At 51.5% G+C, this 56,009-nt stretch carries 61 protein-coding genes, 2 tRNA genes, 1 other RNA gene and 1 other annotated feature (1 of these 65 running past the window's edge); of the genes, 49 read left to right on the forward strand and 15 right to left on the reverse strand.

The genetic code is table 11. From position 1 onward, the window contains the following. Positions 1-222: 222 nt before the first annotated feature. On the reverse strand, positions 223-1,254 hold the full coding sequence (locus AC3WQH_RS10480; protein ID WP_026556985.1) for a YaaC family protein: 1,032 nt from the start codon (positions 1,252-1,254) through the stop codon (positions 223-225). Positions 1,255-1,422: 168 nt separating this feature from the next. Here AC3WQH_RS10480 and guaB point away from each other — a divergent pair, with 168 nt between their 5' ends. After that, positions 1,423-2,883 (forward strand): IMP dehydrogenase, encoded by a 1,461-nt coding sequence (gene guaB, locus AC3WQH_RS10485; protein ID WP_025844403.1) that lies wholly within the window; start codon positions 1,423-1,425, stop codon positions 2,881-2,883. A 99-nt stretch (positions 2,884-2,982) separates the two neighbouring features. Here the strand turns inward: guaB and AC3WQH_RS10490 are convergent, their stop codons facing one another. Then, a complete protein-coding gene (locus AC3WQH_RS10490) occupies positions 2,983-3,435 on the reverse strand; it encodes a hypothetical protein (RefSeq protein WP_025844405.1) in 453 nt (150 codons plus the stop codon). 204 nt (positions 3,436-3,639) lie between these two features. On the opposite strand from AC3WQH_RS10490, the gene AC3WQH_RS10495 reads away from it, so the two are divergent. The 13 genes from AC3WQH_RS10495 (at position 3,640) to AC3WQH_RS10555 (ending at position 18,280) form a co-directional block, all read left to right on the forward strand. Beyond that, positions 3,640-4,947 (forward strand): D-alanyl-D-alanine carboxypeptidase family protein, encoded by a 1,308-nt coding sequence (locus tag AC3WQH_RS10495; protein ID WP_025844407.1) that lies wholly within the window; start codon positions 3,640-3,642, stop codon positions 4,945-4,947. A 109-nt stretch (positions 4,948-5,056) separates the two neighbouring features. Next, positions 5,057-5,941: a pyridoxal 5'-phosphate synthase lyase subunit PdxS gene (gene pdxS / locus AC3WQH_RS10500; RefSeq protein ID WP_005833554.1), complete on the forward strand. Its 885-nt coding sequence runs from the start codon at positions 5,057-5,059 to the stop codon at positions 5,939-5,941. A 10-nt stretch (positions 5,942-5,951) separates the two neighbouring features. Beyond that, the gene (gene pdxT, locus AC3WQH_RS10505) at positions 5,952-6,527 is read left to right on the forward strand and encodes a pyridoxal 5'-phosphate synthase glutaminase subunit PdxT (protein ID WP_005833556.1); all 576 of its coding nucleotides are present in this window, start codon (positions 5,952-5,954) and stop codon (positions 6,525-6,527) included. A 136-nt stretch (positions 6,528-6,663) separates the two neighbouring features. Next, positions 6,664-6,885: a binding site (T-box leader), on the forward strand. A 52-nt stretch (positions 6,886-6,937) separates the two neighbouring features. After that, on the forward strand, positions 6,938-8,218 hold the full coding sequence (serS, locus tag AC3WQH_RS10510) for a serine--tRNA ligase (RefSeq protein ID WP_005833557.1): 1,281 nt from the start codon (positions 6,938-6,940) through the stop codon (positions 8,216-8,218). A 485-nt stretch (positions 8,219-8,703) separates the two neighbouring features. Continuing rightward, on the forward strand, positions 8,704-10,311 hold the full coding sequence (gene aceB, locus AC3WQH_RS10515) for a malate synthase A (RefSeq protein ID WP_025848861.1): 1,608 nt from the start codon (positions 8,704-8,706) through the stop codon (positions 10,309-10,311). A 36-nt stretch (positions 10,312-10,347) separates the two neighbouring features. Further along, positions 10,348-11,637: an isocitrate lyase gene (gene aceA / locus AC3WQH_RS10520; protein WP_005833559.1), complete on the forward strand. Its 1,290-nt coding sequence runs from the start codon at positions 10,348-10,350 to the stop codon at positions 11,635-11,637. A 260-nt stretch (positions 11,638-11,897) separates the two neighbouring features. Then, positions 11,898-12,995, forward strand: a complete 1,098-nt coding sequence (locus AC3WQH_RS10525) for an ABC transporter substrate-binding protein (protein ID WP_197187207.1) — start codon at positions 11,898-11,900, stop codon at positions 12,993-12,995. Continuing rightward, positions 12,985-13,818, forward strand: a complete 834-nt coding sequence (locus AC3WQH_RS10530; protein WP_238501190.1) for an alkaline phosphatase family protein — start codon at positions 12,985-12,987, stop codon at positions 13,816-13,818. The genes AC3WQH_RS10525 and AC3WQH_RS10530 overlap by 11 nt, the downstream gene beginning before the upstream one ends. 36 nt (positions 13,819-13,854) lie before the next feature. Then, positions 13,855-14,700 carry an ABC transporter permease gene (locus AC3WQH_RS10535; RefSeq protein WP_290426267.1) on the forward strand — a complete coding sequence of 282 codons (846 nt, stop codon included), beginning with the start codon at positions 13,855-13,857 and terminating at the stop codon, positions 14,698-14,700. Next, positions 14,697-15,485 carry an ABC transporter permease gene (locus AC3WQH_RS10540; RefSeq protein ID WP_122952836.1) on the forward strand — a complete coding sequence of 263 codons (789 nt, stop codon included), beginning with the start codon at positions 14,697-14,699 and terminating at the stop codon, positions 15,483-15,485. Before AC3WQH_RS10535 ends, AC3WQH_RS10540 begins: the two co-directional genes overlap by 4 nt. Further along, a complete protein-coding gene (locus AC3WQH_RS10545) occupies positions 15,485-16,504 on the forward strand; it encodes an ABC transporter ATP-binding protein (protein WP_007776224.1) in 1,020 nt (339 codons plus the stop codon). The genes AC3WQH_RS10540 and AC3WQH_RS10545 overlap by 1 nt, the downstream gene beginning before the upstream one ends. Next, on the forward strand, positions 16,488-17,288 hold the full coding sequence (locus AC3WQH_RS10550) for a DeoR/GlpR family DNA-binding transcription regulator (RefSeq protein WP_005833566.1): 801 nt from the start codon (positions 16,488-16,490) through the stop codon (positions 17,286-17,288). The genes AC3WQH_RS10545 and AC3WQH_RS10550 overlap by 17 nt, the downstream gene beginning before the upstream one ends. Beyond that, the gene (locus AC3WQH_RS10555; RefSeq protein WP_221843466.1) at positions 17,282-18,280 is read left to right on the forward strand and encodes a histidinol phosphate phosphatase domain-containing protein; all 999 of its coding nucleotides are present in this window, start codon (positions 17,282-17,284) and stop codon (positions 18,278-18,280) included. The genes AC3WQH_RS10550 and AC3WQH_RS10555 overlap by 7 nt, the downstream gene beginning before the upstream one ends. On the opposite strand, the gene AC3WQH_RS10560 is transcribed toward AC3WQH_RS10555, so the two are convergent. Further along, the gene (locus AC3WQH_RS10560; RefSeq protein ID WP_129552159.1) at positions 18,261-18,707 is read right to left on the reverse strand and encodes a hypothetical protein; all 447 of its coding nucleotides are present in this window, start codon (positions 18,705-18,707) and stop codon (positions 18,261-18,263) included. The genes AC3WQH_RS10555 and AC3WQH_RS10560 overlap by 20 nt on opposite strands. 11 nt (positions 18,708-18,718) lie before the next feature. Here AC3WQH_RS10560 and AC3WQH_RS10565 point away from each other — a divergent pair. The 6 genes from AC3WQH_RS10565 to AC3WQH_RS10590 all read left to right on the forward strand — a co-directional run bounded on the left by AC3WQH_RS10565 (position 18,719) and on the right by AC3WQH_RS10590 (position 23,993). Beyond that, a tRNA-Arg gene (locus tag AC3WQH_RS10565) sits at positions 18,719-18,795 on the forward strand. A 628-nt stretch (positions 18,796-19,423) separates the two neighbouring features. Then, positions 19,424-20,047 (forward strand): hypothetical protein, encoded by a 624-nt coding sequence (locus tag AC3WQH_RS10570; protein WP_429787995.1) that lies wholly within the window; start codon positions 19,424-19,426, stop codon positions 20,045-20,047. A 596-nt stretch (positions 20,048-20,643) separates the two neighbouring features. Next, the gene (locus AC3WQH_RS10575) at positions 20,644-21,177 is read left to right on the forward strand and encodes a hypothetical protein (protein ID WP_005830599.1); all 534 of its coding nucleotides are present in this window, start codon (positions 20,644-20,646) and stop codon (positions 21,175-21,177) included. 267 nt (positions 21,178-21,444) lie between these two features. Then, the gene (locus tag AC3WQH_RS10580) at positions 21,445-22,473 is read left to right on the forward strand and encodes a transposase (RefSeq protein ID WP_429788173.1); all 1,029 of its coding nucleotides are present in this window, start codon (positions 21,445-21,447) and stop codon (positions 22,471-22,473) included. A 31-nt stretch (positions 22,474-22,504) separates the two neighbouring features. Continuing rightward, the gene (locus AC3WQH_RS10585; RefSeq protein WP_429788175.1) at positions 22,505-23,038 is read left to right on the forward strand and encodes an IS66 family transposase; all 534 of its coding nucleotides are present in this window, start codon (positions 22,505-22,507) and stop codon (positions 23,036-23,038) included. A gap of 295 nt (positions 23,039-23,333) precedes the next feature. Continuing rightward, a complete protein-coding gene (locus tag AC3WQH_RS10590; RefSeq protein ID WP_492332028.1) occupies positions 23,334-23,993 on the forward strand; it encodes a hypothetical protein in 660 nt (219 codons plus the stop codon). Between the two features lie 106 nt (positions 23,994-24,099). Here AC3WQH_RS10590 and AC3WQH_RS10595 read toward each other — a convergent pair whose 3' ends face one another. Continuing rightward, a complete protein-coding gene (locus tag AC3WQH_RS10595; protein WP_025848840.1) occupies positions 24,100-24,510 on the reverse strand; it encodes a DoxX family protein in 411 nt (136 codons plus the stop codon). Positions 24,511-24,710: 200 nt separating this feature from the next. On the opposite strand from AC3WQH_RS10595, the gene AC3WQH_RS10600 reads away from it, so the two are divergent. Next, positions 24,711-25,061 carry a winged helix-turn-helix transcriptional regulator gene (locus AC3WQH_RS10600; protein WP_005830589.1) on the forward strand — a complete coding sequence of 117 codons (351 nt, stop codon included), beginning with the start codon at positions 24,711-24,713 and terminating at the stop codon, positions 25,059-25,061. 176 nt (positions 25,062-25,237) lie between these two features. Here AC3WQH_RS10600 and AC3WQH_RS10605 read toward each other — a convergent pair whose 3' ends face one another. Continuing rightward, positions 25,238-25,600, reverse strand: coding sequence for a helix-turn-helix domain-containing protein (locus AC3WQH_RS10605; RefSeq protein WP_005830587.1), 363 nt, complete (start codon positions 25,598-25,600; stop codon positions 25,238-25,240). 167 nt (positions 25,601-25,767) lie between these two features. On the opposite strand from AC3WQH_RS10605, the gene AC3WQH_RS10610 reads away from it, so the two are divergent. After that, the gene (locus AC3WQH_RS10610) at positions 25,768-25,986 is read left to right on the forward strand and encodes a helix-turn-helix domain-containing protein (protein ID WP_005830585.1); all 219 of its coding nucleotides are present in this window, start codon (positions 25,768-25,770) and stop codon (positions 25,984-25,986) included. A gap of 25 nt (positions 25,987-26,011) precedes the next feature. Continuing rightward, positions 26,012-26,221 (forward strand): hypothetical protein, encoded by a 210-nt coding sequence (locus AC3WQH_RS10615; RefSeq protein WP_237716569.1) that lies wholly within the window; start codon positions 26,012-26,014, stop codon positions 26,219-26,221. A gap of 141 nt (positions 26,222-26,362) precedes the next feature. Here the strand turns inward: AC3WQH_RS10615 and nagE are convergent, their stop codons facing one another. From nagE to AC3WQH_RS10645, 6 genes are all read right to left on the reverse strand, one after another. Next, entirely contained in the window at positions 26,363-27,802 is a 1,440-nt protein-coding gene (gene nagE, locus AC3WQH_RS10620) for an N-acetylglucosamine-specific PTS transporter subunit IIBC (RefSeq protein WP_005830580.1), read from the reverse strand. A 153-nt stretch (positions 27,803-27,955) separates the two neighbouring features. Next, positions 27,956-29,674, reverse strand: coding sequence for a phosphoenolpyruvate--protein phosphotransferase (gene ptsP / locus AC3WQH_RS10625; protein WP_327953715.1), 1,719 nt, complete (start codon positions 29,672-29,674; stop codon positions 27,956-27,958). Positions 29,675-29,698: 24 nt separating this feature from the next. Further along, on the reverse strand, positions 29,699-29,965 hold the full coding sequence (locus AC3WQH_RS10630; protein WP_005830576.1) for an HPr family phosphocarrier protein: 267 nt from the start codon (positions 29,963-29,965) through the stop codon (positions 29,699-29,701). A 28-nt stretch (positions 29,966-29,993) separates the two neighbouring features. Beyond that, positions 29,994-30,491 carry a PTS sugar transporter subunit IIA gene (locus AC3WQH_RS10635; protein WP_122952831.1) on the reverse strand — a complete coding sequence of 166 codons (498 nt, stop codon included), beginning with the start codon at positions 30,489-30,491 and terminating at the stop codon, positions 29,994-29,996. A gap of 147 nt (positions 30,492-30,638) precedes the next feature. Then, positions 30,639-31,499 carry a glucose PTS transporter transcription antiterminator GlcT gene (glcT, locus tag AC3WQH_RS10640; RefSeq protein WP_005830572.1) on the reverse strand — a complete coding sequence of 287 codons (861 nt, stop codon included), beginning with the start codon at positions 31,497-31,499 and terminating at the stop codon, positions 30,639-30,641. Positions 31,500-31,840: 341 nt separating this feature from the next. Further along, positions 31,841-32,338, reverse strand: coding sequence for a ribonuclease H-like YkuK family protein (locus AC3WQH_RS10645; protein ID WP_005830569.1), 498 nt, complete (start codon positions 32,336-32,338; stop codon positions 31,841-31,843). Between the two features lie 303 nt (positions 32,339-32,641). Here AC3WQH_RS10645 and tadA point away from each other — a divergent pair, with 303 nt between their 5' ends. Beyond that, positions 32,642-33,121, forward strand: a complete 480-nt coding sequence (tadA, locus tag AC3WQH_RS10650; RefSeq protein ID WP_005830567.1) for a tRNA adenosine(34) deaminase TadA — start codon at positions 32,642-32,644, stop codon at positions 33,119-33,121. Positions 33,122-33,184: 63 nt separating this feature from the next. Here tadA and AC3WQH_RS10655 read toward each other — a convergent pair whose 3' ends face one another. After that, a complete protein-coding gene (locus AC3WQH_RS10655; protein ID WP_005830564.1) occupies positions 33,185-33,904 on the reverse strand; it encodes a pseudouridine synthase in 720 nt (239 codons plus the stop codon). A gap of 160 nt (positions 33,905-34,064) precedes the next feature. Here AC3WQH_RS10655 and AC3WQH_RS10660 point away from each other — a divergent pair. From AC3WQH_RS10660 to AC3WQH_RS10705, 10 genes are all read left to right on the forward strand, one after another. After that, positions 34,065-34,153 (forward strand) — tRNA-Ser (locus AC3WQH_RS10660). Then, complete coding sequence (locus tag AC3WQH_RS10665; protein ID WP_005830562.1) at positions 34,125-34,532, forward strand: hypothetical protein; 408 nt, start codon at positions 34,125-34,127, stop codon at positions 34,530-34,532. Before AC3WQH_RS10660 ends, AC3WQH_RS10665 begins: the two co-directional genes overlap by 29 nt. Positions 34,533-35,200: 668 nt before the next feature. Next, positions 35,201-35,788: a sulfurtransferase TusA family protein gene (locus AC3WQH_RS10670; RefSeq protein WP_005830558.1), complete on the forward strand. Its 588-nt coding sequence runs from the start codon at positions 35,201-35,203 to the stop codon at positions 35,786-35,788. A 13-nt stretch (positions 35,789-35,801) separates the two neighbouring features. Then, positions 35,802-36,962, forward strand: a complete 1,161-nt coding sequence (locus AC3WQH_RS10675) for an MBL fold metallo-hydrolase (RefSeq protein ID WP_492332029.1) — start codon at positions 35,802-35,804, stop codon at positions 36,960-36,962. Positions 36,963-36,976: 14 nt separating this feature from the next. Next, the gene (locus AC3WQH_RS10680; protein ID WP_005830554.1) at positions 36,977-37,201 is read left to right on the forward strand and encodes a sulfurtransferase TusA family protein; all 225 of its coding nucleotides are present in this window, start codon (positions 36,977-36,979) and stop codon (positions 37,199-37,201) included. Between the two features lie 324 nt (positions 37,202-37,525). Beyond that, positions 37,526-38,314, forward strand: a complete 789-nt coding sequence (locus AC3WQH_RS10685) for a sulfite exporter TauE/SafE family protein (protein ID WP_005830550.1) — start codon at positions 37,526-37,528, stop codon at positions 38,312-38,314. Between the two features lie 88 nt (positions 38,315-38,402). Beyond that, positions 38,403-38,894, forward strand: a complete 492-nt coding sequence (locus AC3WQH_RS10690) for a DsrE/DsrF/DrsH-like family protein (protein ID WP_005830548.1) — start codon at positions 38,403-38,405, stop codon at positions 38,892-38,894. A 110-nt stretch (positions 38,895-39,004) separates the two neighbouring features. Next, positions 39,005-39,271: a metal-sensitive transcriptional regulator gene (locus AC3WQH_RS10695; protein WP_005830547.1), complete on the forward strand. Its 267-nt coding sequence runs from the start codon at positions 39,005-39,007 to the stop codon at positions 39,269-39,271. A gap of 21 nt (positions 39,272-39,292) precedes the next feature. Continuing rightward, positions 39,293-39,682: a rhodanese-like domain-containing protein gene (locus AC3WQH_RS10700; RefSeq protein WP_005830545.1), complete on the forward strand. Its 390-nt coding sequence runs from the start codon at positions 39,293-39,295 to the stop codon at positions 39,680-39,682. A gap of 285 nt (positions 39,683-39,967) precedes the next feature. Beyond that, entirely contained in the window at positions 39,968-40,603 is a 636-nt protein-coding gene (locus AC3WQH_RS10705; protein ID WP_005830543.1) for an NAD(P)-dependent oxidoreductase, read from the forward strand. Between the two features lie 83 nt (positions 40,604-40,686). Here the strand turns inward: AC3WQH_RS10705 and AC3WQH_RS10710 are convergent, their stop codons facing one another. Continuing rightward, positions 40,687-40,995, reverse strand: coding sequence for a DUF4870 domain-containing protein (locus tag AC3WQH_RS10710; protein WP_005830541.1), 309 nt, complete (start codon positions 40,993-40,995; stop codon positions 40,687-40,689). A gap of 239 nt (positions 40,996-41,234) precedes the next feature. On the opposite strand from AC3WQH_RS10710, the gene AC3WQH_RS10715 reads away from it, so the two are divergent. Then, positions 41,235-41,822, forward strand: a complete 588-nt coding sequence (locus tag AC3WQH_RS10715; protein ID WP_026556974.1) for a class I SAM-dependent methyltransferase — start codon at positions 41,235-41,237, stop codon at positions 41,820-41,822. Between the two features lie 22 nt (positions 41,823-41,844). Beyond that, entirely contained in the window at positions 41,845-42,501 is a 657-nt protein-coding gene (locus AC3WQH_RS10720; protein ID WP_238501184.1) for a DedA family protein, read from the forward strand. Positions 42,502-42,552: 51 nt separating this feature from the next. Here AC3WQH_RS10720 and AC3WQH_RS10725 read toward each other — a convergent pair whose 3' ends face one another. Continuing rightward, a complete protein-coding gene (locus AC3WQH_RS10725; protein WP_025848822.1) occupies positions 42,553-43,449 on the reverse strand; it encodes an EamA family transporter in 897 nt (298 codons plus the stop codon). A gap of 222 nt (positions 43,450-43,671) precedes the next feature. On the opposite strand from AC3WQH_RS10725, the gene AC3WQH_RS10730 reads away from it, so the two are divergent. The 10 genes from AC3WQH_RS10730 (at position 43,672) to AC3WQH_RS10775 (ending at position 52,364) form a co-directional block, all read left to right on the forward strand. Further along, on the forward strand, positions 43,672-45,444 hold the full coding sequence (locus AC3WQH_RS10730) for an HD domain-containing phosphohydrolase (RefSeq protein ID WP_025848821.1): 1,773 nt from the start codon (positions 43,672-43,674) through the stop codon (positions 45,442-45,444). A gap of 55 nt (positions 45,445-45,499) precedes the next feature. Then, an RNA gene (gene ffs / locus AC3WQH_RS10735) (signal recognition particle sRNA large type) lies at positions 45,500-45,764 on the forward strand. A gap of 230 nt (positions 45,765-45,994) precedes the next feature. Continuing rightward, positions 45,995-47,425: a PAS domain-containing sensor histidine kinase gene (locus AC3WQH_RS10740; RefSeq protein WP_122952828.1), complete on the forward strand. Its 1,431-nt coding sequence runs from the start codon at positions 45,995-45,997 to the stop codon at positions 47,423-47,425. A 129-nt stretch (positions 47,426-47,554) separates the two neighbouring features. Beyond that, positions 47,555-49,264, forward strand: coding sequence for a DNA polymerase III subunit gamma/tau (gene dnaX / locus AC3WQH_RS10745; RefSeq protein ID WP_007776318.1), 1,710 nt, complete (start codon positions 47,555-47,557; stop codon positions 49,262-49,264). A 48-nt stretch (positions 49,265-49,312) separates the two neighbouring features. Next, on the forward strand, positions 49,313-49,624 hold the full coding sequence (locus AC3WQH_RS10750; protein ID WP_005830527.1) for a YbaB/EbfC family nucleoid-associated protein: 312 nt from the start codon (positions 49,313-49,315) through the stop codon (positions 49,622-49,624). Positions 49,625-49,652: 28 nt separating this feature from the next. Continuing rightward, entirely contained in the window at positions 49,653-50,249 is a 597-nt protein-coding gene (recR, locus tag AC3WQH_RS10755; RefSeq protein ID WP_005830525.1) for a recombination mediator RecR, read from the forward strand. 64 nt (positions 50,250-50,313) lie between these two features. Then, positions 50,314-50,802 (forward strand): SRPBCC family protein, encoded by a 489-nt coding sequence (locus AC3WQH_RS10760; RefSeq protein ID WP_003843412.1) that lies wholly within the window; start codon positions 50,314-50,316, stop codon positions 50,800-50,802. Positions 50,803-50,861: 59 nt separating this feature from the next. Next, positions 50,862-51,836: a CPBP family intramembrane glutamic endopeptidase gene (locus AC3WQH_RS10765; protein ID WP_005830521.1), complete on the forward strand. Its 975-nt coding sequence runs from the start codon at positions 50,862-50,864 to the stop codon at positions 51,834-51,836. A 15-nt stretch (positions 51,837-51,851) separates the two neighbouring features. After that, the gene (locus AC3WQH_RS10770; RefSeq protein WP_005830519.1) at positions 51,852-52,082 is read left to right on the forward strand and encodes a DUF2508 family protein; all 231 of its coding nucleotides are present in this window, start codon (positions 51,852-51,854) and stop codon (positions 52,080-52,082) included. A 12-nt stretch (positions 52,083-52,094) separates the two neighbouring features. Continuing rightward, entirely contained in the window at positions 52,095-52,364 is a 270-nt protein-coding gene (locus tag AC3WQH_RS10775) for a pro-sigmaK processing inhibitor BofA family protein (RefSeq protein ID WP_005830517.1), read from the forward strand. A gap of 6 nt (positions 52,365-52,370) precedes the next feature. Here the strand turns inward: AC3WQH_RS10775 and AC3WQH_RS10780 are convergent, their stop codons facing one another. After that, positions 52,371-52,901, reverse strand: a complete 531-nt coding sequence (locus AC3WQH_RS10780; RefSeq protein WP_005830515.1) for a hypothetical protein — start codon at positions 52,899-52,901, stop codon at positions 52,371-52,373. A gap of 394 nt (positions 52,902-53,295) precedes the next feature. Here AC3WQH_RS10780 and AC3WQH_RS10785 point away from each other — a divergent pair, with 394 nt between their 5' ends. The 3 genes from AC3WQH_RS10785 to AC3WQH_RS10795 form a co-directional block, all read left to right on the forward strand. Continuing rightward, the gene (locus AC3WQH_RS10785; protein ID WP_007776340.1) at positions 53,296-54,312 is read left to right on the forward strand and encodes a Rossmann-fold NAD(P)-binding domain-containing protein; all 1,017 of its coding nucleotides are present in this window, start codon (positions 53,296-53,298) and stop codon (positions 54,310-54,312) included. Between the two features lie 59 nt (positions 54,313-54,371). Then, on the forward strand, positions 54,372-54,554 hold the full coding sequence (locus AC3WQH_RS10790) for a sigma factor G inhibitor Gin (protein ID WP_005830511.1): 183 nt from the start codon (positions 54,372-54,374) through the stop codon (positions 54,552-54,554). A gap of 131 nt (positions 54,555-54,685) precedes the next feature. Continuing rightward, positions 54,686-56,009 carry the 5' portion of an aminotransferase class I/II-fold pyridoxal phosphate-dependent enzyme gene (locus tag AC3WQH_RS10795; RefSeq protein WP_492332030.1) on the forward strand. It continues 149 nt past the right edge of the window, so the window shows 1,324 of its 1,473 coding nt (coding positions 1-1,324); the start codon lies at positions 54,686-54,688; its stop codon lies off the right edge, out of view.

Genomic DNA, 56,009 nt, shown 5'->3' on the forward strand with positions numbered 1-56,009 from the left:
GGTTGATAGGTTCGGTGTGGAAGCGCGGCAACGCGTGGAGCTGACGAATACTAATCGGTCGAGGACTTATCCACACATTTCTTAGCAAACATGCGTATTCAGTTTTGAAGGAATAAGAAGAAAAGCTGTATTCCCGATTACTTTTGCGAGTAATGGAGAATGCAGCTTTTTTTGTGTACCTTGGAACACAAGGACGTACCCACAAGGAAAATCGAACACAGCTTAGCCGTCACAAAAGGGAAGGCCATGCGGGAGCGAAGAGTTTTTTTGCTGGATCTGTCTCATAATAACAGTGGGATAGCTAGACATATGGTGCTCCAAAAAAAGCTCCACAAGATAGCGTTCAGCAAGGCCGTGGGATAAGACCAGCTCTCCCCACCACTCTGTTTCATATCTGCAAAGCATGCTCAGCAAATACAGCAGCAAGAAGTGGCTTGCCCACTCGGGAAGAGGAAGCGAATCCGACGAGCCGTTCCAAAAGAAAAGCCGGTGCTCTTGCCAGCGAAATAAAGGGTGTTGATCTAGTGCGGACAGAGCAGTTTCAGGAAGAAGTATTCGCTTTGCATTCCCTTCTCGCCAGCTTAATTGTAAACGCGAGCTATCTGGCGCGACCCTGTTGATGTATTGAACGAAGGTTTCCGCTGAGTATGCCAACGGCCCGTCCATTTTTTCCGGAAAAGCAATCTCGGCCCACGATTGGGTGTCAGAGGAAGCTTGATCGGCTGTATGAGTTTTGCTCCAGTGTACTTGCAGCCAATGCTGCGGCTTTTCGGACAGAGCGGCGTAGACATCGCTGATTGCCGGTATGGAAGCAAACAAATCGTGCATCGAATAGCGATCCTGCATAGGGGAAAGATGAAAAAGCTGGGCCAATAGAGCAAAAAAGCCTTCTTTTTGCGGCCGGACCTCATCCTCTAGCAGCAAGTAGGTGTTTCGCTTCAGCTTCCGCGTGGTGACCCCGTGCTGGAGCACCCGGCTGTTTTGCGGATAGGACGGATCGCGCGTAAGAAGCATTCCCTTCAGCAGATGGGAGCATCCATAGAAGAGCAGCAACGGCTGGATCGACAAGTCCGCAGTAGCTGCTGTCGTATAAAACTGCCTCGCTTGCTTCCATAAAAAAAGAAAACGGGAACTTTGCTGAAAAGCCAGGCGCTCAGCATGCTCCAAGCCCATGCTGTCGTAGCAGGACGTCAAATATTTACGGGCAGTAGGCTCCGTCTCGAAAAAACGGAACATTTTCCAGGCAGAATTCATCGTAACCACCTTTCAATAACTTTCGTGATCTGGTTGCTTTTGCTAGTAATTTTTTTGATTTATCTGTCTAATAAACTCCATAACCGAACATTTCACTCATTCCTTGACAGTAAATTATGCCGTTTGTTAAACTGTCTTAAAAATATTTGCCGAGAGGGGCTTTCTACCGTGCGGGAAGATAAATTTGTCAAAGAAGGGCTAACATTTGATGACGTGCTGCTCATTCCAGCAAAATCAGAAGTTTTGCCAAGGGATGTGGACGTTCGCGTAAAACTGAGCGAGACTGTCCGCCTGAATATCCCTCTGATTAGTGCCGGAATGGACACGGTAACGGAATCAGCCATGGCGATTGCTATGGCCCGTCAAGGTGGGATTGGTATCATCCACAAAAACATGACGATCGAGCAGCAGGCGAGTGAAGTAGACCGCGTGAAGCGCTCGGAAAGTGGCGTCATTACCAACCCGTTTTCTTTGACCCAGGATCACACCGTGGCAGAAGCGGATGCGCTGATGGGCAAATACCGCATTTCCGGCGTGCCGATTGTCGATGAAGAAAAGCATCTCATTGGGATTTTGACCAACCGCGACTTGCGTTTTGTGCATGACTACTCGACACCGATCAAGGAAGTCATGACAAAAGACAATCTGGTTACAGCATCAGTAGGAACAACACTCCAGCAAGCCGAAGCGATCCTCCAAAAGCATAAAATCGAAAAGCTGCCGCTGGTCGATGAAAATAACATTTTGCGTGGACTCATTACTATTAAAGACATTGAAAAGGCGATCCAATACCCGCAAGCAGCCAAGGACCCGCAAGGACGCTTGCTGTGTGGTGCGGCAGTAGGTGTTTCCGCAGATACGTTTGAACGTGCAGCAGCGCTCGTACATGCAGGTGTGGATGTACTTGTCATCGACACAGCGCATGGACATTCCAAAGGCGTCATCGATACCGTAAAAGCGATTCGCAAAGAATATCCAAACCTGACCATCGTGGCAGGAAACGTTGCGACTGGACAAGCTACCCGTGACTTGATCGAAGCAGGGGCATCCGTTGTCAAAGTCGGGATTGGTCCTGGCTCCATTTGCACGACCCGCGTCGTAGCCGGTATTGGTGTTCCGCAAATCACTGCCATTTACGATTGCGCGCAAGTAGCTCGCGAGTACAATATTCCAATTATTGCCGACGGCGGCATTAAATACTCCGGCGATTTGCCAAAAGCAATCGGGGCAGGCGCTTCGGCGATTATGATCGGCAGCCTGTTTGCCGGAACAGAGGAAAGCCCGGGCGAGTTCGAGATTTTCCAAGGCCGCCGCTTCAAGGTGTACCGCGGAATGGGCTCGATTGGCGCGATGAAAGCGGGCAGCAAGGACCGTTATTTCCAGGAGAACGAGCAAAAGCTTGTTCCAGAAGGAATCGAGGGCCGAGTTCCTTACAAGGGGCCATTGGCAGACGTGACCTACCAGTTGATTGGCGGGCTGCGCGCAGGTATGGGCTACTGCGGAGCGAAAACGATTGAAGACTTGATTCAAAACTCGCAGTTTATCCGTATCACAGGTGCGGGCTTGCGCGAAAGCCATCCGCACGACGTGCAAATTACGAAGGAATCGCCAAACTACTCGATTTCATAGGTTAAAAGGAACTACCCCCCTTTCTGGAGAGAAAGGGGGGTTTAGTTTAAAAGGCAGCTAGTGGCAAGCAAAATTCATACAAGCCACGGTGAACGTACACTATCTTCTATAAACAGCAATTTCACCCTCGGAGGAAATATTTCCTATTATTTTCAGGCGATAGTTTCCTGGATCCACGGAAACCGGGTCTGTATAATCAGTGTTACCTTTTGGAGCAGCTAATTTGCCTAATTTAATTGTTTTTTCTACTTTGCCATTTTCGCTTAATTTTTCGATGTAAACCGTTATGTCACAATTACTTTTTGAAGCAGATAATCCAGCGTTAGCTTTTCCAAAGAGATGGAAGGTGTCGCGACCAATATATGTGCCTCCCTGTGTTACACTAAAAGCTCTCCAGTCAAGCTCAATGCTCATCGTACCAATGTCCTTTTTAATTTGTTGTTCCACAAGGGAAGCGTTATCACTTTTTTCAACTGTTGCATGAGCAGAGACTGGATTGATAACAGCCAAACCAAGAACGAGTGAAGCAAAACTAAATAGCACTTTCTTCATGAGATAAGCCTCCTTGATTCATTCAATATATTACCAATTTTACCATAAAATATTTGAGTTTCAATTATATATTATATATCCAATCAATTACCTATTAATGAGCCTATTTGGACTTCAATGCGATCGTAATGGTATGTTAAACTTACACTTGGTGCGCAATTACCTTATGAACTAATGACAGAAACTGGAGAGTGAGAAGAAACTATGAAGCGAACTACTTGGAAAAAACGACTGACAGGTTTTATCCTTTCTGTCGCAATGTTTGCAACCGGAATGGGAGGAGCAGCGACGAAGGTGGAAGCAGCACCTGCAACTGATCTACAACTGGCAGCCAAATCTGCCATTCTGTTAGAGGCATCGACAGGAAAAATACTATACAGCATGAATCCAGATGCCCCTCTGCCTCCTGCTAGCATGAGCAAGATGATGGCAGAATACCTTGTACTAGAAGCGGTTAAGGAGAAAAAAATCAGTTGGGATGAGAAGGTACCTGTTAGTGAATATGCCTTCTATGTGGCAAGAATCTCGGATACCTCTGGAGTGTACCTGAATCTAGGGGAGTCCTTCACGGTTAGGGAGCTGTACAATGCCATGGCTGTCGTTTCTGCCAACGACGCAACTGTACTGCTTGCTGAAAAGATAGCGGGCAATGAAGCGAATTTCGTGCAGATGATGAACAAAAAAGCTGCCGAGTTTGGTATGAAAAACACCTCTTTCGTCACATCCAGTGGCTTGCCAGCGAATGAACTGGGGCCGTACTCCATCAAGACCGATCAAGTGGAAAATCTAATGTCCGCTCGTGATTCGGCCATCCTCGCCAGAAACCTGATTCGTGATTTCCCGGAAGCGTTGGAAGTATCGAAGATCCCGCGTTTTACCTTCCGTCCCGGTTCTAAAAATGAATTGAAAATGGCGAACAACAACTGGATGTTGCCTGACCTCCCCAATTACTATCCGGGTGTAGACGGATTAAAAACAGGTTATACACAAGCAGCAGGTAATTGCTTTACTGGTACTGCAGTTCGTGATAACATGCGCTTGATTTCTGTTGTAATGGGAACAGACAGCAAAACAAAACGCTTCGTGGAAACAAAAAAGCTTTATGATTATGGATTCAGCAATTTCAAATTAACGAAGCAATTGGACAAAAATGTTTCTGTAAAAGGTTTTGAAACTGCACCTGTAACGAACGGAGTAGAACTCAACGTACCCGCAGTAACTGCCACCGAAGTAAACATGCTGACCAAAATCGGAGCAGAGACAAAATTCACGCCAACCGTTACGTATCAAGAGCTGACCGCACCAATCAAGCAAGGCCAGGTGGTCGGTAAGCTCGTACTGAAAGAAGAAGGAGCGAAAGACGCCGACTACCTGCAGCCGGAAGACGCGGCAAAAGCAGGCGCAGATATAGTAGCCAGCCAGGAAGTCGAAGAGGCGAGCTGGATTCGTTTGTTCTTCCGCAGCATCATTCAATTTTTCAGCAATTTGTTCAGTAGCGGAACAGGAAATTAAATAATGGTTGTTTTCCCCCTCATCTATCGTTTACAATGACGATAACAAGGAACCATAACAGAGCATAACAGTTACGGTTCTGACTTCATGATGTAGGGGGAATTTTCACATGGTACAAGTAGGAACGTCCCGCGTAAAAAAAGGTATGGCTGAGATGCAAAAAGGCGGCGTCATCATGGACGTCGTAAACGCTGAGCAGGCAAAAATTGCTGAAGCTGCCGGTGCCGTAGCTGTCATGGCATTGGAACGCGTACCTTCTGACATTCGTGCAGCCGGTGGAGTAGCTCGTATGGCTGATCTCAGCATTGTGGAGGAAGTACTGAACGCTGTTTCGATCCCTGTTATGGCAAAAGCTCGTATCGGACACTTTGTCGAAGCGCGCGTACTGGAATCGATGGGTGTCGACTATCTGGACGAGAGCGAAGTTTTGACCCCGGCAGATGATTTGTACCACATCAATAAAAAAGAATTTACCGTGCCGTTCGTATGTGGCGCGCGTGATCTGGGCGAAGCTCTTCGCCGTATCGGTGAAGGGGCGTCCATGATTCGTACCAAAGGCGAGCCAGGAACCGGAAACATCGTAGAAGCCGTTCGCCACATGCGCACGATGATGGCTCAAATCCGCAAAGTGCAAGCGATGTCTTACGATGAGCTGATGGCAGAAGCGAAAAATCTGGGTGCCCCATACGAGCTGCTGGAACAAGTACACAAAACCGGCAAGCTGCCTGTAGTGAACTTCGCGGCTGGTGGCGTAGCGACTCCGGCAGACGCGGCGCTGATGATGCAGCTCGGTTCTGACGGCGTGTTTGTCGGCTCGGGGATTTTCAAATCGGAAAACCCGGAGAAATTCGCCCGCGCGATCGTTGAAGCGACTACGCACTACACAGACTACGAACTGATCGCTCGCGTATCCAAAGGTCTGGGAAGCGCCATGACGGGAATCGAGATTTCCAAAATTCGCGAAGCAGACCGCATGCAAGAGCGCGGCTGGTAAGGTGAGCAGAATGAAAATCGGTGTACTCGCTTTGCAAGGGGCTGTAGCAGAACACTTGCGCATGCTGGAAGAAGCAGGGGCGACAGCCGTTCCCGTAAAAAAGGTGGAAGAACTGGACGAGCTGGACGGATTGGTTCTCCCAGGCGGAGAAAGCACGACGATCAGCAAGCTGATGCACAAGTACGGATTCATGGAGGCGCTCCAAGAGTTCGGAAAAGCAGGAAAGCCGATCTTCGGCACTTGCGCAGGCGCGATTCTTTTGGCCAAACAGATCGAGGGGCAAGATGATTGCCATCTCGGGCTGATGGCTATCAAGGTGGAGCGCAACGCGTTTGGCCGCCAAAAGGAGAGCTTCGAGGTGACAATGCCTGTGGCTGGTGTGGGTGCAGATTACCCGGCAGTGTTCATCCGGGCGCCATATATTATGGAAGTCGGAGAAAACGCAGAAGTGCTGGCCAAGTACGAAGAAAAGATCGTGGTAGCACGAGAAGGCCACTATCTGGCGGCCGCCTTTCACCCGGAATTGACGGAAGATGCAAGACTGCACAAATACTTCCTCGACATGGTGAAAGAATACAGAAGCTAATAAAAGCCAAGCTTGCATGAAAAGATCGGCATTGACAAAATGCCGGTCTTTTCTTTTTGGTACAAGATGATGGCGGAGCGCCCTTTACATACGTATAGAACCTGTAGTACAGTTAACAATAGAAGTATGTATGAATGAGAATGCGATGATGAGAACAAGTACTTCACATCAACCTGGTGTAGAGAGTCGGTGGTAGGTGCGAACCGATCCGGTATGTGAGGGAATCCATCTCGGAGTGGCAAAGGAATGAACTTTGCCCGGAACCGTCCCGTTATGACGGATGGAGTGGATAGATGCGCCAGGGTTGGGCATGTATCAACGAGGGTGGCAACGCGGGTACACAACACTCGTCCCTTATTAGGGGACGGGTGTTTTTTGCATTTTTATTATGGATTCGGAGGGATTCGAACATGTTGGACGTAAAAGTACTGCGGCAAGATTTGGAGGAAGTAAAACGCCGTTTGGCGCATCGCAATGAAGATATTTCCGCTCTGGATCAATTTGCAGAGGTCGATGAAAAACGCCGCCAAGTGATTCAGGAAGCAGAGGCGCTGAAAAATAAACGGAATACCGTGTCTGAGCAAGTAGCAGTCATGAAGCGGAACAAAGAGAATGCCGACCACCTGATCGCGGAAATGAAAGAAGTAAACGAACGCATCAAGAAGCTGGACGAAGAGCTGCGCAAGCTGGATGAGCAGTTGGAATTCATTTTGCTGAGCTTGCCAAACCTGCCGCACGAAAGCACGCCGATTGGGACTTCTGAAGACGACAACGTGGTGGCATGGACGTGGGGCGAGCCGCGCAGCTTTGGCTTCGAGACCAAACCGCATTGGGAGCTGGCCAGCCAGGCAGGGATTCTCGATTTTGAGACGGCTGCAAAAGTAACCGGAAGCCGCTTTGTCTTTTACAAAGGACTGGGAGCTCGCCTGGAGCGCGCATTGATGAACTTCATGATGGACCTGCATGCCACTGAGCACGGATACGAGGAAGTCATCCCGCCATACATCGTAAACCGCGCAAGCATGACCGGAACCGGACAGTTGCCGAAGTTTGAGGAAGATGCTTTCAAGCTGGAGGGACCAGACTACTTCCTGATTCCTACCGCAGAGGTGCCTGTCACCAACATGCACCGGGATGAAATTATGGATGGAGCAGATTTGCCGCGATACTATGCTGCTTTCAGCGCTTGTTTCCGTTCGGAAGCGGGATCGGCTGGTCGCGATACACGCGGGCTGATTCGCCAGCACCAATTCAACAAAGTGGAGCTGGTGAAATTCGTCAAACCGGAAGATTCGTATGATGAGCTGGATAAGCTGGTGAAAAACGCAGAGAAGGTACTGCAACTGCTTGGACTTCCGTACCGTGTCATGAGCATGTGCACGGGCGACCTCGGATTTACGGCAGCGAAGAAATTCGATCTGGAGGTATGGATTCCAAGCTCGAATACGTACCGCGAAATCTCGTCTTGCTCGAACTTCGAAGACTTCCAGGCTCGCCGCGCCAATATTCGTTTCCGCCGCGACACCAAATCGAAGCCGGAATTCGTGCATACACTGAACGGCTCGGGCCTCGCCATCGGCCGTACAGTAGCGGCGATTTTGGAAAACTACCAGGAAGCGGACGGAAGCATCACCATTCCGGAAGTGCTGCGTCCGTACATGGGCGGAGTAGCAAAAATCGAGCCGAAATAAGCGGGGGGAAGAACCCCATAAATAAGCACAGCAGCCTTTGATCTTTGTTTGGATCAGAGGCTGCTTTCTTTTTGGGCGGCGAAAAGGCGAGAGAGCAGGGGGAAAAGGCAGCTTGGAAAATGTGTTCTAATACAGTTATAATTTTTAGAAAATTGTGTTGCATTGTACTAATCTCTGTTATATAATAAAAACAAATCAAAAGAATATTGTTTTAATACAGATATGGAGGGAATGGGAAATGGACTGCTATCGGTGTGAAGGAAACGGCGAACAGAATTGCCCACGATGCGGAGGCGTTGGTCATGATGACAACGGAGCGGCTTGCCATCATTGCTTGGGGGACGGACATGTGAGCTGCAGTCATTGCAGTGGCAGCGGATATCAGGATTAAGCCATTTTTTTTGAACCTTCTGTACTATAATAATTCGGAAAAATTCGATCTGTACCATAATAATTCAGATGTTATCAAGGGAAGGTGAACAGGTTTGACTACGATTCCAACCAATCCATATCCGCTGGAAATTCAGATTACCGGCGAGATGCGCTCCGGCTTCGAGGATATTCTCACACCGGAAGCGATCCAGTTCGTCATCAAGCTGGAGCAAAAATTCGGCGACAGAAGGCAGCAATTGCTTGCCGCTCGCGAGGAACGCCAATTGAAAATAGATGCGGGGCAACTGCCTGACTTTTTGCCGGAAACAGCCGAGATTCGCAACGGAGATTGGACGGTAGCTCCGCTTCCGCATGATCTGCTGGATCGCCGAGTGGAGATTACCGGGCCGTCCGGCGACCGCAAAATGGTTATCAACGCACTCAATTCGGGCGCACGTCTCTTCATGGCAGACTTTGAGGACGCAAACTCGCCTACTTGGGAAAATACGATTCAAGGCCAGATCAACATGAAGGACGCTGTCCGCCGCAACATCTCATACACCAGCCCGGAAGGAAAGCAATACACCCTCAATGAGAAGACAGCGGTATTGATCGTACGGCCGCGTGGCTGGCACCTCGACGAAAAACACATCCTTCTCGATCAAAAGCCGATTTCCGGCAGCCTGCTCGACTTTGGCCTCTACTTTTACCACAACGTCGATGCCTTGATCGCGAACAAGACAGCCCCGTACTTCTACTTGCCGAAGCTGGAAAGCCACCTGGAAGCGCGCCTCTGGAACGATGTATTTGTGTTCGCTCAGGAGGAGCTGAATATTCCGCGCGGGACGATTCGGGCGACGGTTCTGATCGAAACGATTCTCGCTGCCTTTGAGATGGATGAGATTTTGTATGAGCTGCGGGAGCATAGTGCAGGCCTGAATTGCGGGCGTTGGGATTACATTTTCAGCTACATTAAAAAGCTGCGGAATCAGCCGGATGTCATCACCCCTGACCGGGCGCAAGTGACGATGACGGTTCCGTTTATGAGGGCCTACACCACTTTGGCGGTGAAAACGTGCCACAAACGCCAGGCTCCTTGCATCGGCGGGATGGCGGCCCAGATTCCGGTGAAAAACGACCCGGTCAAAAATGAAGAAGCGCTCGCCAAAGTACGCGCTGACAAGGAGCGGGAAGCTTACGACGGGCACGACGGCACGTGGGTAGCCCATCCCGCACTGGTGCCTGTGGCGATGGAAGTTTTCAACCGTTTGATGAGAGAGCCGAACCAAATCTGGTATAAACGCGAGGATGTGCAGGTGTCGGCAAGCGACCTGCTGGCTGTACCAGAGGGCGTCATCACAGAAGAAGGCGTGCGCACCAACATCAGCGTAGGCTTGCAGTACATCGAAGCGTGGCTGCGCGGGTATGGCGCAGTGCCGATCCACAATCTGATGGAGGATGCGGCGACCGCGGAAATTTCCCGGGCTCAGGTGTGGCACTGGATTCGCCATCGACAAGGTGTGCTCCAGGATGGCCGAAAGATCACCGAGGGTCTGGTCAAGCAATGGCTGAGCGAGGAATTGCAGGCATTGAAACAAGCGATTGGCCAGGAACGTTATGAAAACAGCAAATTTCAGGTTGCCGGCGAGCTGTTCCTGAGGCTGGTGACAGAGGACGACTTCGAGGATTTTCTGACTGTACCGGGCTATCGCTATCTTTAATAACAATCATAAAAAAACGAGTGGGGGAAAAAGAAAATGAGCAAACAAACAAAGCAGGAAGCGATTCAACAGATTGAACAAAGCTGGCAAACCGAGCGTTTCCAGGGAATTACCCGGACGTATTCGGCTGAGGACGTTTACCGTCTGCGCGGGTCTGTGCAAATCGAGCATACGTTGGCTCGGTTGGGTGCGGAGCGACTGTGGAACCTGCTGCATACCGAGCATCACATCAAAGCGTTGGGGGCTTTGACCGGGAATCAGGCCATCCAGCAAGTAAAAGCGGGACTGAAGGCGATTTACTTGAGCGGCTGGCAAGTGGCGGCAGACGCGAACCTCTCCGGTCAAATGTATCCCGATCAAAGCCTCTACCCGGCAAACAGCGTTCCTCATGTCGTAAAAAGAATCAACCAGGCTCTGCAGCGTGCAGACCAGATCGACCAATCCGAAGGCGGTACAGATACGTACTGGTTTGCTCCGATTGTCGCTGACGCGGAAGCGGGCTTCGGCGGGCCACTGAACGTGTTTGAGCTGATGAAAAGCATGATCGAAGCGGGAGCTGCCGGCGTGCATTTTGAAGACCAGCTCGCTTCCGAGAAAAAATGCGGCCACATGGGCGGGAAAGTGCTGATCCCGACGCAGGCTGCTGTCCGCAACCTGATTTCCGCTCGCTTGGCTGCTGACGTCATGGGCGTTCCGACCATCATCGTAGCGCGTACAGACGCAAACGGCGCTTTCCTGATTACGAGCGACGTCGATCCGCAAGACCAGCCGTTCCTCACCGGCGAGCGCACTCCAGAAGGCTTTTTCCGCCTCCGCGGGGGGCTGGACGCGGCGATTGCCCGCGGACTCGCTTACGCTCCGTATGCAGACCTGATCTGGTGCGAAACTTCCGAGCCAAACCTGGAGGAAGCACGCCGCTTTGCAGAAGCGATCCATGCCCAATATCCAGGCAAGCTGCTGGCCTACAACTGCTCCCCGTCCTTCAACTGGAAGAAAAAGCTCGACGAGGAATCGATCGCTCGCTTCCAGGAGGAGCTGGGAGAGATGGGCTACAAGTTCCAGTTCGTAACGCTCGCAGGCTTCCACGCCCTGAACTACGGCATGTTCGAGCTGGCGCGCGGCTACCGCGATCGCGGAATGGCTGCTTACTCCGAATTGCAGCAGGCTGAATTTGCAAGCGAGGTTCACGGCTATACCGCGACTCGCCATCAGCGTGAAGTTGGCACTGGCTATTTCGATGAAGTAGCGCAAGTGATCGCTGGCGGAACTTCTTCGACCACAGCTTTGACCGGGTCGACAGAAGAAGAGCAGTTCGCTCACAACTAAACAGAAGAAGCACGATAAACGGACTAGGGGCGCGACTACCCCTAGTTCTTCTTCGTTTTTCAACAAGAGTGAAAACGATCATCGCTTTTTTCCGGACGCGACGCGGTTCTCTGGCAGCAGAGGGCCGCTTTTCTTTTTTCACAGAGTCTTAATCGCTTCTTTACAACCCATTTATATCAGTTTCATTTTGGTTGTTTACGATGATAGACGAAAAAACAAAACGATCAAACACAAATAAAAACGAAAAGGAGCCTTAAAAGATGAGAGGGAACCAGTTGGGCTGGAAACGAACCGTTGCTGTCGTAACATCCGTTTTACTGCTTGCCGGATGTGCCACCGAGACGAAATCAGACGCTACTCTGGATACGTCGCAATTGACCCTGGAGCAAATCGTGGAAAAAGCGAAGCAGGAGGGCGAAGTCAACTCTGTAGGGATGCCGGACACGTGGGCAAACTGGGGAGAGACATGGGGCAATCTTCAGAAGGAATACGGCTTGAAGCATACGGACACCGACATGTCGAGCGCAGAGGAATTGGCCAAGTTTGAAGCAGAAAAAGAAGACGCCACAGCAGATATCGGCGACGTGGGCATCGCATTTGGACCGTTAGCCAAACAAAAAGGGCTGACGCTGCCTTACAAAACCTCCTACTGGAACGACATTCCCGACTGGGCAAAGGACGATGAAGGGCACTGGGTGCTCGGCTATACTGGAACGCTCGCTTTTCTCACCGACAAGACCAAAGTGCAAAATCCTCCCAAGTCGTGGGCTGATCTGAAAAGCGGAAGCTACAAGATCGCGATTGGCGACGTCATGAAAGCGAATCAGGCGCAGTTTGCCGTTCTGGCCGCCGCTTATGCCCACGGGGGAGACGAGAAAAATATTCAGCCCGGCGTTGACTTTTTTGCTGACCTGGCGAAAAACAAGCGACTCAGCACGAGCGACCCGAGCCTTGCCAATCTGGAAAAGGGCGAAATCGAAGTCGCCATCGTGTGGGACTTCAACGCGCTCGGCTACCGTGACAAAATCGACAAAAACCGCTTTGACGTCATCATCCCGGAAGAAGCATCGGTCAGCAGCGGGTACGCTACGCTTATCAACAAGTACGCCAAGCATCCGCACGCCGCGATGCTGGCACGTGAATACATCCTCTCCGATGCCGGACAGTCCAATCTGGCTCGCGGCTATGCCAGACCCATTCGCGCGAATGCCAAGCTTGACGAGTCTGCCAAGGCCAAGCTGCTCCCGGAAGAAATGTACAAAAATGCGCGTCCGGTTGGCAATTTGAATGCATGGGAAGAGACAGCGAAAAAATTGCCGCAGCTATGGCAAGAGCAGGTGTTGATCCATGTCCGCTAACAAGCTCGCCATGATTGTGCTCGACGGATTGAGATTCGACACGGCTGTCTCGCACATGGGGTACATGCATCATCTGGTCGAGTACGGCTTCGCTGCCCGCTTCCAGGTTCGCTCGGAATTGCCCAGTCTCTCCCGGCCTTTGTACGAGGTTCTTTTGACGGGAACCCCTGCGTGGAAAAACGGGATTTCCAGCAATCAGGCGGTGCGGCTTTCGCATCAGGAGAGTCTGTTCCACCTGACGCGCAAAAACGGGATGTCCAACGCTGCTGCCGCTTATTGCTGGGTGAGCGAGCTGTACAACAAGGCTCCGTTCAGCCCGTTTCACGACCGCATCCAGTTGAACACGGACAAGCCGATACAACACGGGATGTTTTACTGGGAAGATCACTATCCGGATACTCACCTGTTTGCCGACGCCAACTTTTTGTTGCATGGATTCAATCCGGATTTTCTTTACGTCCACTCCATGAACATTGACGATGACGGCCACAAGCATACGGCTGATTCCGCGCGCTATCGCAACCGCGTTCTGGCGGCAGATTCGATCCTGGCAAACGTGCTTCCCGCGTGGATCGACGCGGGCTATCAAATAATCGTAACAGCCGATCACGGAATGACAGCGGACGGAAATCACGGCGGTACGTCTAGCGCTGACCGGGACGTTCCCCTGTTTGTCATCAGCAACCGGGTATCTCCGGGGATACGCGAGGTGGCGATCCCGCAATTGCAGGTGGCTCCGCTTGCCTGCCAACTGCTCGGCATCTCCCCCTCGGAAGCGATGCAGCCATTGACGGTATCCGGGCAGAGCAAGACGTCTCCCTGAGGGGGCGTCTTTTCCGCTCAGAAAGGAGCTTTTGCGATGAAACGATTTGTCAGCATGCTTTTGGTCACGACGATTCCGTTTTTTGCGATAATCGCGCTGTTTCTGCTCGCCCCGTTGTTTTCCATGATCGGTGGGAGCTTTCAGGCCGAAGGGGACGGCGGTTTTACATTCAGTCACTATCGCGAGATTTTTGCCAATCCGTACTACTTGCAGGCGTTTGAAAACAGCGTGCTCATCTCGCTCTTGTCTTCGCTCATCGGAATCGTCGCTGCTGTTTTCGCTACCTATGCGATTACCCGCTTCCCGCAGTCTCTGCAACAGCGAGTGCTCGTCATTACGAACCTGACCTCCAATTTTGCAGGTATCCCGCTCGCTTTTGCCTTCATTGTCCTGTTGGGCAACAGTGGCCTGTTTGTTTTGCTCGCGAAGCAACTGGGGATTGATTTCGGACAATCGTTTACGCTTTATTCGTGGAGCGGGTTGACGCTTGTTTATATTTACTTTCAACTGCCTTTGGCAGTGATGCTGCTGTATCCTCTGTACCACGCCATTCAGAAGCAGTGGATGGAAGCGGCCGAGCTGCTTGGGGCAAGCCCCTGGAATTTTTGGCTGCGGATCGGTTTCCCGGTACTGCTGCCAGGCATCGTCGGCACATTCAGCATTTTGTTTGCCAACGCGATGGGGGCCTATGCTTCGGCTTACGCGCTCACCGGGAGCAACTACAATCTCGTGCCGATTCGGATTGGCGCGCTCGTCTCCGGCGACATTTTTGCCAGACCCGAGCTTGGTAGCGCGCTTGCTGTCCTGCTCGGCCTGACGCTTGCCGCAGCCCTGCTCGTGAACGAGTGGCTGACGCGGAAGATACGGAGGGATTTGTCTTGAAGCGGATTGGTTTGCCGTCCTTGTCGTTTGCGTTGGTCATGCTGTATTTGTTTTTGCCTGTAGCGGCTACCGTGCTGTATTCGCTGGCAACCGAGTGGAACAGCACGGTTTTGCCGGAAGGGCTTACGGGAAAATGGTTCGCGGAGCTGTATGGCGACCCGCGGTTTTTGCAGGCATTCGGACGCTCCTTTTTGCTTAGCTCCCTGACGACTGTCGCTGCCGTCGTCATTATCGTTCCGGCTGTTTTTTCAATCGTCGTCTACGCTCCCCGGCTGGAGAGGCTCGTTCAGCTTTTTGTCATGCTCACCTACGCCGTTCCGGGTGTCATTATGGCGGTCGGCCTGATTCGCACTTATTCAGGCAGCGGGATTCCGATGATTTTCATCACGGCCGGAGCGTATCTGGTCGGTCTGCTGCCGTATCTGTATCAAGGAACGCGGAACAGCCTGCTTGCTCTGCAAGCCCGTTCGTTGATGGAGGCGGCCGAGCTGCTGGGCGCGAGCCGCTGGCAGGCGTTCGTGCGGATTATCGTTCCGAATATCATGTCCGGGATTCTCGTGTCTGCGCTCTTGTCGTTCTCTATTTTGTTCGGGGAATTTGTCCTGATTAACATTTTGGTGGGCGGCAGATTCGAAACCTTGCAGTTGTATTTGTACGCCAAGCTATCGACAAGCGGGCATATCGCCAGCGCGATTACCGTCACTTATTTTGCCCTGATGGCTGTCATCACCGGGCTGATTGTAAAATTCACGCGCCGAAGTTTCGCACGCAAGGAGGTTTCTTGATGAGTTACGTCCAAATCGAACATCTGTCCAAAACCTTTCACGGCCAAAACGTGCTGAAGCAGCTCGAGCTTGCCATTGAAAAAGGCGAGCTGGTTACCTTGCTTGGCCCCAGCGGGTGCGGCAAAAGTACGTTGCTCCGCATCCTCAGCGGTCTGACTGCCCCTGATACGGGCACGATCTACATTGACGGCAAAGACGTGACAGACGTGTCGCCCAAAAACAGGGAGATCGGCATGGTGTTCCAATCGTATGCGCTTTTTCCCAATCTGACGGTCAGTCAAAACATTGCCTTTGGCCTGGAAATGAACAAAATCCCGAAGGCGGACATTCGGCAGCGCGTGCAGGAAATGATCGAACTGGTGGGGCTTACGGGAAAAGAGCAAAACTATCCGCGTGAATTGTCTGGCGGTCAGCAGCAGCGCGTGGCACTCGCCCGTTCTCTGGTCACGCGGCCCAAGGTGCTTCTGCTGGACGAGCCGCTCAGTGCGCTGGATGCGCAGATTCGCAAAAATTTGCAAAAGCAACTGCGCACGATTCAACGCGAGCTGAACATGACGACGGTGCTGGTGACGCACGATCAGGAAGAGGCCATGGCTGTCAGTGACCGCATCTACATCATGAATGGCGGACGAATCGTTCAGCACGGCAGTCCGCATGAGATATACACCCAGCCACGCTCGGAATTTGTCGCCCGTTTTATCGGGAATTACAACGTACTGACCGCCGAGCAGTTGAACCGAATCGCGCCTGATCTGGCCGCTCCGGCAGCCGAACGCTTCGCCATCCGTCCGGAGACGTTTCGCGAACAGCGGATGGCTGCGGAGGACATCCGCTTGACCGGAAATATTGCCCATGTAACCATGCTCGGCAACGTTACCCGTTACGAGCTGAACATTGGCGAAGTTCCCGTGCTGGTGGACTCCCTGCACCTGTCCTATGAGCCGGAGCAGGCAGGCGCAACCAAAACATTGTACTTATGTCCCAAGGATGTGATTCCGCTTTATGACACTATTGCCTGAAGAACGACAGCAAGTGATTTTGGACGAACTGAACCGCCACGGTAAAATTCAGGTGATGAATCTGGCCAAAAGCCTGGCAGTGACGCCGGAGACCATCCGACGCGATCTGGACCAACTGGAACAGCAGCGCATGCTAAAGCGAGTGTACGGAGGAGCCATCCCTTATCATTTGGCGAATCGGGAGCCGCACTTTGAAAAGAAACAGGCGATTCAACAGGCGGCGAAAACGAAAATCGGGCAAATCGCGGCTGAGCTTTTATCTGACGGAGACACGATCGCGCTCGACGTCGGGACGACGACACTGGAGCTGGCGCGTGCGATCAAGGGTCTAAACCAGTTGACGATTGTCACCAATTCGCTGCCTGCCGCTTCTTTGTTAAACGAGCTGTTGGAAGCGAACCAATTCAACGGGCAGGTAATTATGCTGGGCGGCCTGACCCATCCCGCGCAACAATCCGTCGCCGGGGCGTTTACGTGCGAGCTGCTCTCGCGCTTTCATTTTGACAAAGCGTTTATTTCCTGCGGAGGAATGACGGCTGACGGCTTTACCGACTACGACATGGAAGAAACGTTGTGCTCGACCATGATGGTGCAACGCGCCGAGCAAGTCTACGTATTGGGGGACGCCTCCAAGATCGGCCAAACGCAATTTTTCCGCATTTGCGGCTGGGCGGATGTCAGCGCGGTCGTCTGTGACCAGCCGATGCCGGATGAATGGCTCTCGTCGGGCATGCAAACCACATGGATAAGCGAACATCCGCGAAGGAGAGACTTCCCATGCTGATCGACTACCATCTTCATCTGGAAGAAGGGCCTTATTCGTTGCGTTGGCTCGAGCGTACCAATGCGGCTCTCGACTACTTTTACCCGTTGACTGAACCTCGACATACCCGCGCCTGGCTGCAGGACAGTCTGGCGCGATTAAATAACCGTTTGTCTCTGGGCGCATACGATCCGTCCTGGCTCGATCTGTATTTGCGGGAGGCGCTGCACAAAGGCTTGAAGGAAGTGGGGATTGTCGATCATTTATACCGCTTTCGCGAAGCCCGTCCGTACTTTGAGCAGTTTATGGAGCTTGGCGACACTGATTTGGGCCGTTTGCAGCGCACCTGGCTCAATCAAGTGTGTACCGAGAGCCTCGGCGACTTTTGCGCCGCCATCGAGGCAGCAAAGCCGCGCTGGGCGGCAAGCGGCGTGGAGCTGCGGCTGGGGATCGAAGCGGATTACTTCGTCGGCGGGGAAGCGGAATTGCAGTGCTTGCTGACAGGCGCTTCGTGGGATTATGTAATCGGCTCTGTCCATTTTTTGCACGGATGGGGCTTCGACAATCCCGAGACGCGCCATCTGTTTGAGCAGCATGACCTGAAGCAGCTATACGCGGACTTTTTCCACACGGTCGAATGCATGGTCAAAAGCGGGCTGTTCGACTTTGTCGCCCATCTGGACAATCTGAAAGTGTTCTCCTATCGCCCTGCGGAGTCGGAGCTTGTTTCGTATTACTACAGAATCGCCGCCGCTTTGAAAGAAACGGATACGGCGACCGAGATCAACGCGGGGCTGTATTACCGCTATCCCGTACAGGAGATGTGCCCCAGCCCGGCTTTTCTGGACGTTCTCGTGGCCCATGGCGTTCCGCTGACGCTCTCGTCGGATGCGCATTTTCCCGACGATATCGGGAGGTATGTGGCGGCGAATTTGGAGACGATTCGTGCGCTTGGGGTGGCGGAGGTTGCTACTTTTTCTGGTCGTCAACGGGTTATGAAGGCGATTCGGTAGAGCCGGTTAGCCGGTTGTAGGTGCTGGGTGGAGCGGGGGCCTGGCTGTTGCTGTGATTGTTTGGCCAGATTGGATTGGCGGTTTGTGTGGGCTGGATAGGGGAAGTAGTTTGATTTGGGCAGGTGTATTTTTTGATGCCAAAAGCCTTGGGATTCGGGGATTCCAAGGTTTTTGGCGTTGGCGGTGATTTCGCTTTTGGAACCTTCCCGTGATCTGGCGCCCAACCAAGTACAATTGCTATGCGCATGGCGATAAATCGTAACCGGGAAGGTGTTGGTAGCGCCTTGATGTTTTTGGTTGTGGTGGCGTGTGGTGTAATCGTGTTGCAGTAGGCTGCGAAGATGGCCGCTGGATTTGCCAAAAAGTAGTCGGGTGCATATAATAAGAAGGTGGGTGAAGCGTCAGCCGAATGCTTTTGCCACGCCACTAACGATATATGTCCCCGTAGCTCAGCAGGATAGAGCAACGGTTTCCTAAACTGTAGGTCGGAGGTTCGAATCCTCTCGGGGACGCCATACATGAAAAAGCCTTGAGCTATCAAGGCTTTTTCTATTTTTATGGGGCGATTGAAAATCAGCAGTTTATGTTTTGAAATGAGGTTTACTGTGGTTTCAATCGGCATGAAACTGTTGGTGTAATTGTCCAACGAGGTGTCGAATTTATCATTTGGAGGAGAAATGATGATTAGAGTAGTTACCTGTACGGGGATTTGAAAACGATAATATTGTTCCGTCAATGCTAAGTCTAGAGGATCGTATAGTTTTTCTGGTGCGCAAAAACATTGGACATGAAGAAATGTACTTCGATAAGCTTGTGAAATACAATGTACTTTCAAATGAGTTTGACGAGTGGTTTTTTACGAAGCCAGTTGGTGTTGCAAGTAATCATTAGTGGAACTCATTTTATGTACTATGCCTCAACAGAATGGGACCATAATGATGTATGCATAGTGATATTAATAAAGTGATATTAATAATTTGTGAATAACATTTAGAAAAATCAATTTTCTGCAAGTATAGTCGTTTATCCAACACTAACGAGATTTTATATAAGTTTATTATTATATAATTTTATTGCTTCACAAAATACAATATGTTATATTTTGCCTTGTAAAAAATTACATTTTTAGAAGGGTTGTACAAAATGAAAAAATTCCTTTCTGCATTCCTTGCTTTTTCTATGCTTGCGCTTGCTGTCACACCAGTTTCAGCAAGCAAAAGTCAAACAGCAATAACAAGCGAAACACAAGTTCAGGCCGAAGCGTACAAGGGTGTCAAGCACTTGAACGAAGAGTCCGACGAGTCTTTAATTAAGTTGAACGAAAGAACAGAAGATATTGGCGTAAATCAATCTGAAAGTAAAAACGAACTAAGAAGAGGAGGAGTCATAAGCACAGTTGCTAGGATTATCCTGTATTCAAAACGTATAAAATTCATATTAAAAAATGGAGATGAACTTTTCTTTGACCAAGAAGATCCAGATAAAGCGGGTGAGGCTCTAAAAGAGTACTATCTGGACAATGGCACTTTTGATAGAGGAGACATTCGTGATCGAGGAGAAGGATTACCAAAATCTTCGGCTATCATTAGGTTTTATGATTTACCGAATAGATCAGAACAAGTGTACTTAGCCTATGGGGACGTAACTATGGGAATGCTGCACATTGTTACGAGACACTTCCCAGAGTACTGGTCGACATTTAGTACATATCAAAAGGCAAAAAATTCATTTTTTAATCCGGGTTGTGAACGCTCACCAAAATGTTGACCACTTTGCTCATCATAAAGTTACCCACCTGACAGTTTGAGCACACGTCATCATTTTCACACCTAATTGCAAATGTTTTTACTGAGCCAAGGATCGTCAAGGGCTTGCGTAGCAAGGGGTTTACCCTTTATCCTTGACGATCCTTGGTGCAGGAAATAAAATGCTACTTTGTGTGAAAAAAAGCATCGTAGGTGGTCAACTCGAAGATGAGCGTTTGCTCCAAAAATGGTCAACTTTTTGATTAGCATTCACACCGGGTACTGAATTCTCTTACGTTGAAGATGTTATTGAAAGCGTGATTGATTATTCGTTTAACGGGAAGGAAATGGCGAAAAACATCAATAACAAAAAAGTAATCCCATATGATGGATATCATAAAGGCAAGGTATACAGAGTCATCATGTCAGGTGAGCGTGTGGTTTCTGTATTCCCTATTAGTTATAATCAAGCGGAATAGATAACAAATCCCAACGAAAAGAAAGCCTTTATCTAGAATGGATAAGGCTTCTTTCTCACATTTCACGAAAAATATCGCGAAAATACCGTACTATAGTGTGGAATATAACGAAAAATAAGATAAGGGAGTTCCTATGAATATGATTGATATGAAGCTATACATTACTCTCCCCTCAGATAACATCGATTTTCGCTGTATCGAAAAAGTTCTTATCCCTATTCAAAACAAAACTGAAATTCAGAGAGCTATTGATCCAAGCGATAGCAATTTTATGGAAGCACTGGTGATTACGAGTCAGGGTAAACAAGTATCTGATTTCCGGTTTTGCGAAGCCAGGCTGCTCACGCAACTGATTGCATTGGTTGAGGATTACTACCTAAGTGCTGAAAAAGCAATTAGCGATAACGTTTACGGGTTAAGTGTAATCACAATTGGTTTGAGGAAAACAGGTGAAAATAAGCTGTTGTTGACAGCAACAAGAGACGGAAACAGGATTGTACAGGTTGAACTACCAGAGAAAGAATTGATAGATAATCTGTTTTCACTAGCTAAGGAATATTTCTCCTATCTTATTGAATATGGGATTTCTACGTCATTTCATGCAAAAGAACTATCCATTGTTTGCGAGTATGAAACCAGGTACAAGGATATTTACAGAAAAAGTCTTGATTAAGATTAACCCGAGTGATTTCAAGGAAGGAATCACTCGGGAGTCAAAAGTAGTCTCGTCTGCTTGACTGACATTTATATACAGATCATCTAGAATTCTAAATGCTAATGGACGAAAATACCTTTGTGGATCACTCCGTTTTTTAGCCAATTGAAAACAAAGTAACGTTCAGAAAAATCGTTTTTTTTTCTACGACAGACCAATTAACTAACAAGGATTTCCAATGCCTCTGTCGAAGTAGTAAATAGCTATTTTGATGGAGGTTTTCATATGCCCTTGCCCAAAAATCGTGTCATTCCTGAAAGGAAGATTTATTTTCGTCCGGAAATTCAGAATTGCCCTCATTGCGGTACGAAGCTTAAACGGCATCATACTGCATGGAAAAAGAATATCATTACGCTCTCCGGCGTTATCCAAGCTTGGAGCATGGCTTATGCTTGCAGAAATTCGGATTGCCTGCACCCCAAGACCTACTATAAATCTGCGGAAGCGGAACTTCTCAGCATGAAACATACTTCCTACGGTTTTGATGTGCTGGCGCTCGTCGGACAGCTTCGGTTTCAGCAACACATGACCATCGGCGAAATTACGAAAGAGTTGAATCAACGAGGGGTAGCCACGTCAGAACGCAATTCCCAAAGACTGTACGAACGTTATCTAACCTTGCTCCGCGCAAGCGTTACGGATCACATAAAACAAGCATTAAAGCAAGTGGTTACGGACCATGGCGGCATCATGATTTCCATGGATGGAGTGCAACCCGAGAAAGGAAATGAGACGCTCTACGTCATACGAGAAATTTTCAGCGGTACCATTCTGTCTGCCCAAAATCTCAAGAGTAGTTCCGCCGCAGAACTGAAAAAGCTCATCCTTCCCGTTATCGAGTTGGGCTTTCCCATCATTGGGATCGTTACGGACGGCCAGCAATCCATTCGACTGGCCATGGAATCGCTGTTGCCGGACGTACCGTACCAATACTGTCAGTACCATTACCTAAAGGATATTGCCAAGCCTGTTGTCGATTTAGACCGCAAACTCAAGACAGGGATTAAGAAAAGCCTTCGCGGGATACGCGAAATAGAGAGGAAAATCGGGAGCGACACATCTGCCGACGCTGAGGTCGCTAAGGAATACGTAGCGGCCATTCGTTCCGTGCTTCTCGAAGATGGCAATCCACCGCTTGATCTGCCGGGCATACGGGTTTATGAAAATGCAAAAGCCATTCAGGCTTCCCTCGAGCGATGCCTGGATAAAAAAGGGGCCCTCCCTACTCCGAAACTTAATCGGAATTTTCGGTAAATTACACGACTTCGAGGAGCAGTATGCTGCGGTGAAACGATGGGCGTTCCCGATTCATCGCGTTGCCGAAATCTTGAATCCAGACGTAGACAAGCGCAGTGAGACGGTTCAATTTCATATGCAACAACTGTTGAATTGGGTTGAGCAGACATACACCAGCGAAGAAGACAAACCAATGGTAGCGAATCTAACGAGCTACACGCGAGGGTTCTGGAAGGGCTTGTTTACCTGTTATGACCACTTGCATGTCCCCCGAACGAACAATGACCATGAGCGCTTCTTTCGTCAAACGAAAACCCGGCATCGACGGACGACCGGGTTACGAAGTTGGAACGAATATATTCTACGAAGCGGCGAGATGGTCGTGTTTGTCGATGATGCACTCCGTCAGAGTGATGTCTTGAGCAGACTTCAAGCTGTCGACTACCTTGCCTATCGCGATGAATGTTTTCGCTGGTCTTCTCGGTTGAGTGAAGCGACGAAACGCAGACGCTTCAGAACTAACCCTGAACTATACCTACAAAGGATAGAAGAAACTTATTGTATGTTAATTGGTCAGCCGTAGTTTTTTTTTGGAAACAAAACATCATCAAACAACGTACTAACATTAGTGAAAATCATCCCGCCCTCTTGAATCATATCCTTCATCGAGCGAATTGCGATTGTTATTGTCGATGAGCAATGTTTGCTTCTTCCTTTTCGCTCTCCAATCGACTAAGCTCCCAATCAGCAAAAGACCCACGCAAATGATTGTGACCAGTAACCAGACAGGCATAGCTAGCACCTCCGTTCTTATTAGTTCGACTCTAAAAATGTAAAAATGTTGCAGCGATGAAAAGATAAAGCAGGAGGCATGACCCATGAGACGATTAGTATGTATGGCAATGGCCGTAATGACAGCGAGCATACTTGCAATCGGCTGTTCCCCCGAGGCGAGTGTTCCCGTGCCCCCGGAGGCCAAACCGACAGACGGGCAGCAGCCAAAACCAGAGTCCCCTGTCCAAAACGAGAACAACGGAGCGGGGCAAAACGAAGCGAACAACGAGAAGCCATTGCCAGCAGAGCAGCCGGGTTTAACAGCGCAACTGATTTTAGACGACAACTTTTTAAAGCTGCTCGCAAATAACGAAATCAACGGCTTCGATATTGCGATCGGAATGAAAAAGGAAGAAGTCGTCAAGCGGTACTGCGCGGTGGTCAAGAAAGACTTCTTGGATGGCGGGCAGTATGCTGTCCTGGAAAAACTGGACGATGGCATCGTCTTTTTTGACGGGGCGGATCGCGTATATGCGATTGACTTGGAGGGCAGTCGCTTGGGGACGGCCACACTGGAAACGATTCAGCAGGGATGGGGTACGCCTGTAGATGAAGGCGAAAGCATGGTAGACGGGGAGTATCTGCTTCTGTATGAAGCGGGGGACAACTCGGTGTTTATCAGTGCGGAAAACAAGAACTCGCCGCCAGAAAAGATCAGGATCATCAACAAAAAAATGCTGGATGAGTTCCCGCAAAAATTTTAATGGCTCCCCGGTTCCGGCCCATTGTGAAAAAGCCAGTGGAGAAGGCAGACACACCGCCTTTTGCTCACTGGCTTTTTTGCGTGGGATCAAGAGGCTACGCTACACCTTACTCAACCGATCTTTTTCCAAACAAAATTTGATCGAGTCCAAACTTGGAGCTGCCGCTAATGCTGAGCGCGAGCAGGATGGCGAACAGCGCAAGCTCCAGCTCATAGCCAGCGCCGCTTTCTCCACCCATGAAGCCGGCTGCCAGCTTTGCTTTGGCAACGGCACCAATCATGACGACAGCCAGCGCGGCGGAAAAGACGCGAGTGCCAAGTCCGGCGATCAGGGCGATCCCGCCGACAACCTCCAGGAAAGCAACCAGATAGGCGATAAATGCAGGCAATCCCAGCGTGCCAAAGAATCCGGCCACGTTTTCGAGTCCCATCTGAAATTTGGCGACGCCGTGGATGGCAAACGTAAGGCCAACGACGATGCGCAAAACAAGAGCGCTCCATTCAAAACGATTTTCCATGTATGATTACCTCCGAATCAGTTTATATCAGTAACATAGTTACTTTTCGTTAGTAAGTATATATTAATTATTGTATATGTCAATACGTTATGGAAAATTTACAAACGCTGGAAAGTGCGAATTATTAGGCACAAAGTAATCATTCATTTTGATGGATTGAAGAAAGAGCGGTATACTGAAAGGAGAATGAGGTGATACGAATGAAACAGTCTTCCCTCTGTCCGAAGTTTGAAAAAGGCATGCAACTGCTGGGAAAACGATGGACAGGGTTAATCTTGTACCAGTTGCTTTCTGGACCACAGCGTTTCTGTGCGTTGGAAGGGGCCCTGCCGGTAAGCGGAAGGCTACTTTCTGAACGGCTGAAAGACCTCGAAAAAGAAGGGCTTGTGCATCGGCAAGTGTTTACAGACTCGGCGCCTGTACGGGTAGAATATTCTTTGACAGAGATGGGGAAGGCTCTGGAGCCAGTAATCAAGGGGATCGAATCATGGGCCCAGAGCTGGATTGAGCTGGACCAGACGACAGCGCAGAGTAAAGCAGAACATACATGAAAAAAAGGCTTCGCCGGGCTGTTGACGGAGCCTGTGTTGTACGTATTTCATTCCACGCAAAAACCCCTGTGGCCCAGGGGTTTTCTAATGCCTATACCATTTGAACGCGATGACGAAGCGCTTCAGCGTCCGTTTGCCCCTCCACGATCAGGTTGGAGAGAGGTTTTCACGGTTCTCTAGTTGTCTTCTTGCGACCCGTTCTGTCTCGATTTCCATTTTACAAATTCGATATGCCGCTTGATTTCGGTAAGTTCCTCTTCCGTTAACCCGTCTATGTCCAAGAAGGGAATAGGTGTTTCCCGCACAGATGCTTGCCGCCAAAATGGCGTGGGGTTATCTGTTCTTCCATGAAGGTAATCGGTCGATACGTCAAACAGGTCGGCGACTTTGGAGATCAACTGGGAATCTACGCCTTTCTTTTCGCCCGATTCAATTCGCGACAAAACTGTGTTGTGAATGCCAAGCTTTTCAGCTAATTGGATTTGTGACCACTGCTTTTGCTCGCGCAGCCATTTTATCCTTTGACCGACTATGGACATCGTGAAACCACCTTTTTCGTTTTGGCAATATCATTCTAACAATTTTCCATAACGGAAAAAACAAGATTGCTAAAACGACAAATAATGTGTTGACTTTGCTGAAATTGAAACGATATCATGTAACTATAAATATTTGCCATTTCTGCAAAGGAAGAGGGAAACTGAATATGGAACGTCTAAACCTCCCATTTATCGCAAAACGTAGGAGTGAGTGCAAGCTCACGCTGCAGGAAATGGCGGAGTCACTCGGTTTTCGCAATGCTTCCACATACTTGAAGTACGAGAAGGGAGAGTACGATTTCAAGGCAAACCATCTGCCGATTTTAGCAAAGAAGCTGAAATGTAGCCTGAATGAACTTTTTATGAGTTTGTTTTTGTTGTTTTAGCAAAGGTATATCAGATAAGGGGTGGGTGGAATTGGAAGCATGGGAGGCGAATAGGAGACAGCTTGAATTATGGAAAAAAACATTATCCTACGAAATCGAGATGATGGCGCCATACAGCGAATCGGCATGCGCAGGATTTTTGGATCGGCTCATGCGGTTTGAAACCGAGTTGGAGCAAAAGGAGCTGTTCCCGTCAGAACGGGCGCTCGTTGGCTCCAATGCCCGGCATTTTTAGAGAAGCTGCGTCATTTTTTCCGGGTTCATGAGGCAGGCAAAACCAAGCATCTCATTCGAACGAGGGGACTCTATGCCAATACGAAAAAGCCCGGTACGGCTGCTGCCAATACCGGGCATATTTATTGGGGAAAAGCAAAGCCTACAGCTTTTTGATTTCGTCCTTCAACAGCTCGGACTGCGTCCCGAAGACGACCTGCACGCTGCCCTGGCCGAGCTTCATGACTCCTGCTGCCCCCAGGTCTTTCAACCCTTTTTCATTGACGATCTTGTCGTTTTTCAGCACGAGGCGCAGGCGGGTAATGCACGCGTCGACGCTGACGATGTTTTCTTTTCCGCCGATGAGGGCGAGCACTTTTAGCGCCTTTTCCTGCGTGGAGTTGCTGCCGGAAGCTGCGCTTTCCACTACTTCATCGTCTTCGCGCCCCGGCGTTTTGATGTTGAACTTGACGATCAGGATACGGAACAGGAAGTAGTAAACGACGGCAAACGCCAGACCGATCGGAATGATCCACCATGCGTTTGTGGAGAGCGGGAAGTTCAGTCCGTAGTCAATCAGACCCGCGGAGAAGCCAAATCCGTGCTTGATGCCCATCGCGGTCACGATATACCCGGAAACCCCGGTCAAAATCGCATGCAGCACATACAGCATCGGAGCGGCGAACATGAACGCGAACTCCAACGGCTCGGTAATCCCGGTCAGGAAGGAAGCGAGCGCGGTACCGATGAACACAGAAGCGATTGCTTGGCGTTTTTCCGGCTTGGCTGAGTGAATGATGGCCAAGGCGGCCGCTGGCAACGCGAACATCATGATCGGGAAGAAGCCTGTCATGAACATGCCTGCTGATTTGTCGCCAGCGAAGAAGCGGTGCAGGTCGCCGTGTACGACTTTCCCGGTCGTGTCGGTAAAATCGCCAATCTGGAACCAGGCAATTGCGTTGAGCACGTGGTGCAGGCCGAATGGAATGAGCAAACGGTTAAAGAAGCCGAACAGACCTGCTCCAAGAGCGCCAAGGCTGACAATCCAGTTCCCCATATTGTTGAGCGCGTCCTGGATCGGACCCCAGATGATCCCGAACAACAGACCGATGATAACCATGCTAAGCGAAGTGATGATCGGTACGAATCGTTTGCCGCCGAAAAATCCGAGCCACTCCGGTAGCTTGATGTTATGGTAGCGGTTGTAGCAGTAGGAAGCGACTCCACCCGCCAAAATACCGCCAAGCACTCCCATGTTCAGCTTGACGTCGTCCGCGATAAACGGCATGGCAGCGGGAACTTTGGAAAGCACCGAGGTTAACACCATGTAGGCGATCACGGCAGCCAGTGCGGCGACGGCATCCCCGGCAAGCCCGATCGCGACACCGACGGCGAAAATCAGCGGCAGGTTGTCAAAGATGGCCGATCCGCCTGCGAACAAAAAGGGCGCGATGTACTGATTCAAAAAACCGCCAACAGATTCGCCGAGACGAAATTCAGTCACGTAGTTGATGGCGCCAAAGCGGAGCAAAAGCGCCGCTGCTGGCAAGGTGGCGACGGGAAGCATGAGTGCTTTCCCAATCCGTTGCAAAAAGGCAAGCATAAGTAAAACCTCCTTGGAATGAGATGTCTATCAAAAAAGCTGCTCTCCGGATGAGTACAAGAGATGAGGACATAACAAACAGGCCGGAGAGAAACTGTTTTGATCGGAAAAAGAACGGTGAAATCGCTTACAAACAATGAGGGACAAAACCGTTTATTCGGTTTTGTCTCGCAAAAACTGCACGACCTCTTCCACGGTCGAAAGCGTCAGAGCGTACTCTGCGAGTCGCTTCGCTTTTTCCATGCTTGTGGCACGAATGCGCTCCTTGACCTTTGGCATTACCGAGGCCGCACCGCTGAACTCGTCGAGGCCCAGGCCAAGCAAAAGCTCGGTCGCGAGCGAATCGCCCGCCATCTCTCCGCATAGCCCGGTCCATATTCCCGCGCGGTGAGAGGCTTCGATGACGTGCGAGATGAGGCGCAGCACCGCAGGGTGGTAGTAGCTGTAGAGGCTGGCTACGTTCGCGTTCATTCGGTCTACGGCGAGCGTGTATTGCACGAGATCGTTGGTCCCGATGCTGAAGAAGTCTACCTCTTTGGCAAAGGCGTCCGCTTGCAGGCAAGCGCCCGGAATCTCCATCATCATGCCGACTGCGATCTGTTCGTCAAAAGCGATCCCTTTTTCCCGCAGCTCCGCTTTTGCCTGTTCGAACAATTGCTTGGCTTGCCGCAACTGCTCCAGGTGGGAAATCATCGGGAACATGATGAGCAGGCGTCCAAAGGCACTGGCGCGCAATAGCGCCCGTAACTGAACGAGGAACAGCTCTGGCCGGGCCAGGGAAATGCGCATCGCCCGAAAGCCGAGGAACGGATTATCTTCCTGCGGCAGTTCGAGAGCCGGCAAATGCTTGTCGCCGCCGACGTCGAGCGTGCGAATGATGACAGGTTTTTCGCCAAAGGCTGTAGCGACCTGCTTGTAGGCCGCAAACTGTTCTTCCTCGTCTGGCAGCGTGCTGCGGTCCATGAACAAAAACTCGGAGCGGAACAAACCGATTCCTTCTACGCCGGAAGCGGCGAGCGCTTCTGCCTCTTCGGGAACCGCCATGTTGGCCATTAAATGAACGCGATGGCCGTCGATCGTTTCGGCGGGAAACTCCTTCAATACCGCGTAGGCTGCACGCTCAGCGGCTTCCTTGGCGGCTTTTTCCTCGTAGCGTGCCAATGTTTTCGCGTCTGGCGCTGCGATCAGCTCGCCTGTAGCGCCATCGAGAATCAGCAGGCTGCCAGCAGCTACTTTTTCCAGCAGTTGTTCCCCGGCGCCCATGACAGCCGGAATCCCCAGAGAACGGGCCAAAATCGCTGCGTGCGAGGTCGCGCCGCCTTTTGCCGTGACAATGCCCCGCACAAATGCGAGCGGAAGCTGCAGCGTTTCCGAAGGAGTGACATCCCACGCGGCCAAAATAAACGGTTCTTCCGGGAAGACTGCCTCCTGTCCTGTGCCGGAGAGGTTGCGAATCAGGCGGCGGCTCACATCGCGAATATCGTCCGCCCGTTCTTTCATATAGGCGTCGTCCATGCTTTCAAACAGGGCGACAAACTGGTCGGACACTTGCTGTACGGCAGCAGCAGCGGCCACCTGCCTGTTTTCGATCAGAGAGGTCATTTCCCCGACAAAAGCGGGGTCCTCCAGAAAAGCAATATGCGCGGAGAGAATCGCTGCTTTTTCTGCGCCTAATTGCTCCTCTGTTTGCTCTCTCAACTTTTCCAACTGTTCGCGCGACTGCTCCACGCTTCTGGCGAGCAGTTCCAGCTCTTTGCTTGTGTCTGTCGGCGCGCCTTGCGCGGTCACAGCCGAAGCAGCCGGAGCATCGTGTGCCAAAATGACGACAGGAGCGATCGCGATGCCAGAAGAAACCGGGATTCCTTTTAACATGCCTGTTTCACCTTCTTTCACCGCTCATTCGCTCTCAAAAGACTGTTCAAAAAATTGCTGGAGCGAGGAAGCTACTTTTTCCTCATCTTCTCCCTCCACCGAGACGATCAGCTTGTCGCCTTGGGTCACGCCCAAGGTCATGATCCCCAAAATGCTGCGGCCGTCCGCTTGCTTGTCACCTTTGCTCAAGGTGATTTTCGCTTGGGATTGCGCCGAGCGATTTACCAAAAGAGCGGCCGGGCGAGCGTGCAGCCCGCCTTCAACCGTGACCGTTACTTCGAATTGAATCATGGTGTACCTCCCCCAACAGGTGCTTCTTCTATTTCAGGACGACAGTCATCAGCGGCTCCTGGCCTGCCGCGACATTGCCTTGTGCTACCACGTTTTTTTCCGCGACGACATCGCCGTTGGTAATGACGATCGGGGTGACGATCGGGCATCCTGCCTCCTGCAAGACGGCGATATCGAACTGAATCAGCTTGTCGCCTGCTTTCACCTTGTCACCTACCGAGACGAACGGGGTAAAGCCTTTGCCCTGCAATTTCACGGTATCAATCCCGATATGCATGAGCAGCTCCACGCCGCTGTCTGTCGACAAGCCAATGGCGTGATGGGTAGGGAACAGATGAGTGACCTTTGCGTCGACAGGAGCGTACAGGACGCCCTCCGCAGGCAGGATCGCAGCGCCGTCGCCTACGACCTTCCCGGCAAAGACGGGATCGGGCACTTCCGACAAAGGAACAACGCTCCCGGTCAAAGGAGCGAGGAAAGTGATTTCTTGTTGTTGTTTTTTACGGGAAAACAGACTGCGTAGCATAAGTTCCTCCTTTTGCGTCTGAACGAAAATAGGCATGAGACGGTCTGATCCATACGACGACATACTTACTATGTCCGTATGATCTCACCGCTCATGCCTAGTCGAACTAGTAACACGCAGGATTATCATCAATTTGAATTTGTGGGATTACGGTTGTTGCTGCAACAAGCGATAAACATGCAAGGCCATGTAGCCGACCTCGTCTTCCGGGACAGTGACCTCCAGCCGGTTGGAAATATAGGCAGCCAGCTCGGACGCCAGCTCGTAGGCTTCCGGAATCGTCGTTTTGACCCGGTCGAGAAGCGGGTTGTGAATGGTCTTTTGCTGGCGGATGCGCTCCACAGCAAAACGCAGATGGGTAATGAGCCGGACGTAGTCGACGGTGCTTCGTTCGATGGTTCTGTCTGTCCGCTGCTCGATCATGCTGACCAATTCGCTGATGACGTTCGTAAACTGTACCGCCTTTTTGACAGGCAAGTAACTGATCGCCGAGTGAATGTGCAAGGCGAGAAAACCGATTTCGCTATCTGGAATATCCAGATCGAATGCCTTTTTAATCATGTCCGCTGCCCGTTTTGCCAGCGTGTACTCTTTTGTGTAGAGCGTCTGGATTTCAAACAGGAACGGATTCACGATCTCCATGCCGTTGCGCAAGCGGTAAATCGCGAACTGGATATGGTCGGGCAGAGCGACGTGGACGTGTTCGTTGAGCTGCGGTGTAATTTCACTGGCGATGAGCGCGATAATTTCTTCCGCGATCCCTACCACAGCAGGATCGACCTGACTGAGTATGGTTTGGTACTGTTTTTGGTGGCTTTCATTTTCCAGCCTGAAGCGCTTCTCCACACGAGGGTCATGGGCGGGGATCGTGTTCCCAGGCTTTGCGCCAAAACCGATTCCTTTTCCGAACAGCACAATTTCCAGCTTGGTGCCGGGTTCTTCCACCAGTACGACGTTATGGTTCAACACACGCGTAATCGCATATGTTTTTTCCTGTTCACGGGACACGTAATTCCACCACCTTTAGACAAAAAAGAGCCGAAAAAACCTTTTTCAAGAAAAAGATCTTCTCGGCTCATGCCTGCATTACCAGTAACACGCCTTGTGAAAACGCTTCAATTAATGCTTATAATAGCTTACATGCCCGAGCGTTGTCAATCACCCTGTTTTATACAGGATGTGTACCAAAAAACAGTCTATGTATCCGGTTATGGACCTGGCAGAAGGATTTTCGCCTGCTTGTCCAGAAGTACGTGACCCGATGAGCGAAGAATCCAAACAAAGCGGGCGGATGCGTCCAACAGCAATCCGCCTGCACGCTTTGTTCAAGGAAGAATGGATGCTCTTCATTACTTCGTGAACTTGTCAGCAATCGTAGACGCACAGAAGGAGTTTGGTTTGATTTCCGCCCGGAAGTGGTTGGTTTCTGCTAGGCTCAGAAGCGACTGGATAAACTTACGGGTAGGGCCATTCCTGCCGATGTCAAAGTGCAAGCGGATGGGGGCATCGAGCTGATGATCGCGCAAATATTGCCGAACCTCCGTAGCCAGACCTACCGCGTACATGGCCTCTTGAAAAATCCGCTGCTGCAAGGATGAATAGCGCCGTTCCTGAAACTTGTGATAAAAGAAGGTCCCACCATGTCCGGGGCGAATCACCGTAATGACCAAGGCGAAAAACGTTCCGCGACTTTTCAACTGGGAATCGGCTCCCACAATAATCTCAAACGGTCCATTCATTGAAGAGAGAGTTTGTTCAATGTGGGAAAACACGTCTTCTTTCGCCAGTTGTCCTCTCGTCGGACTGTGAAAACGATCAAACAAAGTGCTTGCAGAGGTTAAGCCCACTCGCATCCCTCCAGATAGAGGCTATCTGTGAATTACAAACATCTTCCGTACATCATTAATGTATGTAATCTCGCAGAGAGTATGTGAGCAGGTATGGACAAAAACTTCGCGATGCCACAATTTGCCCGGATTGCTGCTGATTTATGCCGGGATTGGCTGGTCATGTGAAGCGTTCTTAGCGCTTCAAGTGATCGAATGCCATGCTGCCGGCAAGCGCATACAAGCGCACAATCGACCGGGAAAAGGCAGGCTGTTCTCTGACCGTAATTTGAAAATGTCTATAAAGGAGTTTTAACCATCGTGATGGAAGCAAACAAACACGAAGCATACATGCGAGCCGCCATGGAAGAGGCGCAAAAGGCGGCGGCGCTCGGCGAGGTGCCGATTGGCGCTGTCATCGTCCGCGACGGGGTAATTGTCGGGCGCGGCTACAATTTGCGGGAAACGCAAAAAGACCCTACGCTGCACGCGGAAATGATCGCGATCCGCGAGGCCAGCGAACGGCTGGGCGGCTGGCGGCTGATCGGCTGCACGCTGTACGTCACACTGGAGCCTTGTCCGATGTGCGCCGGGGCGATCGTGCAAAGCCGCATCGAGCAGGTAGTGTACGGAGCGGGCGATCCAAAGGCAGGGTGTGCCGGGACATTGATGAATCTGCTGGCCGAGCCGCGCTTCAATCACCAGGTGCCTGTTTTGGCGGGCGTTTTGGCGGAGGAATGTGCCCAGATGCTCAAAGACTTTTTCCGCGGTTTGCGCAAAAAAAGACAGTCGGAAAAGTGCTGATCCGACTGTCGCGGGCGCCGTCCGGCTCGCTTGCAGGCAGCATGCCGGGCATCTGGCGCCTAATTATTTGTTTACGTTTTGCAGCAGGTGCAGCTCTTCCTCGGTCAGCTCGCGGTATTCACCGGGAGCGAGTGCCGGGTCGAGGTGGAGCGGGCCCATGCGGATGCGTTGGAGGTAGGTGACATGCAGACCGAAGGCGGCAAACATCCGTTTTACCTGGTGGAACTTTCCTTCCATAATCGTCACGCGTACCTCGGAAGTTTCTCCCGAAGACAAAATCTCCAGCTTTGCAGGCAGCGTGGTGAAATCCTCCAGTTCCACCCCTTTGGCGAACTCTTGTACATGCCGCTCTGTGACCGGGCCGTCGATGCGGGCAAAATACTCCTTGTCCACTTTCTTTTTCGGGGACAGCAGGCTGTGTGAAAGCTGGCCGTCGTTGGTCAAAAGCAGCAGCCCTTCTGTGTCGATGTCCAGCCTGCCTACCGGGTGCACCTTGACCGCCCATTCATAAGGAAGCAGGTCGACTACGGTTTGATGCACATTGTCTTCGGTCGCGGAAACTACCCCAGGGGGTTTGTTTAACAGGACGTAAACCCAGCGCTTGAAGTTGAGCGGCTCCCCGTCTACGGTGATATCCTGCTCTTCGGCAATGACGTGCATGCCCGGATCGGTCGCGACCACGCCGTCCACGACGACCAGTCCTTGCTTCACCAGCGCCTTCACTTCCTTGCGTGTGCCGAACGCCATATTCGCCAGCACCTTGTCCAAACGTTCTCGTTTCATGTATGTTCCTCGCTTTTCTTCTGGTCAAAAATCCCCATACTAGGTGTTGTTATTAGTTTGGCCTAATGCGGCGAGCAAATCAAGGGGAAGCACAGAAGTTGGCTCTTGCACTTTTTTCTCGGATTTGCTATAGTTAGTAATGTTTCTGACAAACAAATATGGAGAGATACCCAAGTGGTCATAAGGGGACGCACTCGAAATGCGTTAGGCGTCGTGAGGCGTGCGTGGGTTCGAATCCCACTCTCTCCGCTTACAAAGTGGCTCAACGGATAAATCCGTTGGGTCATTTTTTGTTGGAGTAGAGCGCTCCCGGAGAAACAAGCAAGCGCGAATATGTGAAAATACGTTGTGGATCTCACCGACAGAAGAAAGAATCCCGGTTCGTGAAATAGTTGAAATCTATGAACAAAAAGAGAAAATGGGGGAATTGTCTTCTCCTTCTCATGGCGGGAATTTAAGTCGTATCCGCTTCATAGTAGAGACGATAAATTACTTTGAAAAACGCTATGCGAAGCCATATCAAGAGGTCGTAAGCGAAAAAGGAAATCCGGATGACTCCGAGGATTGGATTTGGGCGAGGGAAGGAAAGGAATGGAAATCCCTTCTTAAAGAGATTGGTGATTTATGATCGGCAACCCTGCCACAAATTTGGAGGTTTTGAAAAAGACTTTTGGACATGCGATACAATTTATACATGACACGGACGGCACAGGCATGCGAAGCTCGATATTCGCCCAACGAGCAACCATTGTCTTTTCCGACAACTCCAGATTATATGTAACGGAAAAGCTTAATAAACAGCATCAAACCCGATTCCCTAATTATTATTACAATGACTTGTTCTCCATTGTCGAGGGCATATTTTTGTTTTACTTATTGCCGAACAAATCCAGCATCAAATGAATGTCAAAAGGACAGTGGACGAAAGCTGTCTTTTTTGTTTCCTCACCTCCTGCAAAAATAAGGCCCACACCATCCCGCCTCATGCGTCCGCACATACGTTCACGCAAACTGTTTGTCTACCACGTACACATCCGTTTCCTCCGCAGACAAATCAACAAAATGCCGGAATGGACGGATTCGTGACAGCCGCCAGCAACAGCCCGCCAGCCGTCACCTGTCACCCTTGCACCGGACAACACCCCCTTGCCAAAAACAAAGCGAATCCCTGTTGACAAAGAAAACCTCTGCACATATTATAATACCCATAGGGGTATATGTATAAAACAGACGCTGTAAACCGAAACCTGTCTTTCAACCAAAAACCCCATTCAAAACGCAAGGAGGAAACACAGCATGTCTGCACAAGCACGACCGAATTTTTCTGTCGATAAGGTTTTGGACTGCAAAGGGCTGGCTTGCCCGATGCCTGTCGTCCGCACCAAAAAAGCGATGGAACAAATCGCTCCAGGCCAGGTCATTGAGGTGCAAGCTACTGACAAAGGTTCGCTCGCTGACATGAAGGGCTGGGCAAACAATACCGGGCACCACTATTTAGGTTCGATCCAGGAGGGTGATGTTATGAGGCATTTTCTCAGAAAAGCCAGTCCCCAGGAGACGAAGGCAGAGACGAAATACCCGCACACGATCACGAACGAAGAGCTGCAAGCCAGGCTGCAATCCCCGGAACCGTTTCTGCTGATAGACGTGCGTGAACCTGCCGAATACGCGTTCCAACGGATTCCTGCGGCCAAATCAATACCCCTAGGGGTATTGGAGCAGCATCTCGATGAGCTGCCGACGGACCGCGACATGTTTGTCATCTGCCGTTCTGGCAACCGCAGCGATCTGGCGTGCCAGTTGCTTGCGGGCAAAGGCTTTTCCCGTGTCAAAAACGTCGTTCCGGGCATGGCTGGTTGGGGTGGCCCGGTAGAAAACCAGTGAGGGGGAGATTGGCATGAGCAACCTGCAACACCAACAAACAAAAGTGAAAAAAATGACCGCGCACGAATTGACCCGGCTGCTTTTTGCGCAGGAGGAGCTATTCATTCTCGACGTGCGCAACAGAGAGGATTATGAAAACTGGCGCATCGAAGGCCACCGGGTCGAGAGCATCAATGCCCCGTATTTCGAGATGATGGACGGAGTGGAAGAGATCGTCGGCAAGCTCCCGGCGAATCAAAAAATACTCGTGGTCTGCGCCAAGGAAGGCTCGTCCGTTTTCGTGGCGGAGCAACTGGCGGAAGCGGGACTGCGTGACGTGTACTACCTGCAAGGCGGGATGAAGGAGTGGAGCGAACATCTGGAGCCTGTCAAAGTGGGCGACTTGCGCGATGGCGGGGAAATTTATCAATTTGTCCGCATCGGAAAAGGGTGCCTGTCCTACATGATCGTCTCAGGCCAGGAAGCAGCCATTGTCGATTCCGTGCGCATGACAGGCGTCTATGAAGCGTTTGCCAAAGAGCGCAACCTGACCATTACCCATACGATTGACACGCATTTGCACGCCGACCATATATCAGGCGGCAGGAAGCTGGCGGAAAGCGCAGGCGCTACGTACTGGCTCCCGGAAAAAGACGCGGAGGAAGTCACGTTTGCATACGAAAAGCTGGAGGAAGGCAAGGTCATCCAGGTTGGTACGACCAGCATCTCGATTTTGCCGATCTATTCCCCGGGACATACAATCGGCAGCACGTCCTTGCTTGTAGACGACACGTACTTTCTCACAGGCGACATTTTGTTCGTGGCATCAATCGGGCGGCCCGATTTGGCTGGCAAAGCGCAAGATTGGGTAGGAGACCTGCGCGACACCTTGTATAATCGTTATCAAGGGCTGTCCAAAGAGCTGCTGGTTTTGCCCGCTCATTTTGGCAGCTATGTCGAGCTGGGGCCGGATGGAGTCGTATCAGCGCGCTTGGGCGATTTGTACCGAGACAATCCAGGCTTGAACATTGCGAATGAAGCCGAGTTCCGGCGCGTCGTTACCGAGCAGTTGCCGCCGCAGCCTAACGCCTATCAGGAAATCCGTCAAGTCAACATGGGCAGATTGCAGCCGGACGAAGAAGAGCAGCGCGAGATGGAAACGGGGCCGAATCGTTGCGCCGTTCACGATAAATAAGGGGGAAAACAGACATGGCAGATATCGTTGTAGATACAAAAGGTCTCGCTTGCCCAATGCCGATTGTGAGAGCGAAAAAGGCGCTCGATACGCTGAAGCCGGGGCAAACCATGGAAGTGCTTTCGACGGACAAAGGATCGCTCCAGGACTTTACCGCATGGGTGAAGCAGACCAATAACGAGCTGGTGGCTCATGAAGTAGAGAACGGGGTGTACAAGTTTTTGGTGAAAAAGCTGTAAGCGAAAAGACTAAGCGGGCACGCGCAAGAAGTGTTCGCTTAGTCCTTATTTTCATAGACAATGCGAACGCCGAGGTGAGGGTAGACTTCCTCGCGAAAATGGCCGTTGGGGCAAATTTTTTCGCAAAGCAGGTGGTTGCGCTGGGAGCGCAGCGGTTCTTTGCAAGTGGGGCAGCGATGCTGAAAAATGGTTTTTAAATAACGGACCATTTATATCACCTTAATCACAGTTATTTACTTGGTTTTATTTTACCTGACGAGTGAGCATTTGAAAAGTGGCTAGGGCATTCCCGTGTCATTTTTGCGTGGAATGCGGGGAGGACTTATGGACATCTTGCTGTTTTTACTCATGATTACTCTTGGCTTTGTCGGTTCCTTTTTCTCCGGGATGCTGGGGATTGGCGGAGCGATCATCAACTATCCATTGCTTCTGTTCGTTCCGGCAGGGCTTGGACTCGCTCATTTCTCCGCGCAGGAGGTATCGTCCATCTCGATGTTCCAGGTGTTTTTCGCGTCCCTGTCCGGGGTTATTGCTTTTCGCAAGCGCAACGGCAAAGGCTCGCCTCTGGTGCACAAAGGACTTGTCAGAGACATGGGAATCAGCATTTTGGTCGGAAGCCTCCTGGGCGGCCTGACTTCCAAGTACATGTCAGGCGACAGTATCAACCTGGTGTACGGGATTTTGGCTGTCGTCGCCGTCATTTTGATGCTGAAAAAGAACAAGGGGACGCAAGAGCAAGCGGATGAGATCGAATACAATCGCGCCGTAGCGATTCCGGCAGCCTTCGTCGTGGGAATTGTCTCCGGAATTGTGGGAGCGGGCGGCGCCTTCATCCTCATTCCGATCATGCTGACGGTTCTCAAGATTCCTACACGCGTCACCATCGCTTCGTCACTGGCTATCGTATTCATATCTGCCATCGGTGGTGTCGCAGGCAAGCTGTACGCGGGGCACATCCCGTTGCTTCCGGTGTTGTTCACGGTCATTGGCAGCATCCTCGGAGCGCCGCTTGGCAGTATGGTCAGCGCCAATATGGACGTCAAATATTTGCGCTATGGCTTGATCGTGCTGATTGCTGCGACGGCCATCAAGGTTTGGAGCGATATTTTGTAACGCGAAGAAGAGGTCTTTCTTTTTAAGGAAGCTTCTTTTTGTCCGTTTGAATACCTATAGGAGTAATAGTATAAGGGAGGATTCTGCAATGATGGAAAACCAAAACCAGAAAGAAAAAACGACGATTGTTCTGTTCAGCGGCGATTTGGACAAAGCGATCGCAGCGTTTATCATCGCAAACGGGGCAGCCGCCTACGACCACGACGTGACGATTTTCTTTACCTTCTGGGGCTTGAACACGATGCGCAAGAACGAGATCGTCAAGGTCAAAAAGGGCTTTTTGGAGAAAATGTTTGGCTGGATGATGCCGAGAGGGGCGAAGAAGCTGGGGCTGTCCAAAATGAATATGCTCGGGATGGGCCCGGAAATGATTAAGCATGTCATGAAAAAGCACAACGCCCTGACGCTGCCCCAGCTCATTGAGCTTGCACAGGAGCAAGGAGTCAAGCTGGTCGCCTGCACGATGACGATGGACCTGTTGGGGTTGAAGCAGGAGGAGCTGATCGACGGGATGGAGTACGCGGGCGTGGCAGCCTACCTGGGCGATGCGACACAGGCAAAAGTCAATCTGTTTATTTGAACGGACAATTCGAAGGGACAAAGCATGCGCGCTCGCTTGACAAAGCCTGCTTTTCGCATAAGATACCTGTATATGTATCCGCGATCCTAAAAACAGGAGGAGGACTTCACATGGATTACAACTACGGTGACGATATCAAAAGACGTTTGCGCAAAATTGAAGGACAAATCCGCGGCGTGTTGAAAATGATGGACGAGCAGAAAAGCTGCAAGGAAGTAGTCGCTCAGTTGTCTGCAGTCCGCAACGCGTCTGACAAGGCCATCGCGCAGATCGTAGCAGAGAACTTGCAGCGCTGTCTGCTGGAGGAGCAGGCGAACGGCGGCGACACGAGCAAGATGGTAAAAGAAGCGGTTGAGCTTTTGGTGAAAAGTCGCTAATTCATTAGGAAGGATGTTCACATGGACTTCACGACGATTTTGCTTATTATCGCGTATGCTTTGACAACCTGGTATTTGATCTCCCGCTTCATGCCCGTCAAAGGGCTGGAAAATTTGCGGGCAGAGCAATTCAAGGAACGGGTAAACCAAAAAAGCAGAGTGATGCTGATTGATGTGCGCGAGCCGCATGAATTTAAAAACGGGCACATCCCTACGGCTGTTAATATTCCCCTCTCCCAGTTGAACAACAGAGTGAAGGAGATTTCTCCGAAAAACGACATTCTCCTCTACTGCCGCAGCGGGCTGCGCAGCAAGCAGGCGGCAAAAATTTTGAAGAAACACGGCTTTACGCAAATGGCGCACCTCCAGGGCGGGCTGATTACCTGGCAGGGGCCGACAAAACAAAAGTGACGCTACGAATCAGGGCATCTGCCGCATCCGGGCAAAAAGTGAGGCTGTAAGCAACATTCAGCAGCCGCATTTCCGGGTAAAGCAGATGCTTTTGCATACAGGCGGGAAAAAACAGTATTGACAGATGATTTTGTTGTAACTAAAATGATTACAACAAGACGAGCAAGTCCAGGCCGCAAATTTTTTTGTGCACGCTGTAACTGTTTTAGTTACAACAAAAAGCGGCCAATCGCTTATATTCGCACGCATGACCACTCATTCTATTTCGATGGAGGGAACAAAACGATGAAAATTGCAATTGTAGGCGCAAGCGGTAAAGCTGGTAAGCTGATTATGAAGGAAGCATTGGATCGCGGGCATGAAGTAACGGCGATCGTCCGTGACGCGTCCAAAATCGACGAGCCAAAAGCAGCCGTTGTGGAAAAAGATATTTTCGCGCTGACAGCAGCAGACTTGAAGGACTTTGACGCAGTGGTGAACGCGTTCGGCGCTCCTGCTGGCAAAGAACATCTTCATGTCGAGGCTGGCAATGTTTTGATCGAAGCGATGAAGGGCGCTCCGGCGACTCGCTTGCTCGTAGTTGGCGGCGCAGGCAGCTTGTTCGTCGACGAAGCGAAAACGACGCGCGTGATGGAAGCGCCTGATTTTCCAGAGGCGTACCTGGCGACTGCGCAAAATCAGGGAGAGAACCTTCGCATCCTGCAAGCAACGGAAGGGATTCAATGGACCTTCATCAGTCCTTCCGCCTTCTTCGATCCTGAGGGCGAGCGAACAGGCACGTACCAGCTCGGAAAAGACCACCTGCTGGTCAACAGCAGCGGACAAAGCTATGTGAGCTACGCGGACTACGCGATTGCGGTACTCGATGAAATCGAAAATCCGCAGCATCTGAACCAACGTTTCACAGTCGGTTCCAAATAATAAAAGACAAGCAGGCAGCACAGCAAAAAGACCAGCGACCCTAAGACGGGCGCTGGCATTTTTGCGTTTGACACGGACTAGGCTTACCCCACGATCGAACCGATGACCGGGTAACGGAACGGTCGGCCTTGCAACGAATAGATGATCCCTTTGATCGGGTAGTAAATCGCCATCAAGCCAAACACGATCAAAAACGGAATCCCGATCAGCACGAAGGAGAGAACCCAGGAAATGCTGATGAGAATACTCATGAACAGATGGAACAGCAAGGCTTGGAGAGCCATATTTTTCGCGTCGCGTTCTTGCATGAGCACCCAGACGACGATGGGCACCAGAAACGGTGCGAAAAATGCGCTGGCGTGAGTGATTGCTTTTACCCCTCTATAATCCATGGAATAGTCCTCCTCGTCTTGTGTGACGAATGATCTTGTTGACCTTATTGTAACGCACATGTCGATCCGATCGTAACCATCAAAAGCGTGATCTGTAACTCCGACCCCAGACGGAGGCGTTTTGATTTCCAAACGTTTACTGTTATAGTATTAAGAAAATCTTTCGTTTTTGGAAAGATAATTCTAAATGTTTTCTGGATATGATGAGAGGTAAGGAAACGACGAAGGGAGCGTCTTACATGATGATCGATTGTCATCATCCGGTTAGCATCAAGGACCGGCTGATGTTTTTCTATAATTTTTTACAGTCACCCGGGCAAGTAGGTAGCATTACACCTAGCTCCCGAGCGTTGGCAAAGCAGATGATGAAGCCGATTGACTGGAGCCAGGCCCATACGATTGTAGAGCTGGGCGCGGGTACAGGGATTTTTACTACCTGGATCGAGCAGATGAAGCGGCCGGAGGCGACACTGGTTTCCTTTGAAAAAGAAAACAAAATGCGCGAAAAGCTAGAGCAGCAATTCCCCAACGTGCTTTTTCATGAAGATGCGGTCGATCTGACCCGCGTGCTGGGTGAAGCCGGTTTGGGCAAGGCTGACTGTATTGTGTCGGGGCTGCCGTTTGCCAACTTCCCGCAGGAGCTGCGCGATCAAATTATGGATGAAGTATATGCTGCGTTGAAGCCGGGCGGGGTATTTGTCACCTTTCAATATTCGCTCCAGATGAAAAAGCAACTGTCCAGCGTGTTTGAAAACATGACCGTGAAGCTCGTTCCGCTCAATCTGCCGCCGGCATTTGTCTACGTCTGCCGCAAAGGGCACGAGTAGCAGCCGGATAGGAGGACAAGCGATGATTGTGGAGATGCTGACCGAATCGGTTGGTCAGTTTGGCTATTTTGCCCTTTTTTTCATGTTATGGCTAGGGATTGTCGGAATGCCGATTCCGGATGAAGTGATTGTGCTGTCGGCGGGCGTATTGACCTCGCTCGGAATCTTGAATGTGTTTCCGGCTTTTGTAGCGACCTATCTGGGGGTTGTCTCCGGTCTGTCGCTCGGATACGTGCTGGGGAGATGGCTCGGCGCTCCGGCGCTGAACTGGATCGGCAAGAAAAAAGGGATGCACAAGTACGTGGACCGGGCGCAGGTGCTGCTGGACCGTTACGGCAGCTACGCCTTGTGCATCAGCTACTTTTTGCCTGTCGTCCGGCATGTGGTGCCGTATTTGGTGGGCATCGGAAAAATGACGTTCCGCCGTTACGCCCTGTTTTCCTACACGACGGGACTTGTCTGGACGCTGGTTTTGTTTTTCGCCGGCAACCTGATGGGCAACAACGTCGAGCATCTCAACGCATTTGTGGGCATGTTCAATCAAACGATGATCGTGGCAGCGGCAGGTCTGCTTATTTTGGCTGCCATCAGCTATTACGGATATTCGCTATGGAAAAGACAAAGGAGCCAGGCTCCAGGTGCGGCCTCGCTGACGGTAAAACGCGAAGGAACCGAATAAAGAAACCCATCCCGCGCAGATTTTTCTGCACAGGATGGGTTTTTTGCGTATTCAGCGGAGGGAGGAACTGCGCTGTTTTTGCCTTTGGCGCTGGCGCAGCCACTCCGGGAGCACGATTCCGAGCAGGATGACGGCGACGCCTGCCACCTGCAGCGCCGATACGGACTCATGCAGGATGATGTACGAAGAAAATACTGCCATAGGCAGCTCGGCCGCACCGAGGATCGCAGCCATCCCCGGTCCGGTATGCGGAATGCCGAAGTTGAAGCAGACTGTCGGAATGAAGATGCCGAAAAGGGCCAGTAAAAATACGTACGGAAATAATCCGTCCAAAAGCGAGCCGTTCCAGAGAAACACAGGCGTGTAGACGAGCGCCGCCAGCAAAAACGACCCGGTAGACATGCTCGCGCTGCGCACCCATAGATTGACGCTGACCGCAGCTTTGCCGCTGAACAGCAAAAACAGCGTGTAGGAGACGGCAGACAGCAGTCCGAGCACCACACCCATGATGTGAAATTGGGCGATTCCGCCTGTTTCCCATACTCCGCCGGCAAGCAATGTTCCGAACAGCAGCAGGACAAGCGAAAATAGCGTGGGCTTATCCGGAATCCGCTTGGTCAAAATCGCCTCGGCCAGCACTCCCATCCAGGTGAACTGAAACAGCAGGACGATCGCAATCGAGGCCGGAATGAAGCGCAAGGCATTGTAGTACAAAATGCCCGTGGAGCCGACAGCCAAGCCGACGCCGACCAGAAGCAGCAGTTGTTTTTTTCCCGGTTTTGTCCGCAGGAAAAAGAGAGCGGGTATCCAGGTGAGGACGAAGCCGAAGAACATCTGGCCGCCGATGACTTCTGCCGGGGAATACCCTTGACCGTAGGCAAGCTTGACGATTGTCGACAAAATGCCGTAGCTGCATGCCCCCAGAAAAACAAGAAAAATATATCGCATGGGATGGATCTCCTTACTATTAGACAGTAATTCTTAGCTAGGATAATATGCATGAGACAGCTTTGTCTATTTGTGTGAAGAAAAGAAGCCAAATCTGGTAAATTAAAGGTTTACGTTTCGTGCTAACGCGGTAATAGGGATAAGGACGCAAAATAAGCATACCCAACAGCAGAAGGTATAGCTTTGTGAGCGCGATCAACCAGAAGAAAAAGGGGGAGGCTTGTGTTATTGAAGTTGAAAGACCGATTATTTGCAACCTTTTTATTGCTGAGCCTGTTCCCCATCCTGCTCATCTGTTTTCTCTTCTACAAGGAAGCCCAGAAGGCAGTTTTTGAGCAATACGAAACGAGCATCGGGGGGCATCTCGATTCTGTTGACAGGCGGCTGAACACGATTTTTCAGACGATCCAACACGACACGAATCAGTTGGCAAACGATCCGGTCTTGCGAATGTCAATACCCAAGTCTCAGGAGAATCGACTGGAGGACCCTCTCGCCGCAAGCGATCGGGAAGCTCAACGAAGCAAGGTACGGGATGCCTTCGAAAATTTTACATACTTTCGCAATCTGATCCGCAACGTACATTTTGTGCGCGATGATAAGCAAGTCATTTCCTTGCAGCCGGAGGATGGCTGGGAGGAGAAGCGACAGCCGTCGGAGTTGAAAAAAGAGGCGTGGGGGACCGGAGAGAGCCAGATTTGGCTGCTCAGCCGCACAGATGAACAAGGGAACCCGAAATCGCTGTTTGTTTCGCAGCGCGTGGAAGGCCACAGCGAAGAGGTGTCAGGACTCTTGTTCGTTGAGATCAAGCTAGACGAGCTGGCCAGTTGGGTGAACAACAGCCCGATCGCCAAGTACAACAACCTGATGGTGCTGATGCCTTCCGGGAAAATATTGGTTCACCCGGATATGGAGCTGATCGGGAAAAACGTTTCCGTAGCGCCCGAGTACGGAAGCCTGAGCAAGCACTTGCTCGAATCCGAGGAGAAAAAAGTGTTTGCTGTCCACCTTCGCAACGAGAGTGTGTACGCGTACCATCAGACGTCGCCAACGAGCGGGATCACCTATGTGGAATGGCTGCCCGACCAGGATATCGCCAATCGGCTGGAACGGATGAAATTCATTTTGTGGTTCACGATCTGTCTCGTGGTCATCTTCTCCGGTTATGTGGCCCACCGCATTTCCCGCTGGATTAGCAAGCCGATCTACACGCTGGTTGACGCAACCGATGCTTTGTTAAAGGGCGACTTTTCCATACGCGTACCGATTGAAGGCATGCGCGAGATCACGTTTTTGGAAAAGAAGTTCAACATGATGGCGGCCCAGATACAGTCGCTGATCGAACGGGAGCGGGAATACTCCCAAAAAGGGCTCGATCAGATTGTCCGCAGCTTTTACTTGGCGGTGGAGATGAAGGACCCTTATACAGCCGGGCACACAGAGAGGGTGACCCAGTACGCACTCATTATTTACGATCAAATGCTGGACAAGGAGCAGCTTGGATTTACCCGTGATGATTTGCGCTATGCCGGTCTGATGCACGATATTGGCAAAGTGGCGATTCCCGATCACGTGCTGCTGAAAACGGGCAAGCTCACCTACGAGGAATACGAATTTATGAAGCGGCATCCGTCGATTGGGGCCGATATCGTGGAGCAGATAGAGAGCCTGGCTCATGTCAGTCCGGGCATCAGGCACCATCATGAGCGCTGGGACGGAAAAGGCTATCCGTACCAGTTGAAGGGAGAAAATATTCCCCTGATCGGCCGAATACTGGCAGTCGCCGATACGTTTGATGCCATGACCTCCACCCGTTCCTACCGCAATGCCATGTCGGGAAAAGAGGCGTACGAGGAAATCATGCGCTGCAAAGGAACCCAGTTTGATCCGGAGATCGTCGCCATTTTTCAAAGGGCGTATTTGAGCGGCGCCATTCAGGTGCCACAGCCGACCGAAAACAGTGACAGTATTGTCAAGGAAAAAGCCGCTACCTAGTATTGGATGGCTTTTCACCTTGCTATCGGCTCGTATCTTTGGTATTCTAATCGTACCGTGCTAGACGGGGAGGTTGCGGTGCCCTGTAACCTGCAATCCGCAATAGCAGGGTTGAATTCCTATCCTAGGTTTTCTTATGTGAGGCTGCCTTATGGCGGCGGTGTTGAGGAGCGGGTCCTGTGCAACGCGAACCCATGAACCTGGTCAGGTCCGGAAGGAAGCAGCCATAAGTGGATCATCGCGTGTGCCGCAGGGTAGCCTGCTCTGAGCTGCTACCATGAGTAACGCTTGGATAAGAATTATCGAAGATAGGTGCACGGTACCTATACGAACGTTCAATAGCATGTTTCCTGCGGGAAGCATGCTATTTTTATTTGCCGATCCATATATTTTTTGTTGGAATTTGACGATAACTAGCGAAACATTTCTCTGGAGAGGTTTGCCTTGGAGGGCAGGTGTTGAGCTTTTTTTCACGAAGTTTCATAATAGTTGAGAAATGACGTGGGTTTCTTTGCTCATGAAGTACGTCATAGGCCAGGAGGGACAAGCTGTGAGTGCACCTTTTTCGTTACATCTCGTTGGCTCGTCCGGACGATTGCAGCGGTTCATGCATCAACTGCCTACTGCCGTTTTATTGGTGAATCAATCGGGTAGTATCGTGGAAGTAAACGAACAACTGCTTCGTGTTACCGGATATTCACGCGATCAGCTTATCAAGCAACCCGTAGCGACCATCCTCCCTTATCAGGGCTCCATGGAGCAGATGTACGAGGAGCTTTTGCAAAGAGAAGAGGAGAGGGGAGCGAATGTGGAAGTAGAATGGCGTGACAAACAGGGGAAAAGCAGGAAAACGCCTGTGATGATACTGGTTCAGCAAGCAGAGAATCCCTTGTACTTGGTTCATTTTTACCAATTGGCTAAAGAAACCGATCAGGTCTTGTCTCAGCGGCTCATGACCAAGCTGACCTACGATACGAGCATAGGGCTGTTTATTCTCGATGAGCGTTCGCGCATTGTCGAGGCCAGTCAGACAGCCTGCAAGCTTTTGGGCATGGAGCGGCTCAATGTCATCAACAAGCACGTGGATGAAGTATTCAGCGGGATTCCGGAGCCGCATCGGCTGATTAAAAAAGAGCTTCTGGAAGGCGTGAAGCTGCAAAACGTCGCGACGTCCTGGACGAATGACAATCAGCGCTATGAGCTGATCGTCGACGCCAATACGCTGCAGGACGAGTCGGGCAAAACGGTCGGAGCTTTTATCCTGTTTAAAGACATTACCAACCTGCGTTCTTTTGAGCAAAAAATCGAGCGGAACGAGCGGTTGGCGATGATCGGGCAGATTGCCGCTGGCACGGCCCATGAAATTCGCAATCCGCTGACCTCCATCAAAGGGTTTTTGCAGATGTTTCTCAAGTCTTTTACCGACAGCGGCATGGATCGGGAAAAGACTTATACGGAAATTATGCTGACGGAAATCAATCGGATCAATTCGCTGGTCAGCGAGTTTTTGCTCCTGAGCAAGCCGCGTGATATTCAATATGCCATGGTCGACCTCAATACGGTTTTTGATGAAATCATGCCGATTGTCGAATCGCAGGCACTCCTGTACGGAATCGAAGTTCGGTTCACCTCTCGCGGCAAGCTTCCGATGGTAGTGGGCGATACCGAGCTGCTGAAGCAAGTATTCATCAACATATGCAAAAACGGAATCGAAGCGATGGGCGAGCAGGGAACTTTGCAAATTTCCCATCATCTCGACCAGGACGGAGACAAGATGAGCATCGACATCCACGATACAGGGCCGGGTATTCCGCTCTACATTATCGACAAGATTTTCGATCCGTTTTTTACGACAAAAGAAGAAGGGACAGGGCTTGGCTTGTCTGTCTGTCAAAAAATCATCCACGACATCGGCGGCCAGATTCGCGTGTCGTCCAAAGGGTACGGGACGACCTTCCACATCATGCTGCCGTATCTGTAAAGGTCCAGTCTCGACAAAAGCGTCCCGCACACTTGTGAACGGGGCGTTTTCTTTGTATGAACGGTACCAATCGTGTATAATGAATAGGATATGGAAGAGGACTGTGCAGATGGGGAGTGTCACACGAACATGGCTTATACCGCGCTATACCGCGTATACCGGCCGCAGACGTTTCAGGATGTAGTCGGACAAGAACATGTGACGATAACCTTGCGTAATGCTTTACGCGAAAATAGGCTTTCTCATGCTTATTTGTTCAACGGTCCCCGAGGTACGGGAAAGACAAGTGCGGCCAAAATTATGGCCAAGGCAGTGAACTGCGAGCAGCCGATTGATGGCGAGCCGTGCAATCAATGTGAGACATGCAAAGCGATTTCCAATGGTTCGGTAACTGATGTGCTGGAGATCGACGCCGCCTCCAACCGCGGGGTCGAGGAAATCCGGGACATTCGCGATAAGGTGAAGTTTGCTCCGAGCGACGTCAAGTACAAGGTGTACATCATTGACGAGGTGCATATGCTGACGACAGAGGCATTCAACGCCCTGTTGAAAACGCTGGAGGAGCCGCCTTCCCACGTCATCTTTATTTTGGCCACGACAGAGCCGCACAAGCTGCCGGCAACGATTATCTCCCGTTGCCAGCGCTTCGATTTTCACCGGATTCCGTTAAAGGTGATGGTCAATCTGCTGCAGCGGATTTGTCAGTCGCAAGGAGTGCAGGTCGAAGAACAGGCCTTGCAGCTCGTGGCGAAGATGGCGGAGGGCGGGGCGCGTGACGCGCTGAGCTTGCTGGACCAGGCGATCAGCTACAGCAAGGATCAGGTGCGCGCCAGCGATATCATGCAGATCACGGGTACGGTGGCCCAATCGTATTTTTCCGTCCTCGCGAGATATATTGCCCAAAACGATGTCGCGCAGGTGATGGAACAATTCGATCGGGTAATGGTGCAAGGAAAAGACCCGGAGCAGTTCTTGCACGATTTTCTCTACTATTACCGCGACATGCTGTTGCTGAAAACAGCGCCGCAACTGGAGGAGATTGTGGAGCGAACCATGATCGACGACCAGTTCCAGGAGGTTGCCAAGCTGTATTCTTTGCCAGCCCTGTATGCGACGATCGAGACGTGCAACCAGGCGCTGTCCCAGTTGAAATGGTCGACGTATGCGCGGGTGCTGGTGGAGCTGACACTGGTGAAGCTGTGCCAGCCAAACGCCCAGGTAGCGGCGGCGACAAGCGGAACGGCGCCAGCGGTCGGCAACGAGGAACTGACCGTTATGGCGACACGGCTCAGTACTTTGGAGCAGCGGCTGAATCAGGTGCTGCAAGGCCAAGTCAGCTTGCCCGGCCAGCAAAAGTCCGAGGAGCCGCGCAAAAGCGAGCCGAGACGCGTGGTAGCAGCCGCAGGCGGCGGTTCGCGAACACCGCTCAATCGCGTCAGGGAAGTAGCCAAGGCGCTGGATGAGAATTTGACCAGACAGGTTCGGGGGCAGTGGAGCCAGATTTTAACCGAGCTGAAAAAGATCAAAATCCAGTATCAGGCGTGGCTGGTCAACGGTCAGCCTGTAGCCGCCGGGAACGATGCGGTGATCGTCACTTTTTCCAGCGCGATCCATTGTGATAAAACCATGGAGCCTGAACTGAAGGGCGTCGTGGAGCGAGTCATGTCTACTGTGCTGGGAAGGCCGTTGCAACTGTTGTCCGTCATGGAGGAAGAATGGCAAGGCATCGACCAGCAGGCGGCAGCGCAAAAAGACGGCCCGGCCACAGAGCAGGAAGATCCGTTTCTGGCAGAAGCGATCAAGCTTGTAGGGGAAGGACTCATAGAAGTAAAAGACTAGCCAGTCCAAACAATCGACAATCATAGGGAGGATACCTGAATGAAAAACATGCAGCAAATGCAACAGATGATGAAGCAAGTGAAGAAAATGCAGGAAGAAATGCAAAAAACGCAGGAAGCGCTGAAAGACAAAATCGTCGAAGGCTCTGCGGGCGGCGGCGCGGTAATCGTCAAAGCCGATGGACACAAGCAAGTCAGAGACATCGTCATCAAGCCGGAAGTCGTTGATCCGGAAGATGTGGAAATGCTGCAAGACCTGGTGCTGACAGCCGTGAATGACGCGCTGCGCAAAGCGGATGAAATGATGGGCAAAGAAATGGGCAAATTCACCGGAGGCATGAACATCCCGGGCCTGTTCTAAAATCGGGCAGGAAAAGAGGTTATTCGCGATGTTCTATCCAGAGCCGGTCTCCAAGCTGATCGAAGGCTTTATGAAACTGCCCGGCATCGGTCCCAAAACCGCTGGGCGGCTTGCTTTTTTTGTGCTGAACATGAAAGAAGACGACGTGCTTGATCTGGCAAAGGCGTTGGTCAACGCCAAGCGCCAGCTTCACTATTGCTCGGTCTGCAACAACATTACTGATCTTGATCCGTGCCACATTTGCCGGGACAAACGCAGAGATGGCTCGATCATTTGCGTCGTCCAGGAACCGCGCGATGTCGTGGCGATGGAAAAGACGAAAGAGTTCGAGGGCTACTATCACGTGCTGCACGGCGCGATTTCTCCGATGGACGGCATCGGGCCGGAGGACATCCGCATTCCTGATCTGCTGAAGCGACTCGGCGACGAACAGGTGAAGGAAGTGATCCTCGCCACCAATCCGAACATCGAAGGCGAAGCCACGGCGATGTACATATCGCGGCTCATCAAGCCGTTCGGAATCCGCGTGACGCGAATCGCGCACGGATTGCCAGTGGGTGGAGACCTGGAATACGCGGACGAGGTTACCTTGAGCAAAGCGTTGGAAGGCAGGCGCGATCTATAAGAGTGAAAAAGAAGACGGGGGAACTGCCTGTCTTTTTTTCGTTTAGGCGACAAGGAGGGGCACGATGCCTGTTATTCGCATGGAGTTTACGATTCAGGCGCCGCAGCAGATTTGCTTTGATGCGGCGCGCAGCATTGACTTGCACATGGAGTCTACCGCCAGTACGCGGGAAAAGGCGATCGGCGGGGTCACCAGCGGATTAATCAACCTGGGCGAGACGGTTACGTGGGAAGCGGTCCATTTTGGAATCAAGCAGCATTTGACTGCCAAGATTACGGAAATGGAAGCGCCCCGTTATTTTGTCGATGAAATGGTCTCCGGCGCGTTCAAGCGTTTCCACCACACGCATGAGTTCGTGCCGCTGGGCGAGAACGAAACGAAAATGCTGGACACTTTTGACTATTCCTCTCCTTTTGGCATCTTGGGAAAGCTGTTTGACTGGCTGGTGCTTGAGGCGTACATGACCCGTTTTTTGCGCACGCGAAACGAGTACATCAAGCAGGCAGCCGAAGCAAAGGCCCGGGCTTTGCAGCAGGAAAGCAAGAAATCGTGAGAAGACGGCGGACTTTTTTTCGTGGACGAGACATAGAGTTGAAGTAGGAGCGTGAGGAAATGCTGACAGGACCAGGACCGTCGCTTGCGAGTTGGGCTGGGCGACAAAAGTCCACGCCGTGGGCGATCATGCTGTTTATCGGGTATTGGCTGATGTTTGCGGCCGAGTTTTCCATGATTCGCTTTCGTCTCGGAGAGGACGGCAAGTGGATTGCTTCTACGGCAGACCAACCACAGGCATGGGTAGGGCTGCTTGTTTTTGGGGTCGCGGTGCTTAGCGTCATCGCAGCCGTCGGCTTCATTTACGGCCTCGCGCGTGAAAGCAGGCAGACCTTGTGGCTATGGGGAAATCGCGAGCTGACAGGCAACGACGTGGTGCACATCGTGGCGTGGATGCACGTGTTTCAGACGGCGGTGCTGATCTTGTACGGTTTCGTGCTGGAAGACTCGCTATTTGCTGTCGGAACGGTTGCGGGCACATTGGAGTCGGCTGTCTTTCAATTGTTTCTGCTCATCCTGATTCCGCTGTGGTTTCGCGGACGGCTAGGGGAAATCGGGGTGTGCCGACCCGTTCGGATCAAGCAAATGCTCGTCTTGCTGCTGGTGCTGTTCCTGCTGATTGTGCTTTTGCTGGACGTGCTGGTGACCAATCCGATAGCCGACTGGCTTGGGCTGTCGCTGTCTTCGGAGCGAGAGCAGCAGATTGAAAAGGAGATTGTTTCGGCGAAGGATACCGATTTGCTGGCGGCGCTGGCATCGCTTGCGGTCATAGGGATCATGGTGCCGATCGCAGAGGAAATTTTGTTTCGCGGTGTGATTCAGACTTATCTGGTTCGGCGCGTAGGAGCAGTGGCAGGCATTGTGCTCAGTAGCTTCTGGTTTGCTCTTTTGCACATTGACGTGGCGTTGTTTGCGCCGCTGTTTGTCATCGGGCTTTTGCTGGGCTTTGTCCGGCACCGCTACCAGTCGATCTGGGGAGCTGTGCTGCTGCACGCGGTGAACAACATGACGGGGGTTTTGTATTACTTTAACTAAAGGAGGGTCTGCAGGTTGAGCAGGTGGGGCAAAAAAGAGCGGGTTGTCATTGACTGGGATGCCGAAAGTCTGGATGTAGCCGTGAATCAGGCCCGTGAGGATTGGCAGCATGCCCGCCATCTCGTCGAGGTCAGCGAGCCGGATGGCGGTTTGGAGGATGTCATCTACTATTTGCACGTAACGGAAAAGCGGTATATGTACTTGCTGGCACAGGCAAAACGCGAGCGGCATCGCAAGCACGCGTAGGAGGGGGCAATCATGGCTACGGGGTGGATCATCGCTCTGATTATTGTCGGGATTTTGCTTTTGACAGCGGCAAGCAAGTCTGTGACTACGCCGATCAGGTGGATCGGCTTTGGAGTCATGCAGGTTGTCATTGGCGCCATTTTGTTGTTTTTCACCAATCTGGTTGGCGAGTTGGCCAGCTTCCACATTCCGATCAACCCGGTCACCGCGCTGGTCGCCGGATTTCTCCGCCTGCCAGGACTCGCCGCCCTGATCGTCATCAAGCTGTGGATCATGTCCTGACGATTTTTAACCATCTGTTTTCAAAAAGGCAATGCCGCGGTTCTCGTATTTGACCCGGCTTTCGCTGGGTTGGCGAAAAGAAGCGAGCAGGGCAATCAAGCGAGGCAACGCCACGATCACGACACCGCCGAGCAAAGTAAGCCCGTAGTCGGCCGAAAGCCAGACGTACGCTCCGGCCGCAATGAAGACGCTGCCGAACAGCACCGTGCACTCGCTGGCCCGATAAACGGACAGCGGCACGGGAAGCAGGTACCCGGCCCCCCACCATGGAGAGACGAGCATGTCGGCGGTTGTCCGTGGCTTTTGCGAGCGCAGGCGGGCGTAGAGCCGAAAAATGAACAGGTGGCAGATCGGCACAACGGGCAGGATCGCCAGCGTGACGACGAGCGAGGCGACAGGCACCTGCAACAGCATGGAGCTGCCGATCAGGGACAGGCCGATCAGCACGAGCTGAAGCAAATACCCGATCAGCCCCCAGCGAAAACGGTAGAGCAGCTTGTAGCTGTAAATCGTATGTTGGTGGGCATGTCCCTTCATAAAAAGTCACTTCCTTTGCGGTCTGGTTGTCGAGACTGGCATGTATGTACGACAGCGATCACGCTGTTGCTGTTCTTTTCCCCATTATCGCACAGTCGCAAATCTTGAGAAAGCCAGTACCTGATGCTGACAAGCCGTTGGTCCTTTGCCGGACTGGCGGCTTTTTTGTACAGATAAGTGCAACTAAGGCTGCGCCAAGCCATTGGCGCAGCCAAGTTTTCTAACCGTTTGCGGCCTGGAAAACAGTACGCTTCCGGCAGGCAAACGAAGCCGCTGATGTGATGGGCAAGCGGTTTATGGGTACGCTAAAAAGGAATGAATTGGGATCGGCCGTGATTGGGCACGAAAGATGCGGCGAAACATGCCGCCAAGCCAGAGGAGAGGAGGAGGACATTTGCGCCATCAGCGTATGAAGTTATGGGTCGCTGCTGAGCAAACCTTACACAAGTGGGGCGAGTCGCTAAAAGAATGTGGAATTGATCTGCTCGTCGCGCAAAAAGAGGAACCCGCCGAAGAGGTGGACGGGCTTTTGCTGACGAGGTTGGGCGATTACAGCCGCCTGCAGGAGCTCGGCGGAAACAGCTTGCGCCAGGAAAACAGCCCCGTTCTGCTGCTTGTATTTGGAGACGAAGCGCCGTATGGCTGGGCTGATGAGCTGGCGGCAGCGTGCGAGGCCAGCCAAAAGCCGTATGAAGTGGTGCGGATGAGCCTGTGGTCAGGAAAGGAACGGGTGCTGCTCGGGGGCGGTCCGGTCGGACAACAGATGCGCCGCCTCTGTCGGCTGCTCGCTGACCACGGCAAATTGTCCATGGTATGCGGACGGCGGGAGGTAGATGAAGCGATTCGCCAGCTCCCCCGCTATTTGGCGTGGAAGGAACGATTTTATTGGGAGATGGGCGAGGCGTGTGACGACAACGGCGTATCGCTCAAGCAGGTGTCCCGGGCGTTGGGGCTGGACACGCGAGTCGGGCAAGGCTGGTTAGACCCCGTGCACCAGGATCATTCGCTTGTCTGCGCGTGGCTCGTGCGGGAATGCCAACATGTCCTGCAAAAAACGAAAATCGAGCGAATCGCGCTGATTGGCCCGGCAGACTTGTGGAACAAAATGCCCCAAGGCTGGCTTGCCGATAAGGCGGTCGCTGTGTACACGGGGACGGACGAGCCATTTCCGAACGAGGCACGTCCGGGGTGGGTCCGTTGCGATTCCTGGAAGGCCGCTGTGCAGGAAGCCGATTTGCTTGTGATCGGTGACGGGCTGGAGGTGGCCGCCGAGCTGTCCTTGCAAGAGCTGGCCCACACGATGCGACAATCGCTGGTCGTTGATGCAGCCTCCTGTTTTCCTGCCCAAGAAGCCCAGCTCTTTTGCAAAGGTTACCGAGCTGTCGGCGAAAAGACGAACGTTTGGGAATGATGCCGATTATAATGGGGTATAATGGTTGGTAGATTGAGGAAAAGGGCAGGCGTTTTACTATGGAAAAAGTTGCTCAGCGATGTATCGTCTGTGAACAGGAGCAAAATGACGGAATCGCCATTTGCGAGCAGTTTATTTGCCAGAAATGCGAACAGGAAATGGTAAATACCGACGTCCAGGACGAAAAGTATCCGTTTTTTATCCACCAGATGAGACGTATTTGGCTGCGAAAAGATGCGTGACGGAAAAAGGCATCGGCATTCCCGGTGTCTTTTTTCGTTTGCCAAAAAGCTTGGCAAAATTCCGTTATTCCCTTGTCAAATCATGCTAAAATAATGGGTAATTCATTCATGACAAAGGACGTGAGTCGCGCGTGCTTACGAGAGATGCTGAATTTCGGGAGCGGCAAAAGCGTGCGCCCCTGTATGAACATCTGGAACGGCACGCGAGGCATTGCCCGCATCCGTTTCATGTGCCAGGACACAAGATGGGCCACAGCTTTGACAGCCACGCCAAGCAGCGGTTTCAATCCATACTGGAGCTGGATTTGACAGAAATCACCGGAACCGATGACCTGCACCAGCCCCAGGGCGTGATTGCAGAAGCCCAGGCGTTGGCTGCGGAGGCTTTTTCAGCCGAAGAGACGAGATTTTTGATTGGCGGCAGTACAGTCGGAAACATCGCCCTCATCATGACGGTATGCCGGCCTGGAGATAAAATTTTGGTACAACGCAACTGCCATAAATCTGTTTTTCACGGAATCATCCTGGCGCGGGCGACGCCTGTATTTTTGGTGCCGGCCGTAGATTTGGCAACAGGCGTGGCTGCGGGAGTCAGACGCGAGGATGTGGAGCGTGCCCTGCAAGCACACCCGGATGCCAAGGCTGTTTTTTTGACGAATCCAACCTACTACGGGATGGGGATCGACTTGGCAAAAATGGCGGCAATCGTGCATCGGCACGACATTCCGCTGTTGATCGACGAAGCGCATGGAGCGCACTTTGGCTTCCATCCGGCTTTTCCTCTCTCGGCGATGCAGTCGGGGGCGGATGCGGCCGTGCAGTCCACGCATAAAATGGCTTCGGCCATGACGATGTCCTCCATGCTGCATTTGCAGGGCGAACGAATAGACCGGGAACGGCTGTATCGGCAGCTTGCCATGCTACAGTCTTCCAGCCCGTCGTATGTTTTGATGGCTTCGCTCGACCTGGCCAGACGCCATCTGGCGTTGGAGGCTCACGAGGAATGGGAGCGGCTGCTGCCGCTTTTGGACAAGCTGCAGGAGCGAACAGCCCAGATGGAGTGGCTGGAGTGGCCGCAGCCGTGCGCAAGCCGGGTGTACACGACATTTGATCCGTTGAAGCTGTTTTTGCATTTGCGAACCGGACAGATGAGCGGGTTTGCCCTGCAGGAATTGATGGAAAGGCACGGACTTTTTCCCGAGCTGGCCGACGAGTCGCACGTGCTGTTGGCCGCGTCAGCGGGAACCTCTCTGCGGGATCTGGAGGCGCTCCTTCGCTTGCTGGAATCCATCTCGCCGGAGGTAGAGCTGGAAGAGGAGCGGATTTTGCTGCATGGCGTAGTCTCCTCGCATTACTTGCGCAAGCAGGCTGTGCCGATGCACGAGGCTGTCGACCGTCCGCGGGAGACGATTCCGCTGGAGCGGGCGTTGGGACGGGTAGTTGCGGAGATGGTCA

The organism is Brevibacillus sp. FW301-21C12A, assembly GCF_058788915.1.

Coding starts and splice junctions, on each gene's coding strand:
- AC3WQH_RS10480 (WP_026556985.1), bottom strand. CDS start 1,254: ATGAATTCTGCCTGGAAAATGTTCCGTTTTTTCGAGACGGAGCCTACT.
- pdxT (WP_005833556.1), top strand. CDS start 5,952: ATGAAAATCGGTGTACTCGCTTTGCAAGGGGCTGTAGCAGAACACTTG.
- AC3WQH_RS10595 (WP_025848840.1), bottom strand. CDS start 24,510: ATGGAAAATCGTTTTGAATGGAGCGCTCTTGTTTTGCGCATCGTCGTT.
- AC3WQH_RS10635 (WP_122952831.1), bottom strand. CDS start 30,491: ATGCTACGCAGTCTGTTTTCCCGTAAAAAACAACAACAAGAAATCACT.
- AC3WQH_RS10715 (WP_026556974.1), top strand. CDS start 41,235: ATGATGATCGATTGTCATCATCCGGTTAGCATCAAGGACCGGCTGATG.
- dnaX (WP_007776318.1), top strand. CDS start 47,555: ATGGCTTATACCGCGCTATACCGCGTATACCGGCCGCAGACGTTTCAG.
- AC3WQH_RS10575 (WP_005830599.1), top strand. CDS start 20,644: ATGATTGATATGAAGCTATACATTACTCTCCCCTCAGATAACATCGAT.
- AC3WQH_RS10495 (WP_025844407.1), top strand. CDS start 3,640: ATGAAGCGAACTACTTGGAAAAAACGACTGACAGGTTTTATCCTTTCT.
- AC3WQH_RS10775 (WP_005830517.1), top strand. CDS start 52,095: ATGGCTACGGGGTGGATCATCGCTCTGATTATTGTCGGGATTTTGCTT.
- AC3WQH_RS10525 (WP_197187207.1), top strand. CDS start 11,898: ATGAGAGGGAACCAGTTGGGCTGGAAACGAACCGTTGCTGTCGTAACA.
- AC3WQH_RS10675 (WP_492332029.1), top strand. CDS start 35,802: ATGAGCAACCTGCAACACCAACAAACAAAAGTGAAAAAAATGACCGCG.
- recR (WP_005830525.1), top strand. CDS start 49,653: ATGTTCTATCCAGAGCCGGTCTCCAAGCTGATCGAAGGCTTTATGAAA.
- AC3WQH_RS10670 (WP_005830558.1), top strand. CDS start 35,201: ATGTCTGCACAAGCACGACCGAATTTTTCTGTCGATAAGGTTTTGGAC.
- AC3WQH_RS10490 (WP_025844405.1), bottom strand. CDS start 3,435: ATGAAGAAAGTGCTATTTAGTTTTGCTTCACTCGTTCTTGGTTTGGCT.
- nagE (WP_005830580.1), bottom strand. CDS start 27,802: ATGCTTGCCTTTTTGCAACGGATTGGGAAAGCACTCATGCTTCCCGTC.
- AC3WQH_RS10720 (WP_238501184.1), top strand. CDS start 41,845: ATGATTGTGGAGATGCTGACCGAATCGGTTGGTCAGTTTGGCTATTTT.
- ptsP (WP_327953715.1), bottom strand. CDS start 29,674: ATGTTAAAAGGAATCCCGGTTTCTTCTGGCATCGCGATCGCTCCTGTC.
- AC3WQH_RS10580 (WP_429788173.1), top strand. CDS start 21,445: ATGCCCTTGCCCAAAAATCGTGTCATTCCTGAAAGGAAGATTTATTTT.
- AC3WQH_RS10680 (WP_005830554.1), top strand. CDS start 36,977: ATGGCAGATATCGTTGTAGATACAAAAGGTCTCGCTTGCCCAATGCCG.
- serS (WP_005833557.1), top strand. CDS start 6,938: ATGTTGGACGTAAAAGTACTGCGGCAAGATTTGGAGGAAGTAAAACGC.
- AC3WQH_RS10750 (WP_005830527.1), top strand. CDS start 49,313: ATGCAGCAAATGCAACAGATGATGAAGCAAGTGAAGAAAATGCAGGAA.
- AC3WQH_RS10610 (WP_005830585.1), top strand. CDS start 25,768: ATGGAACGTCTAAACCTCCCATTTATCGCAAAACGTAGGAGTGAGTGC.
- AC3WQH_RS10710 (WP_005830541.1), bottom strand. CDS start 40,995: ATGGATTATAGAGGGGTAAAAGCAATCACTCACGCCAGCGCATTTTTC.
- AC3WQH_RS10705 (WP_005830543.1), top strand. CDS start 39,968: ATGAAAATTGCAATTGTAGGCGCAAGCGGTAAAGCTGGTAAGCTGATT.
- AC3WQH_RS10550 (WP_005833566.1), top strand. CDS start 16,488: ATGACACTATTGCCTGAAGAACGACAGCAAGTGATTTTGGACGAACTG.
- AC3WQH_RS10690 (WP_005830548.1), top strand. CDS start 38,403: ATGATGGAAAACCAAAACCAGAAAGAAAAAACGACGATTGTTCTGTTC.
- AC3WQH_RS10695 (WP_005830547.1), top strand. CDS start 39,005: ATGGATTACAACTACGGTGACGATATCAAAAGACGTTTGCGCAAAATT.
- AC3WQH_RS10590 (WP_492332028.1), top strand. CDS start 23,334: ATGAGACGATTAGTATGTATGGCAATGGCCGTAATGACAGCGAGCATA.
- AC3WQH_RS10700 (WP_005830545.1), top strand. CDS start 39,293: ATGGACTTCACGACGATTTTGCTTATTATCGCGTATGCTTTGACAACC.
- AC3WQH_RS10630 (WP_005830576.1), bottom strand. CDS start 29,965: ATGATTCAATTCGAAGTAACGGTCACGGTTGAAGGCGGGCTGCACGCT.
- AC3WQH_RS10600 (WP_005830589.1), top strand. CDS start 24,711: ATGAAACAGTCTTCCCTCTGTCCGAAGTTTGAAAAAGGCATGCAACTG.
- AC3WQH_RS10570 (WP_429787995.1), top strand. CDS start 19,424: ATGAAAAAATTCCTTTCTGCATTCCTTGCTTTTTCTATGCTTGCGCTT.
- AC3WQH_RS10655 (WP_005830564.1), bottom strand. CDS start 33,904: ATGAAACGAGAACGTTTGGACAAGGTGCTGGCGAATATGGCGTTCGGC.
- AC3WQH_RS10605 (WP_005830587.1), bottom strand. CDS start 25,600: ATGTCCATAGTCGGTCAAAGGATAAAATGGCTGCGCGAGCAAAAGCAG.
- AC3WQH_RS10765 (WP_005830521.1), top strand. CDS start 50,862: ATGCTGACAGGACCAGGACCGTCGCTTGCGAGTTGGGCTGGGCGACAA.
- AC3WQH_RS10685 (WP_005830550.1), top strand. CDS start 37,526: ATGGACATCTTGCTGTTTTTACTCATGATTACTCTTGGCTTTGTCGGT.
- AC3WQH_RS10545 (WP_007776224.1), top strand. CDS start 15,485: ATGAGTTACGTCCAAATCGAACATCTGTCCAAAACCTTTCACGGCCAA.
- AC3WQH_RS10555 (WP_221843466.1), top strand. CDS start 17,282: ATGCTGATCGACTACCATCTTCATCTGGAAGAAGGGCCTTATTCGTTG.
- aceA (WP_005833559.1), top strand. CDS start 10,348: ATGAGCAAACAAACAAAGCAGGAAGCGATTCAACAGATTGAACAAAGC.
- AC3WQH_RS10530 (WP_238501190.1), top strand. CDS start 12,985: ATGTCCGCTAACAAGCTCGCCATGATTGTGCTCGACGGATTGAGATTC.
- AC3WQH_RS10760 (WP_003843412.1), top strand. CDS start 50,314: ATGCCTGTTATTCGCATGGAGTTTACGATTCAGGCGCCGCAGCAGATT.
- AC3WQH_RS10535 (WP_290426267.1), top strand. CDS start 13,855: ATGAAACGATTTGTCAGCATGCTTTTGGTCACGACGATTCCGTTTTTT.
- tadA (WP_005830567.1), top strand. CDS start 32,642: ATGGAAGCAAACAAACACGAAGCATACATGCGAGCCGCCATGGAAGAG.
- AC3WQH_RS10725 (WP_025848822.1), bottom strand. CDS start 43,449: ATGCGATATATTTTTCTTGTTTTTCTGGGGGCATGCAGCTACGGCATT.
- pdxS (WP_005833554.1), top strand. CDS start 5,057: ATGGTACAAGTAGGAACGTCCCGCGTAAAAAAAGGTATGGCTGAGATG.
- AC3WQH_RS10790 (WP_005830511.1), top strand. CDS start 54,372: ATGGAAAAAGTTGCTCAGCGATGTATCGTCTGTGAACAGGAGCAAAAT.
- AC3WQH_RS10780 (WP_005830515.1), bottom strand. CDS start 52,901: ATGAAGGGACATGCCCACCAACATACGATTTACAGCTACAAGCTGCTC.